Here is a 40,733-nt window from a genome sequence, read left to right on the forward strand (position 1 = left end):
CCTCGCTCCTACAGGGGTTGGGTGGTGTTCGCGGAAGGTGTGTTCGACACGAATCCACTGTGGGAGCGGGCTTGCTCGCGAAGGCGGTGGGTCAGTCGACAGCAATGCTGAATGTGCCGACGCCTTCGCGGGCAAGCCTCGCTCCTACAGGGGTTGGGTGGTGTTCGCGAAAGGTGTGTTCGACACGAATCCACTGTGGGAACGGGCTTGCTCGCGAAGGCGGTGGGTCAGCCAACATCAATGCTGAATGTGCCGGCCTCTTCGCGGGCAAGCCTCGCTCCTACAGGGTTTCGCATAAGCGCCGTGCTTCGTAGTGCCTGGCCTTCTGGCAGTTGGGTTCTACGCTAAAGAGTCCGGATCACGCCGATCAGGCCTTTTTAACGGAGAGACCTATGCCCCGTCGCTTGCTTGCTGCTTTCTGCCTGCTGCTGTCATTCAACGCGGCTCACGCCGTTGAACGCTGGGAAACACTGCCGGACACCCCCGCTCCAATCACCAGCGCCAAAACCGGTCGCGCCGACGTCAATGGCATCAAGCTCTATTACTCAATCACCGGCCATGGCTCTCCTGTCGTGCTACTGCACGGCGGCCTGGCCAACTCCGATTACTGGGGTAACCAGGTCAAGGCTCTCTCGACGAAGCACACCGTCATCACCCTCGACAGCCGTGGCCATGGGCGTAGCTCGCGAGATGCGCGACCTTACGGTTATGACTTGATGGCGGACGACGTCATCGCGGTGCTCGACAAGCTGAAGATCGAGCGTGCCGACTTCGTGGGCTGGAGTGACGGCGCGATTCTCGGGCTGGATCTGGCGATGCGCTATCCGCAGCGCGTCGGCAAGGTATTCGCCTTCGCCGCCAACACCCAGACCTCGGGGGTTAAGGAAGGCGTCGAGAAAAATCCGACCTTCGCCGCCTACATCGAACGCGCCGGCAAGGAATACGCGAAGCTGTCGCCGACGCCCAAGGAATACGATGCGTTCGTCGAGCAAATCAGCCACATGTGGGCGAGCCAACCGAACTGGACCAGCGAAGACCTGGCGAAAATCAAAAGCCCGGTACTGATCGTTGACGGCGACCATGACGAGGCGATCAAACGCGAACACACCGAATACATGGCCTCGGCCATCCCCGGCGCCGGCCTGCTGATCCTGCCGAATGTCAGCCATTTCGCGTTTATCCAGGACCCGGCGTTTTTCAATGCGTCGGTGCAGAGCTTCCTGGATGAAAAATAATCACTGACAGCACCGAATCCACTTGTAGGAGCGAGGCTCGCCCGCGAAGGCGTTGGCACATCCAACATCAATGCTGAATGTGCTGACGTCTTCGCGGGCAAGCCTCGCTCCTACAGGGGTTGGGTGGTGTTCGCGGCGGGTGTGTTTGGCGCAGATCCACTGTGGGAGCGAGCTTGCTCGCGAAGAGGGAGTGTCAGACGACATCATCATCGACTGACACGACGCCTTCGCGAGCAAGCCCGCTCCCACAGGGAGTTTTTGTGTGAATCCTGAAACAACAAACCCGGCACATGGCCGGGTTTGTTGTTGCTGCGCTCTGCGTTTATTTCACGCTTGAGTTGGCAGTCTGCAGCGCGTGTTGCGCGCTGCGCTTGTTCTTGATGCCGTAGCAGATCCACATGAACGCAACCCACACCGGGATCGCGTACACCGAGATCTGGATCCCCGGAATCAGCAGCATCACGCACAGGATGAACGCCACGAACGCCAGGCAGATGTAGTTCCCGTACGGGTACCACAGGGCCTTGAACAGCGGCGTTTGTTGGGTCTTGTTCATGTGCTGGCGGAACTTGAAGTGCGAGAAGCTGATCATCGCCCAGTTGATCACCAGGGTAGCCACCACCAGCGACATCAACAGTTCCAGCGCGTTTTGCGGGATCAGGTAGTTCAGCAGTACGGCGATCAATGTCACCGCCGCCGACGCCAGGATCGAACGTACCGGCACGCCGCGCTTGTCGATCTTCGCCAGCGCTTTTGGCGCATCGCCCTGTTCGGCCATGCCCAGCAGCATGCGGCTGTTGCAGTAAGTGCCGCTGTTGTACACCGACAACGCTGCGGTCAGGACCACGAAGTTGAGGATGTGCGCAGCGGTGCTGCTGCCGAGCATCGAGAACACTTGCACGAACGGGCTGCCGCTGTAGGAATCGCCGGACGCGTTGAGGGTTGCCAGCAGGCTGTCCCATGGCGTCAGCGACAGCAGGATGACCAGGGCGCCGATGTAGAAAATCAGGATCCGGTAGATCACTTGGTTAATGGCTTTCGGGATCACGGTTTTCGGCTTGTCGGCTTCGGCTGCGGTGAAACCGAGCATTTCCAGGCCACCGAAAGAGAACATGATGATCGCCATCGCCATCACCAGACCGCTGACGCCGTTCGGGAAGAAGCCGCCGTGGGACCACAGGTTGCTCACCGAGGCTTGCGGGCCGCCATTACCGCTGACCAGCAAATAGCTGCCCAGAGCAATCATGCCAACGATCGCCACGACCTTGATGATCGCGAACCAGAACTCGGCCTCACCGAAGACTTTGACGTTAGCCAGGTTGATCAGATTGATCAGTACGAAGAAACCGGCAGCCGAAACCCAGGTCGGGATATCCGGGGCCCAGTAGTGGATGTACTTGCCGACCGCAGTCAGCTCCGACATGCCCACCAGGATGTACAGGATCCAGCAGTTCCAGCCCGACAGGAAACCGGCGAAACCGCCCCAGTACTTGTGTGCAAAGTGGCTGAAGGAACCGGCGACCGGCTCCTCGACGATCATTTCGCCGAGCTGGCGCATGATCATGAATGCAATGAAGCCGCAGATGGCGTAGCCGAGGATCATCGACGGGCCGGCGGATTTGAGGACGCCCGCCGAGCCGAGGAACAGCCCGGTACCGATCGCGCCACCGAGGGCAATCAGTTGAATATGGCGATTTTTCAGGCCGCGTTTCAGCTCGCCTGAATGCGAGTTTTGTCCACTCATGAAAAGGGTCTCACGCAAGGTTTGATGATGTTCAGTAGACGTTGCTGCTCGGTTGCAATTTCAAGCAGCGCCGATCAAACCCCAGCGCAAGCACCAGGAGTTCAGCGTATTAACAACGGTCATGCGTCACCTGTTTGTTTTTATCTGTGACGAAATCGAACCCGACACGCTTGTGGCGCGGCGGAGTGAACAAGACGGGTAGCCTTGAAATTTGCGCAGATGCGCAGGAGGTCACAGTTAAAACGCGGCGCATTGTACACCGCTAACCCCCTGCTGCCAGACACCGCTGAATCAGCGCGTCGGTCGCCGGGATTGCCTGTGTCCGCCTCGGGGGTGCCGGGCGGCTGCAAATAAGAAGTCAGACCTTTGCAGGTCATCGACGCAAGCCAGCAAAAAACCGGCCCACGGGGAGAGATGGAGATGAGTCACGGCGTTCATTGCGCCTCCTTCTTGTTATGCACCTGCACGGCAGGCATGGGGCGCATCTCACCCTTCCTACGTCGCTGAAACAAGCACGCCAGAGCCTTTCGCGATCGTCCGTGAACGGCGATGCGGAAGGTTTTCCTTACAACCTTAAAAATTGGCGTAATCCATGGATGTTGACGGTGGATTTCGTAAATTGCCCGTTACACGCCGTAACGAAAACTTGCCAAATCAGATCTTTCCGCAGGCTGACTGCAAATTGACGTTAGGAAGCTTCCTAAGGAAAAGGTCGAGTCAGTTTTCTGTTTTTTATAAAGAAATTCGCGCTCAAAAAATGGAATAAAAAATTCAAACAAATCTTATTTAATTATTTTTTTGCATTCCAAAACCCTGTGAACTAGGTTTTCAGCGACTTGCCGGACCGCATCAATCGACAAGTTGGCGAGTTATTCACTGATTGAAAAACACGCCGCTGTTCCTATTCAACAGTCGTAAAAGTCATCTGGGAGATTCACTTATGCAACTGGACAAAGACTTGGAAACTGAACTGCAACTGGACGATTGGTTTGAAGCGCCGACCCATGAAGCCGCCGTTGAAATGATGCAAGCCGACGCGGTTGTTCCGTTCGGCACGGCGATGTGGCCTCTGTAAGCCACTCCGGCGGGCACGATCCGGCCGGTTGTGCCTGCCACATTTGCTCGGTTTGTCAGGGAGGACTACATGGATAAGCAACGCGCTATCTCGCATTTCCTTTACTACCTCGAACAACACCCGGCCCTTGTCGGCATCAACCCGGCGAAGGTTCTGCTCGGCCACACCGCCGATTACGAGGCACTGACCGGCGCCATCGCCGAACAGGCCAGTAACAGCTCACCGTTCAGTTTCAGCGCCATGCGCCTGGATCTGGAACCCACGGATTTTCTGGCCCAGGCAATTGCCGACAGCGATCTGTACATTTTCTTCTACGACTCTTCCATCCTGCCCAACCCACGCCCCGAAGGCCCGGAATTCCTCCGCGCACTGCAAGGGGTGATGGCGCAAAACTGGAAGAAGTCGCTGCTGTTCAAGGATTACGGCGATTACTTCTACGACACCTTCAGTGTCACCCCGCAGCGCATTGCCGGGCTGAACAGCCACTTGATCCAGCGCATGTCCCACGCGACAACGCTCAGCTTCAAAGATGAGCATGGCTCGTGGTTTGAAACACCGCTGAGCAGTATCAAGAAGTGGACTGACATCAACGGTGTCGGCAACTTCGATCTGGCCCCCGGCGAGATTGCCACCCACAGCGAGGAAATCAATGGCCGGGTGAAGTTCATGGGGACGTTCCTCAGCACCATCCCGTTTGCCCGCAAGTACGGTGTGCTGGAGTCACCGCTGGAGTTATGGATCGAGAACTCGACCATCAGCAGAATCGCCACGGACGTGCCAGGGCTGGAACATGACTTCAACAAATACCTGGATGCCAATCCGTCGAACCGACGGATCGAAGAGTTGGGCATTGGCACCAACGAAGGCGTGAAGGATCTGTATGCGCGCAACGCCGGGTTCGAGGAGCGCCATTGCGGCTTGCACCTGGGATTGGGCGGCGGGGCCAAGGGCAGCCATCACCTGGACCTGATCTTCTCCGGTGGCGTGTTGGCGCTGGATGATGAGCCGGTGTTTGATGGGCGGTTTGTCTTTTAGGGTTTAACCCGGCCGACGCCTTCGCGGGCAAGCCTCGCTCCTACAGGTATTACGTCGCCCTTGTAGGAGCGAGGCTCGCCCGCGAAGAGGCCCGAACATTCACCCCATCACTGAAGCCAGACCAAAAAAAACGCCAACCCTAAGGTTGGCGTTTTTCACTTGCAGCTTGCAGCTTGAAACTTACCGCTGCTTCACTCAGGCTTGCGACGACCAAAGCCCGGACGCTGGCCCGATCCAGCTGGCGCGCCACGGCGTTTGCCCGATGGCGTGTCCTTGTCGACCAAAACGATGCCTGGGCGTTTCTTCCCGACTGGCTTGGCCGGGCGCTTGGTATCGGCCGGACGATCCGCCACTGGCGTACCGCGACTCGAATCACCACGAGGAGCACCGCGATCGCTACGACCACCGCTTGGCGCACCACGGCCTTCACCGCGCTCGGTGCGACCGTTGGCCGGACGTGGCGTGCGTGGACCGCGCTCGCCATCAGCGCGTGGCGCTGCTGGTTTGCGGGCTGGACGCTCGCCTTCGATTTGCGGTTCACGGGAGTCACGCGGCGTAGCAGCGGTCTGGTTGCCGATGGCTGGACGCAACGAACGCACGCGCTCGGTCTTGCCCATCGGACGCGACGATTTACGCTGCATGCGATCGAGCTTGTCTTTGCTCTTGGCGTTCATCTGCGGCATGGCCACAGGCGTCAGGCCCACTTCAGCACTCAGAATGTCGACTTCGTACTGGCTCATTTCGCGCCAGCGACCCATCGGCAGGTCGGAGTTGAGGAACACCGGACCGAAACGCACGCGCTTCAGACGGCTAACCACCAGGCCTTGGGATTCCCACAAGCGACGAACTTCGCGGTTGCGACCTTCCATCACCACGCAGTGATACCAGTGGTTGAAACCTTCGCCACCTGGGGCTTGCTTGATGTCGGTGAACTTGGCCGGGCCGTCTTCGAGGACGACGCCTGCTTTCAAGCGCTCGATCATCTCGTCATCGACTTCGCCACGCACACGTACCGCGTATTCACGGTCCATCTCGTAGGAAGGGTGCATCAGGCGGTTAGCCAGTTCGCCGTCAGTGGTGAACATCAGCAGACCGGTGGTGTTGATGTCCAGACGACCGATGTTGATCCAGCGACCTTCTTTTGGTTTCGGCATTTTGTCGAAAACGGTTGGACGGCCTTCCGGGTCGAGGCGGGTGCAGATTTCGCCGTCGGGCTTGTTGTACATGATCACGCGGCGTACCGACTCGGCGGCTTCTTCGCGCTTGATCACCTTGCCATCGATGGTGATGGCGTCGTGCATGTCGACGCGCTGCCCGAGGGTGGCGTCTTTGCCATTGACCTTGATGCGGCCGTGGCTGATCCAGGCTTCCACGTCACGGCGCGAGCCGACGCCGATACGGGCGAGGACTTTCTGCAGTTTTTCGCCTGCTGGGCCGATTTCCTGGTCGTCTTTCTGGTCGTTGATACTCATCTGGGCACCTCCCGGTGTGGTCTGTTCAGGCCTGGCCTGAAGCGATGTAAAACTGGTTCTCGGGCGAAGGGATCGCCGGAGGGTCGCGAATCATACGCTCATGCAAGCGTTCGCGCATCAGAGACTAGCTGATGAATGGTGACTTACTTGTGTTTCCGCCGACCGGTGGCACCGAGTTTGATCAGGCGCAACGCCGCTTCGGCGAGCACAGTGCGCTTGTCGGCCTTGTCGAGCTTCTTCCAGGCCTTGATTTCACGCTTGCTGCGGCCGCAGCCGAGGCAGATGTCGTCGGTGAATTTGCAGACGCTGATGCAGGGGTCTTTGGTTGAGCTCATCAATTACTCCTGTGAACGCGCTTCCTGTAGGAGCGAAGCTTGCTCGCGAAAGCGGTGTGTCTGACCCATCGATGCTGGATGGGCCGCCGTCTTCGCGAGCAAGCTTCGCTCCTACAGAGGGACGGAGGTGCACACGTTTTTTGAGAACATCACAAATCCACTGTGGGAGCGGGCTTGCTCGCGAATGCGCAGTGTCAGGCGATATCTGTGTTGAATGATAAGCCACCTTCGCGAGCAAGCCCGCTCCCACAAGGGGATCTGAGTTGACCGTGGGTTTTGGGTCAGTCGTCGAATTCGCGGCGTTCGGCTTCGATTGCTTCGGCCAGGGCGCGGGCTTCGGCTTCTTCGTCGCTCAACTCGGGCTCGGGCTCGGGTTTGTGCAGTTCGAGGGCAGCGACGGCGGCCAGCAGTTTTTCGCGCGCTTCGGCGACACCGAGCACATCGTCTTCCAGCTCTGCTTCCGGTTCTTCTTCGATTGTGGCTTCAGGCTCAGGATGAAGTTCAACTTCAATCTCCGGCGCGGGTTCCGGCTGTTCCAAAACCTCGTCAGTCTCAGTCACCGCCCCGTCGCGCAACAAATCGTCGAAGTCGGTCTTGATCCCCTGCTCCATGTCATCCAGTTCCAGCAACAGCGTGTGGAAACTGGTTTCTTCCTTGGGTTCTTCCGGCTCGGCGCTGGCGTCGGCCAGTTCCTGTAACCCGGCCGGGACCGGCGCGTCGTCGAAGTCGAGCACCGGGTCAGGTTCCATCTCCCGCAGTTCGGCCAGCGGCGGCAGGTCGTCGAGGTTCTTCAGGTTGAAGTGATCGAGAAACACCTTGGTGGTGGCGAACATCGCCGGTTTGCCCGGCACATCGCGGTAGCCGACGATGCGAATCCACTCGCGCTCCAGCAACGTCTTGACGATGTGGCTGTTGACCGCCACACCCCGCACGTCTTCGATCTCGCCCCGGGTGATCGGCTGGCGATAGGCGATCAACGCCATGGTTTCGAGCATGGCGCGGGAATAACGCTGCGGGCGTTCTTCCCACAAACGGCCGACCCACGGCGAAAACTTCTCGCGAATCTGCAAGCGATAGCCGGAGGCGACTTCCTTCAGTTCGAAGGCGCGGCCGTCGCAGGACTTGGCCAGGATCGTCAGGGCTTTCTTGAAGACCGGCGGCTCCGGCCGCTCGCCCTCTTCGAAGAGTTCGAACAGGCGTTCAAGCGATTGCGGTTTTCCCGAGGCCAACAGAAAGGCTTCAAGCAGTGGAGCCAGCTCGCGGGGTTCAGTCAGGTTCATGATTCAACTCGTTATTCGGCTCGGGCCCGCACATGGATCGGCGCGAACGCCTCATTCTGCACCAGCTCGACCAAGGATTCCTTGACCAGTTCGAGGATCGCCATGAAGGTCACCACCACCCCCAGTCGTCCTTCCTCTGCGGTGAACAGCTCGACAAAGGGCACGAAACCGCCGCCCTTGAGCCGTTCCAGCACATCGCTCATGCGCTCGCGGGTGGACAACGCCTCGCGGCTGACCTGGTGACTTTCGAACATGTCGCCACGGCGCAGGACCTCGGCCATGGACATCAGCAATTCTTCCAGACTCACGTCCGGCAACAGCTTGCGCGCCCGGGCCTCCGGGGCGTCGAGCTTAGGCACCACCACATCACGGCCAACCCGGCTCAGGCCATCGATGCCTTCGGCAGCAGCCTTGAAGCGTTCGTATTCCTGCAAGCGGCGAATCAGTTCGGCGCGCGGATCGTCTTCTTCAGCCTCGATGGTTTCCGCGCGTGGCAGCAGCATCCGCGATTTGATCTCGGCCAGCATCGCGGCCATTACCAAATACTCGGCGGCCAGTTCCAGGCGCACCGACTGCATCAACTCGACGTAACCCATGTATTGGCGGGTGATTTCCGCCACCGGGATGTCGAGGATGTTGATGTTCTGTTTGCGGATCAGGTACAGCAGCAGGTCGAGGGGGCCTTCGAAGGCTTCGAGGAACACCTCGAGCGCGTCCGGCGGGATGTACAGGTCCAGCGGCATTTCCATGACCGCCTGGCCATAGACCATGGCGAAGGGCAGCTCTTGCTGGGCTCCGGCCTGACTGTCGACGGGTTCTACTGCAGACATCTACGCCTCGGCCATAAACGGCGTCGGGTCACCGCAACCGACGCGGATCACTTCAGGTTCGCCGTCGGCCAGGTTGATCACCGTGGACGCCTTGATCCCACCGAAACCGCCGTCGATGATCAGGTCCACCTGATGCTCCAGCAACTGGCGCATTTCGTGGGGATCGCTCAGCGGATCGGTGTCACCGGGCATGATCAGGGTCACGCTCATCAGCGGCTCACCCAGCTCGGCCAGCAACGCCAGGGCGATCGGATGGCTCGGCACCCGCAGGCCGATGGTGCGTTTCTTGGCATGCAGCAACAGGCGCGGCACTTCACGCGTGGCGTTGAGGATAAACGTATAAGGCCCAGGTAAATGGGCCTTGAGGATGCGGAAAGTGCCGGTGTCGATCTTGGCGAACAGCCCCAGTTGCGACAGGTCACTGCAGATCAACGCGAAGTTGTGCTTGTCGTCGAGCTGACGCAAGCGGCGTACGCGCTCCACGGCGTTCTTGTCGCCAATCTGGCAACCAATGGCGTAGGACGAGTCTGTGGGATAAATCACCACCCCGCCTTTGCGGATGATCTCGACTGCCTGTTTGATCAGGCGCGCTTGCGGGTTTTCCGGATGAATCTGGAAAAATTGACTCACATTCTCTACCTGTTCAGACGGCGGCAATAATTGGGTCATGTTTGAATCGACACCATAACGGTGGCAGATCCTCCGGAACCGGGCGGTATTCACCGATTTCCGACCAGCCTCCAGGGCCATGAAAATCACTGCCGGCGCTGACCAGCAGACCGAACTCGCGGGCAAGAATGGCCAGACTGCCGACCTGTTCGGCGGGCTGATGGCCATTGACCACTTCGATAGCGTGGCCCCCTGCTTGAATATAGTCGGCAATCAGGCGACGACGCTTGCTGCGAGTGAAATCGTAGTGCCACGGATGCGCCAGGCTGACCCAGGCACCGGCGGCACGCAGGGTGGCGACGGTGTCTTCCAGGGTCGGCCAGTGTTGCTTGACGTCACCCAGCTTGCCGGCGCCCAGCCATTTGCGGAACGCTTCGGCGCGATCCTTGACGAAACCTTCGCGCACCATCCAGTCGGCAAAATGCGGACGGGCCGGCGCGTTACCGCTGTCGCCGAGCGCCTGTTGCATCTCGCGAGCACCGTCCATCGCGCCTGGCATACCTTTGAGCGCCAGTTTGCGGCTTATTTCTTCGGACCGTAGCCAACGGCCATCGTGCAATTTGGCGATTGCCTCGACCAACGGTACGGCATTCACGTCGAAACCGTAGCCGAGTACATGAATGGTCGCGCCGCCCCAGGTGCAGGACAATTCGACGCCGTTGACCAGTTGCATCCCCAACGCCGTAGCGGCGCTGCGGGCCTCATCGAGGCCTTCGAGGGTGTCGTGATCGGTCAAGGCCAGGACTCGCACGCCTTTCTCGAACGCACGCGCAACCAGTACCGCAGGCGCCAGGGCGCCATCGGAGGCCGTGCTATGGCAGTGCAAATCAACATTCACAGGGCTTTGTAACCTCAAATCAGCTGGCGCTATCGCGCGCCAATATGTTTGTTATTATGCCGACACATCCTGCTTCTGGCTGCCACTGTGAAACAATTCATCGACTTCATCCCGCTTCTGCTGTTTTTCATTGTCTTCAAAATCGATCCACGGGTCGTCGACATTGCCGGTCATGAGGTCACTGTAGGCGGTATTTACAGCGCCACCGCCATGCTGATCATCAGCTCGCTGGTGGTGTACGGCACATTGTTCATCAAGCAGCGCAAGCTGGAGAAGAGCCAGTGGCTGACCCTCATCGCCTGCCTGGTCTTCGGTAGCCTGACCCTGGCGTTCCACAGCGAGACCTTCCTGAAATGGAAAGCCCCGGTGGTCAACTGGCTGTTTGCCCTGGCCTTCATTGGCAGCCACTTCATCGGCGACCAACTGCTGATCAAGCGCATCATGGGCCACGCGCTGGCCCTGCCGGATCAAGTCTGGACCCGCCTGAACATCGCCTGGATCGGGTTTTTCCTGTTCTGCGGTGCCGCCAACCTGTTCGTCGCGTTCACCTTCCAGGACTACTGGGTCGACTTCAAAGTCTTCGGCAGTCTGGGCATGACGCTGCTGTTCCTGGTCGCACAGGGCATCTACCTGTCCCGCCACCTGCATGACGCCGATACCACTACGCCAAAAACCGAGGACTGACATGCTTTATGCAATCGTTGCTACAGACGTCGCCAACTCCCTGGAAGCTCGCCTGGCCGCACGCCCGGCGCACCTCGAGCGCCTGCAAGTGCTCAAGGGCGAAGGCCGCATCGTATTGGCCGGCCCTAACCCTGCCGTTGACAGCAATGACCCGGGCGCCGCTGGTTTTACTGGCAGCCTGATCGTTGCCGAATTCGAATCCTTGACCGCCGCGCAGGCCTGGGCTGATGCCGACCCGTATATCGCCGCAGGCGTCTACGCCAACGTTTCCGTGAAGCCGTTCAAGCAAGTCCTGCCGTAAATTTCCCCCACGCGATGAACCTTGTCGGTTCATCGCGCTCTCAATCGCTCATTATTCTCGTTTGCCTGCCGACAACTTGCCCAATAACTCGATTGGAATCAGGAGTCGTGATGCGCAAGGGTCCGTTGTGTCTGATGTTGGTGACGTTGTCGATCGTGGCTCCCGCACACGGTGAAGAGGCTGCCACTGGCAGCAATTCCACGCCGCTGTCCTTGAGCGCCGGCAGCCAGATCGCCGAGTTGCAGCAACGCTTGAAAGTCAGCGAGCAGCAACGAGAAGAACTGAACAAACAACTGCAAAATGCCGATGCCGAGCGCGAAAGCGCCCAATTGGCCCGGTTGCGCCAAGAGAACCAGCGCCTGAAGCTGCAACTCAAGGAAGCCCTGGCCAACGGTCCGCTACCGCGCCTGCTGACAGATCAGCAGCAATGGTTCGTCACCGGAGGCGGAGTAGCGCTATTGGCCCTGCTCTGCGGTATCTTTGCCAGTGGAGCAAGTCGAAAACGTCGGCAATGGCTAAATTGAGTGAGTCATGAGCGAGCTGTTATTAATTGATGATGACCAGGAGCTGTGTGAGCTCCTGAGCAGTTGGTTGAGCCAGGAAGGTTTTGTGGTCCGTGCCTGTCACGACGGCCAGAGTGCCCGCCGTGCGCTGGCCGAAACCTCCCCCGCCGCCGTGGTGCTGGACGTGATGCTGCCAGATGGCAGTGGCCTGGAATTGCTCAAGCAACTGCGCAACGACCATCCGGACTTGCCCGTGCTGATGCTCTCGGCCCGGGGCGAACCTCTGGACCGCATCCTCGGCCTGGAACTCGGCGCCGACGATTACCTGGCCAAGCCCTGCGACCCGCGGGAACTGACAGCCCGACTGCGTGCCGTTTTGCGCCGCAGTCATCCGGCGGCGGTGTCCAGCCAGCTCGAACTCGGCGACCTGTGCTTCAGCCCGGTGCGTGGCGTGGTCAGCATCGATGAACAGGAATTCACCCTCACCGTCTCTGAAAGCCGCCTGCTCGAAGCCCTGATCAAGCAACCCGGCGAGCCCCTGGATAAACAGGAATTGGCGCAGATCGCCCTCGGTCGCAAACTGACCCTGTACGACCGCAGCCTGGACATGCACGTCAGCAACCTGCGCAAGAAGATCGGCCCGCACCCCGATGGCCGCCCGCGCATCGTGGCGCTGCGTAGTCGCGGTTACTACTACAGCCTCTGAACACCACCCCCTGTAGCAGCTGTCGAGCACCGCGAGGCAGCGTTCGGCGGCGAAGCCGTCGCAAAACCAGGCAACGCGGTGTGTCAGTAAAACCTCGCGTGCAGGATTGACGACGGCTTCGCCGCCGAACGCTGCCTCGCGATGCTCGACAGCTGCTACGGAGCGCGCTTCGTCTGCGAAGTGGCAGATTTGTCAGGAACGCCGAAACTCGTCTTTACCCAAGCTTTACGCTCCGCTGACCGCCGCTGACCTTGATCTCCGTAATCTGAACTCATCCGGAACGTACCGGGAACGAGACAAGGAGATTCACCATGCGCAAGACTCTTATCGCTCTGATGTTCGCCGCCGCCCTGCCGACCGTTGCCATGGCCATGCCTGAAGGTGCCGGCCCGATGGGTGGCCCACTGGACGGCCCGCGCCACGGCGGTCAGATGCATGACATGCACGGCAAAGGCCCGTACAGCCAGCTGGACCTGAGCCGTGAACAGCGTGATCAGATCCGCAAAATCATGGGCGAGCAGATGCATGATCGCAAACAACTGGTCGAGAAATACCTGGAGAAACTCTCCCCGGCTGACCAGAAAGCCATGAAAGACGAAATCGCCACCAAGCATCAGAAAGCCCAGGCCGATGTGCGCGCCGTGCTGAAACCGGATCAACAGAAGAAATTCGACGAGATCCAGAAAAAACAAGCCGAGCGCCGCGCCGAGTGGGCCGAGTTCAAGGCCTGGAAAGCGCAACAGCCGCAAAAAGCGCAATAATGCGTTAACCCCGGACCCAACGGCCAACACCGTTGGGTCTTTTGCCATTGTAGGAGCGAGCGGTGCGGCGATCCGACTTGCCCGCGAATGCGATTTAACATTTAACAAATTTGTTGATCATGAAATCGCATTCGCGGGCAAGCCTCGCTCCTACATGGGACTTGTATCTGTTTGAGGATTTTCTGTGCGCTCATTGTTCTGGCGTATTCTGGCCAGCTTCTGGCTGGCCATCGCTCTGGTTGCAGGGCTTTCGATTCTGCTGGGGCACATGCTCAACCAGGATGCGTGGATCCTCAGCCGTCATCCGGGCCTCAACACCCTGGCCGAAGAGTGGACGCAAACCTACGAAGCCCAGGGCGAAGAAGCTGCCCAGGACATCCTCGAACAACGCAAACGCCAATATCACATCGACGTCCAGGTGCTCAACGAGAGCGGCGACCCAGTGGTGCGCGGCACCTTCCCGCGTCGCGCCGCCGCATTTGAAGCGCGGCAGAACGACGATGATCGTCGCTTGCCGTGGCGCCGCCTGACCGCTGAATACACCAGCGACAAAACCGGCAACACCTACCTGCTGATCTACCGCATCCCGCACCCGGAACTGGATTCCTGGCACCGCGAAAGCCTGCTCTGGCCGTTGAGTGCGCTCGGCATTGCGCTGGTGGTACTGACCTTGTTCAGCCTGCTGGTGACGCTCTCGATCACTCGCCCACTCAGCCGTTTGCGCGGCGCGGTGCATGATCTGGGGCAAACCACTTATCAGCAGAACAGCCTGGTGAAACTGGCCAACCGCCGCGATGAGTTCGGCGTGCTCGCCAACGATTTCAACCGCATGGGTGCGCGCCTGCAAAGCCTGATCGGCAGCCAGCGGCAATTGCTGCGGGACGTGTCCCATGAATTGCGCTCGCCGCTGGCCCGATTGCGCATTGCCCTGGCCTTGGCCGAGCGGGCCAATCCTGAGGAACGGGAAAAACTCTGGCCGCGCCTGACGCGTGAGTGCGACCGACTGGAAGCGCTGATCAGCGAAATCCTGGTCTTGGCGCGAGTGGATGCGGATAACGCCAGTGCCGAAGACGTCGATCTCAATGCCTTGCTGCACACCCTGCAGAAGGACGCGCAACTGGGCTTCCCGGAACAAACCGTGCGCCTGGAAGCCGAGCCGCAGCTGAATCTCAAAGGCTGGCCGACCATGATCGAGCGCGCCGTGGACAACCTGTTGCGCAATGCCCAGCGCTTCAACCCGGTGGGTCAACCGATTGAAATGCAGGCCTCACGCCAGGGCGAACGGATGGTGGTGAGCGTGCGCGACCATGGGCCGGGGGTCGAGGCTGAACACTTGAACCTGTTGGGCGAACCGTTCTACCGCGCGCCGGGGCAAACAGCGGCCGGGCATGGCCTGGGGCTGGCCATTGCACGCCGAGCCGCAGAACGGCACGGCGGCAGCCTGGTGCTGGCCAATCACCCGGACGGCGGGTTTATCGCCAGCCTGGAATTACCGTTGGTGCCGGGGGCTGTGGTCCAGCCGTAAGCACATTTGATCGTTCCCACGCTCCGCGTGGGAATGCAGCCCGGGACGCTCCGCGTCCCATTGGAACGCAGAGCGTCCCTTGAGGCATTCCCACGCAGAGCGTAGGAACGATCCTTACGCAGCAGGCCAGGCGCTAACGAATTCAGCCAGATCAACCTTCTCCGCAACCCGTGGCTCTTTCTGCGGTGTGCCGAGGTACAGGAACGCAATCACCTCTTCCCCGTCCGCCAACCCCAACCCCTTGGCCACATGCGCCGAGTAGGCCAGTTCACCGGTACGCCACACCGCGCCAATCCCCTGGGCATACGCCGCCAGCAAAATCCCGTGCGCCGCACACCCCGCCGCCAACAGTTGCTCGGACTTCGGGTATTTGACGTGATCCTGCAACCGCGCAATCACCACCACCACCAACGGCGCGCGCAGCGGACCATTGCGGGCCTTGTCCAGCACCGCTTCGGGCGCTTCGCTGTCCTGCAACTTGGCCGCTTCAGCCAGCAACTCGCCCATTTGCTCACGTGCCGCGCCTTCGACGGTCAGGAAGCGCCAAGGCTGCAAATGGCCGTGGTCCGGCGCACGCAATGCAGCGCCAAACAGCACTTCCCGCTGCTCGGCGGTAGGGGCCGGTTCGACCAGTCGGGGAACGGAAACACGGTTGAGCAAAGCGTCGAGAGCCTGCATCGGCCACCTCCTGTAAAAAATGTTTGGCTATTCTAGCTGCAACCCTGCGGGAGTGCCGGTTTACATGGCAGACCTCACAGGTAGAATGGCGCCCTCCCCACTTTCAGCCCGAGCGGACTTCATGGCGTTGCCGACCTTACGGACTATTGGTTTCATCATCGGCATCTTCCTGATCACGCTGGCCATCGCCATGGTCGTGCCCATGGCCACGCTGGTGATTTTCGAGCGCACCGGCGACCTGCCATCGTTCCTCTGGGCCAGCATGATCACCTTCGTCGCCGGCCTGGCGCTGGTCATTCCCGGACGCCCCGAACACGTGCACCTGCGCCCAAGGGACATGTACTTGCTGACCGTCAGCAGTTGGCTGGTGGTGTGCATATTCGCCGCGCTGCCGTTCCTGCTGACCCAGCACATCAGCTACACCGACTCGTTCTTCGAAAGCATGTCCGGCATCACCGCCACCGGGTCGACCGTGCTCACGGGCCTGGACAAAATGTCTCCCGGGATCCTGATGTGGCGCTCGTTGCTGCACTGGATCGGCGGCATCGGCTTTATCGGCATGGCGGTAGCGATTCTGCCGCTACTGCGCATCGGTGGCATGCGGCTGTTCCAGACCGAGTCGTCGGACCGCTCCGAAAAAGTCATGCCCCGCTCGCACATGGTGGCGCGCCTGATCGTGGCGGCCTACGTCGGCATCACCATCATCGGCAGCCTCGCGTTCTGGTGGGCCGGGATGAGCCTGTTCGATGCGATCAACCACGCGATGTCAGCGATTTCCACCGGTGGGTTCTCCACTTCCGACGAGTCCCTGGCCCACTGGAAACAACCGGCGGTGCACTGGGTCGCGGTGGTCATCATGATTCTCGGCAGCCTGCCGTTCACCCTGTATGTGGCGACATTGCGCGGCAACCGCCGGGCGCTGATCAAGGATCAACAGGTCCAGGGTTTGCTCGGCATGTTGCTGGTGACCTGGCTGGTGCTCGGCACCTGGTATTGGTGGACCACCAACCTGCATTGGCTGGAGGCGTTGCGGCATGTGGCGCTGAACGTGACGTCGGTGGTCACGACCACGGGGTTCGCACTCGGGGACTACAGCCTGTGGGGCAACTTCTCGCTGATGCTGTTCTTTTATCTGGGTTTTGTCGGCGGTTGTTCAGGCTCGACGGCGGGCGGGATCAAGATTTTCCGTTTCCAGGTTGCCTACATCCTGCTCAAGGCCAACCTTAACCAGTTGATTCACCCGCGAGCGGTGATCAAGCAGAAGTACAACGGTCACCGACTCGACGAAGAAATCGTGCGTTCGATCCTGACCTTTTCGTTCTTCTTCGCCATCACCATCTGCGTGATCGCGCTGCTGCTGTCGCTGCTGGGCGTAGACTGGATGACCGCACTGACCGGCGCCGCGAGCACCGTGTCCGGCGTCGGCCCGGGCCTGGGCGAGACCATTGGCCCGGCGGGCAACTTCGCCACCCTGCCGGACGCCGCCAAGTGGATTCTCTCGTTCGGCATGCTGCTGGGCCGACTGGAGATTATTACGGTGTTTGTTCTGTGTATTCCGGCGTTCTGGCGTCACTGACCTGCTTCGGCGCATCCATCAAACGCGCCCGGTACTCGCCGGGCGTCGCGTCGAACCAGCGGCGGAAGGCGCGGAAGAAGTTACTCGGGTCGGCAAACCCCAGCAGGTAGGCAATTTCCAGCAGGGTCATGCTGGGCTGCGCCAGGTATTGCTCGGCCAGTTCGCGGCGGGTGTCGTCGAGCAAGGTCTGGAAACTCGTGCCCTCTTCCTGCAAGCGGCGCTGCAAGGTGCGTTGCGACAGGTGCAACGTCTGCGCCACCGTATCGCGCTTGGGTTCGCCTTGGGGCAGCAAACGGCATAGCACTTGCCGGGCCTTGTGGGTCACGCGACTTTCAGAAAACCGCGCCAGGTATTCGCCGGCAAACCGGTCATGCAGCAGCGCCATGGCTTCGTTCGCTGTGGGCAGCGGCGCCTCCATGTCGGCGCGCTCGAAGATCAACGCATCGTAAGGCGCATTGAACACCAGTGGCGCGTGGAAGGCTTGTTTATAGGGTTCGAGGTCGGCGGGCTCATCGCCCTGCACCAACACCTTGCGCGGTTGCAGGGTGCGGCCGGTCAACCAGCCGCATAGCGCCAGGGCGCAGGCCAATGAGGCTTCGGCGCTCTGCCGGGTCGGCGGCAGATGGTCGCCATGCACCGTCAGGATCAGCGCATACCCTTCTTCCAACAGGCGGAAACTCAGGTCAGCGCTTTCGGCAATAATCCGCTGATAGCGCACCAACCGCTGGAAACCTTCGGCCAGGGTCTGGCTGGACATCAGCGCGTAGCCGGCGACATGAAAGGAGGCCGGTCGCACCACTTTGCCCATGTTCAGGCCGATTGCCGGGTTACCGGACAGCTCGACCGCGCGCTGCCAGAGCCGCGTCATGGAATCTTGCGGGAAGCGTGCATCCGGATCATCCAGTGCCGCGTAGTCGAGCCCCAGCTGTTTGAACAGAACCCGGCAATCCAGGCCGTCCATTTCCAGTGCTTTGACAATCCCCATCGCCCAGCTTGCAGAAGTCGTTCGTTCGCTCATGGCGTTTACTTACATGATGAGCCGCATCTCACGGCCAATTACCGAAGGATACTAAAGTGGCGCCTATTGTCACTGGCTGATGCCAATGATCACTCTAGACTCAAATAAGCTACCCGCAGAACAACTTGCCATCAGAACAATAACCACAGAGATCGCAGTCGTGGAAAACACCAAGCGTTTCAATAGCTTCGCTGAGTTCTACCCGCATTACCTCAGCGAACACAGCAACAGTACGTGCCGACGATTGCACTTTATTGGCACCACGCTGGTTATCTTCATTTTGGCGCTGACCATCGGCAAAGGCGCGTGGCTACTGCTGATCGCCCTGCCGCTGGCCGGTTACAGCTTCGCCTGGGTCGGGCATTTCTTCTTCGAGAAGAATCGTCCTGCCACCTTTCAGCACCCGTTCTACAGCCTGCTCGGCGATTTCGTCATGTACCGCGACATGATTCTGGGCCGCGTGCCGTTCTAGGCTTGCCGGGCCAGCAAAGCGTCCCATGCAGACAGTGCGCCAGTGGATCCAAGTTCTACACTCAATCCGTCACTTCGCAAATAAGAAGATCGCCGATGAACGCCAATGCCCGTTTCACCCACATGCAGGACGGCACGCAGGAAGACTGGGCGATCATCGCCGCAGACTTCAGTGCCTACGCCCGACAATTGCCGACACGGATTGTGGCGCACCTGAAGTTGCTGGAGGGTGATTTTGGCGGGTTTCCGGTGGATCGCCTGACCCATTCGCTACAAACCGCCACCCGCGCCTGGCGCGATGGCCGCGACGAAGAATACGTGGTCTGCGCCTTGCTGCATGACATCGGCGACACCCTAGGTTCCTACAACCACCCGGACATCGCCGCAGCGATCCTCAAGCCGTTCGTCAGCGCCGAGAATTTGTGGATGGTGGAGAAACACGGGATTTTCCAGGGTTACTACTTCTTCCATCACCTGGGCATGGATCGGCATCTGCGCGAACAATTCAGCGGGCATCCGCAGTATCAGGCGACGATTGAGTTCTGCGCCAACTACGATGCGGCGGCGTTTGATCCGGCGTATGAGACGCTGCCGCTGAGCTTCTTCGAGCCGATGATGGAACGGTTGTTTGCGCAGCCGAAGAATTCGATCTACAAGGCGGCGATGGAAGAACACGCGCCGGCCTGAAGATCAGTGGTGATAGTGATGGCCTCTTCGCGGGCAAGCCTCGCTCCTACGGTTGGATGCATTTCCCTGTAGGAGCGAGGCTTGCCCGCGAAGGCGCCAGACCTGCTTACGCCGGTTCGGCGATTTTTACTGCTTTCAACTCCGCCTCTCGCGCCTGGGCATCCGCCAGTCGATACAGCTCGATCGTGCCGTCCCAGTGCTCGATCAACGCAGTGCACGATTCCACCCAGTCCCCGCAATTGAGGTAATCCACCCCACCGACTTTACGAATCTCGGCATGGTGAATGTGCCCGCACACCACGCCATGCAGCTCGCGCTTGACGCATTCGTGGGCGATGGCTTCTTCGAAATCGCTGATAAAGCTGACCGCGGTTTTCACCTTGTGCTTGAGGTACGCCGACAGCGACCAGTAACCGTAGCCATACCGGGCGCGCCAGTGATTGAGCCAGCGGTTGAGGGTCAGGGTGAATTCGTAGGCCGAGTCGCCAAGAAAGGCCAACCAGCGGTGATAACGAGTGATGACGTCGAACTGATCGCCGTGGATCACCAGCAAATGCCGGCCATCGGCGGTCACGTGCACTGCCTCGTCCACCAACTGAATGTTGCCCAATATCAGCTTCGAATAACGACGCAGGAATTCATCATGGTTGCCGGTGACGTAGATCACTTCGGTGCCGCGCTTGCTCATGGTCAGCAAGCGACGAATCACGTTGGTGTGAGCCTGCGGCCAATACATGCCGCTGCGCAGTTTCCAGCCATCGATGATGTCGCCCACCAGGTAGATCTTGTCGGTGTGGTAGCCCTTGAGAAACTGCGACAGGTGCTCAGCCTGGCAATCCCGGGTGCCCAAATGCACATCGGATATCCATAAGGTGCGGACACGTTGTTTACGGCTGGGTTTGGCGAGCTCGGCGCTGGTCATGGGCAACCCTCTGGGATGTTTTTACAAGCTTGCGCCGGTCGGGTTAATTGCCCATGACAGTGACGAGTCAATCCTGTGACAGCGCCCGGCCGGTGTAGACTGGCCGCATCTTGCCAGGAGACCTGCGATGAGACCGATCCTCACACTTCGCCAATACAGCCACGACCTGATCGTCCACAGCCACGACCACGCGCAACTGGTGTTCGGCTTGTCGGGCGCGCTGGACTTCGAGGTCGATGGCCAGGGCAGCCAGGTGGTGCAGCAGAGTTTCGTGGTGATCCCGGCCGGCATGCATCACGCCTGTGGCAGTCCCCATGGCAGTCGTTGCCTGGTGCTGGATGTGCCCGACGATCAATGGATTGCCCAGTCGTTGGGGGAACACGCCGACGCCAGCCGCCGCTTGCTCGACAACGCCGGACGCCTGCCGCTGGATGCCGGGCAAAGCCAGTTGGTCAGCTGGCTGGCGGGCAGTCCGGTGAGCGATCCGCTGATTGCCCAGCAAGGCGCGGTGCTGTTATTGGCCAGCCTCAACCACATCAAACCGGACGTCATTGGCGGGCGACGCCTGCCGTATGCGGCGCTGAATGCGCACATCGATCAGCATGCGGCCTATCCGCTGCAAGTGGCCGATCTGGCGCGCATTGCCGACCTGTCCAGCGCGCGCCTGCATGCGCGGTTCGTGGCCGAATGCGGGCAGACACCGATGGATTACATTCGCAGTCGGCGGCTGCACATTGCGGTGAGCTTGTTGCGCGATTCAGCGCTGCCGATTGGCGAGATCGCCAGCCGGGTCGGCTACAGCTCACAAAGTGCATTCGCGGCGGCGGTGTTGCGCGAGTTTGGTGCTTCCCCCGGCAAATTGCGCCGCGAGGCGAATGCCGATTAATGAATGTTTGTGAATACAGGATCTGTGGCGAGGGGGCTTGCCCCCGTTGGGTCGCGAAGCGGCCCCTGCATTCATCCGTCAGACCTCATTTGCCGGATTGACGACTGCTTCGCAGCCGAACGGGGGCAAGCCCCCTCGCCACAAGGTATTGCGCGAGGCTAGCGACAAAAGTCGATAGTTTGCCGACAGACACAGCGAGTCATTACGCGGTTCAATGGTCGGGTTCAATACGTTTTCCAAAGGATTGCAATGACTCCCCGTACCGCCCTTGGCGCCCTGCATATCGGCGCACTTATGTTTGGCCTGACCGGTGTGTTCGGCAAACTCGCGGCCGCCACCCCGGCGGTCATCGTCTTCGGTCGTGCGGCGTTCGCGGTGCTGGCGCTGGCATTTTTTGCGCGGTTCGCCAGCAACACCCGCTGGCAGAAACTCGAAGCCGTGGACTGGCGTCGCCTGCTGCTCAGCGGCTTGCTGCTGGCCGGGCACTGGGTGAGTTTCTTCATTGCGGTAAAAGTCGCGGGAGTGGCGATTGCGACCTTGGGTTTTGCCAGCTTCCCGGCGTTTACCGTGATCCTCGAAGGGCTGATCTTCCGCGAGAAAATCCGCGCCAATGAAATCCTGCTGGTGGTGCTGGTCAGCGTGGGCCTGGTGCTGGTAACGCCGTCCTTCGACCTCGGCACCGGCGCGACCGTTGGCCTGCTCTGGGCAGTGGCTTCCGGTTTGCTGTTCGCCCTGCTGTCCCTGACCAACCGCGCCAGTTCCGCACGCATCCCGGCGGTGCAGGCTGCGTTGTGCCAGAACGTGGTGGTCGCGTTGTGCCTGTTGCCGGTTGCCGCGCCACAGTTGAGCGAAGTGCGCGCCCTCGACTGGTTGTGGATCGGCTTGCTCGGGGTGTTCTGCACCGGCGTTGCCCACAGCCTGTTTGTCGCCAGCCTGGCGGTGATCAAGGCGCGAACTGCCGCCGTGGTGTTTGCCCTGGAACCGGTCTACGGCATCACCATGGCCTGGCTGCTGTTCGATGAAAACCCGACGCTGCGCATGCTGCTCGGCGGTGCGTTGATCATCATCGCGATTGTGGTGTCCAGTCGCTTATCCGGCAGTTCGAGCAAGAAAGCCGTGGCCGCCGAAGCCGCCTCTCACTGAGTGCGATCGTTGTGCCCGAGGTCGCGATCCGGGTCGATCTGATCCCGGACTCGCTGCTTCAGTACCTTGGCCTCCGGGAAACCGCCGTCGGCCTTGCGCTCCCAGATCTGCACCTCGTTACAAAAAATATGAAAGACCCCGCCCGTACCCGGCACCAGGGACACTTTGCCCAAGTCGTCGCCAAAGGTGCTGAGCAGTTCCTGAGCCAGCCAGGCCGCGCGCAACAGCCACTGGCATTGCGTGCAATAGGTGATGACGATTTCCGGTTTTTGCATGGTCATGATCGCTGAAACTCCTGAGCCAGAGGGGCGCCGCTATAATAGCCGCCTTTATCGCTTGCCCCGAGATTCACGATGCGCCGTTTACTGTACTGCCTGTTGCTTTGCCTCTTCCCTCTGATCGTCCAAGCCACTGACGCAGCCCGACCGAAAATCGGCCTGGTGCTGTCCGGCGGCGCGGCCCGTGGCCTGGCGCACATCGGCGTGCTCAAGGCGTTGGAAGAACAAGGCATCAAGATCGATGCGATTGCCGGCACCAGCATGGGCGCAGTGGTCGGCGGGTTGTACGCCTCGGGTTACAAGATCGATGAACTGGAAAAACTCGCCCTCAACATCGACTGGCAACAAGCCCTGTCCGACGCCCCGCCGCGCGAAGACGTGCCGTTCCGGCGCAAGCAGGATGACCGCGACTTCCTGGTCAAACAGAAACTGAGCTTTCGCGACGACGGCAGCCTCGGCCTGCCACTGGGCGTTATTCAAGGCCAGAACCTGGCGCTGCTGCTCGAAAGCCTGCTGGCCCACGCCAGTGACACCCGCGACTTCGACAAACTGCCGATCCCGTTCCGCGCGGTTGCCACCGACATTTCCACCGGCGAAAAAGTCGTGTTCCGCAAAGGCCATTTGCCCCAGGTGATCCGCGCGAGCATGTCGATCCCGGCGGTGTTCGCACCGGTCGAACTCGGCGGTCGGTTGCTGGTGGACGGCGGCATGACCGACAACATCCCGCTCGACGTCGCGCGGGAGATGGGCGTCGACATCGCCATCGTGGTCGACATCGGCACCCCGCTGCGCAACCGCAAACAACTGACCACCGTGGTCGATGTGTTGAACCAGTCGATCACCCTGATGACCCGGCGCAACTCCGAAGAACAACTCGCCGCCCTGCACAAGGACGACGTGCTGATCCAGCCGTCACTGGCGAGTTTCGGTGTGACCGACTTCGGCCGCGCTCAGGACATGATCGACGCCGGTTACCGGGCGACCAAGGCCCTCGACGCGCGCCTGGCACAACTCAAACCGGCACAACCGCTGGACGCCGAACTGTCCGCTGCCCGGGCTCCGAGCCAGCGCACGCCGATCATTACCGGGATCAAGGTGGAAAACGACTCGAAAGTCAGTGACGACGTAATCCGCTACTACATTCGCCAACACGTCGGCGAACCGCTGGACATCGGCCGGCTGCACACCGACATGGGCACCCTGTATGGCCTCGATTACTTCGAGCAAGTGCAATACCGCGTGGTGCACAAGGGCGACGATCACACCTTGGTGATCAGCGCGCGGGGCAAACGCAGCGGCACCGATTACCTGCGGGTCGGCTTGAACCTGTCGGACGATATGCGTGGCGACAGCGCGTTCAACCTCGGCGCCAGTTACCGGGTCAACGGGATCAACCGCCTCGGTGCCGAATGGCTGACCCGGGCGCAGATCGGTGACAAACAGGAACTCTACAGTGAGTTCTATCAACCGCTGGACGTCGGTTCACGCTACTTCATCGCGCCTTACGCAGCCTTTGAAGCGCAGAACGTCGACGCGGTCCTGGACAACGACCCGATCGCCCAATACCGCGTCGAACGTTATGGTTTTGGCCTGAATGTCGGCCGGCAGATTGGCAACAGCGGCGAGATTCGCTTTGGCGTCGGCGAGGCCTGGGGCAAGGCTGACGTGCGCATCGGCGATCAGGATCTGCCAAGTGAAAGCTTCAACGAGGGCTTCTATGAGCTGAAGTACTCGTTCGATTCGTTCGACAACGTCTACTTCCCCCACGAAGGCAAAGACATCGGTCTGGCATTCCGGCAGTTCGAACCGGGCCTGGGTTCGGACAAGCGTTACCGCCAATGGGAGTTCAAACTGGACAAGGCCATGAGCAGCGGCCCGGACACCTTCATTCTGGGCGGGCGTTATGGCCGAACGCTGGATGATGCCAACGTCGTGACTTCAAGTTTCCTGCTCGGCGGCGCGCGGCAGTTGTCGGGGTTTCGCGAGGATGCGATTTCCGGGCAGAACGTCAGCCTGATGCGCGGGGTTTACTACCGCCGCCTGACACCACGTTCGTACCTGCCGCTGGATTTCCCGCTGTACATCGGCGGGTCCCTGGAACGGGGTCGGGCGTGGAACAATGACAATGAGTTCGACAGCGGCTATATCAATGCGGCCAGTGTGTTCATCGGTTTTGATACGCCATTGGGACCATTGAACTTCAGTTATGGCTTCAATGATGCGGATGAACAGGCGGTGTATCTGAATTTGGGGCAGACGTTTTAGCCCCCCAAAACCCTGTAGGAGCGAGGCTTGCCCGCGAAGACGTCATAACATTCAACATTCATGCTGACTGTTATGACGTCTTCGCGGGCAAGCCTCGCTCCTACATTGGATTGTGCATCACAGTTAGCGGATGCCGGCCAACAAAGTCCGCGCTGTCTGCTTGAGCGGCTCATCGCCCTCTTTGAGCAATTCGTTGAGCAACTCGATCGCGCTGTCCAGATCGCCGTCATCAATGCAGGTCTGGGCTTGTTCCAGTTTGCCGGCGCCCGTTGGCACGGGTTCAGGCAGTGGTTCCAGTTCCAGCAACGGGCCAGGTTCGTTGAATGCGTCGAGAAAGTCGTCGTCCAGCGATTGCGCTTCGGGTTCGGCGTCCCACTCCAACTCCGGTTCGCCCAACGCAGACTCATCGGGCATTTCATAAACATCCGGCATCACGTGCAGGTTTGAGGTGAACGCAGGTTCCTCCGGCAGCGGCGGTTTAGCCGTCGGCGAGGGTGAATCGTCGAAAGGGCTGACCAGATCCCAATTGGAATCCATCGACAAGTCGTCAAGGTTCAACTGGAAGTCATCGCCGGATGGCGCTTCGGGGGCCACCGCCGCGACAGTCGCAATGACCGGCACAATCGGCGCAGCCGGTGCGACACTCGCCAGTTTAGGGAATCGGGCCCGGAGATCCGCCAACTGCTGCGGGTCAACCCCGGCGTCAAGCAGGCTGCTTTCCTGGGCGTCATACGCGGATGTGTCGCCCTGCTTGCCCAGCACTTCCAGCAGATGCAACGCCAGGTCGGTACGCTGTGGCTCCTTGGCTAATGCCTCACGCAACAGGCCCGCCGCTTCGGAGAATCGGCCATAGGCCATGTAGATGCCGACCCCTTCCAACACATCGCCGGCCGGTGTCTCTTCGCGATGATCGGGAAGCGGCACGGCGACACGGGCAGCGTGTGGCGGGATCTCACGCTCAGGTTCATCGTGCAGCGGCGCGGTCGATAACGGTTCGGTCAACGCTTGCTGGCGTTGACGACGAACAAACAGCCCGAGCACCACCAACAGCACCAGCGCCAGCACTCCTGCAATCAACAACCAATTGCTGCTCTCAGGTTCTTCAACCACAACCGGCGCAGGTGCCACGGCGGGGACAGGTGCCGCAGCAGGCTTCTGCGCGACCTCGGCCAAGCGGGTTTGCAAGTCGCTGACCTGCTTGCGCTCGTCGGCGATTTGCTCGTCCTGAGTTTTGATCCGGGCATTCAATTCATCGATGGTTTTTTGCAGCTGCTGGTTTTGCAGCACGCTGGCGGCCAGTTGCTCGGCGACCTCGTCGTTTGCCGGCGCCGCCGGTGGAGCAACACTTGCGGCTGGCGCAGGCACCTTGCTCTTGGCAGCCGCTTTCGGCGCCGGAGTCGGTTCGACGCTCGGGAACCCGGAGGTCGGTTCTTTGGCTGAGGGTTCGTCCGTCGCGGGAACAATCCCCGGCGAACCCGGCGGATCGATCAACACCGTGTATTCGCGCAGCAAACGACCGTTGGGCTGATTGAGCTGCACCAGGAAATTCAGAAAGGGTTCATTGACCGGTTTGCTGGAGGTCACCCGGATCAGCGTGCGGTTGCCCCGCAGGATCGGTGAGAATTTCAGGTTATTGAGGAAGAACACCCGTTCGACGCCAGCCCGGCTGAATTCGTCGGCCGTCGCCAGGCTGATCGACAGATCGCCTTCTGCCAAGCCCGCCGCATCTACCAGAGCAATATCGGCGCTGAACGGTTGGTTCAACGCCGAATGCACGGTGATGTCACCCAAGCCCAGGGCCGGAGCCAATGCCGAGTAAGTGACCGCACCACCGACCAGAAGCAGTTGGGTGCAATACCGCAAAACCACGTGCCAACTCTCGAGCATGAGCATCCCTTAGATTAAGCAGAACCAACCTGTACGCGTTCGCACATCCGGTACGAACACGATATTGCCTAGTAGTTCTTTATAGTCTGCCCAACGGGGTATCTCAAAAACACGGCGTAAGGTTTTGCCTCAAGACTTTTCGAGGTTGGCCAGGATGTGACCGTGAACACGCATGCAGACCTTCAGATCGGCCTCATCGACGCCTTCGAACAGCTCGTGGCGCAGCTGAGTCGCAATGGTTTCAATCTGTTCGATCAATGGCCGGGCCGGGGCACAGAGGACGATTTTTTTCGCCCGACGGTCTTCCAGTACTGATTGGCGTTGCACCAGGCCCTGGGTTTCCAGGCTGTCGAGCAGCCGGGCCAGGGTCGGCCCTTCGACGCCGACGCTTTGCGCCAGTTCGCGCTGGGTCGGGGCTTCCTCGAAACGCGCCAGGTGCAGCAGCACCAGCCAACGGGCCTGAGAAAGTCCCAGACCGGCCAGACGGCGATCCAGTTCGGCACGCCAGCCACGAGACATCTGGGCCAATTGCATGCCAAAGCGGTGTTGATCGGTTAACGGCATAGAAAACTCATGATTAGACTGAAATAGAGAAAAACTAATTATTAGTCAGCTAAGCATGACCTTTCGCTGTAGGCAAGGCTTGCTCTGTACTGAATCGTTACATCTATGCGCCCGGTCACTTAAATCTCGAATTCGGATTGCAGCGCCGCCCGCACACAGTACAAAACCCCTTCCGGCACGCGACCGGCAAACAGCGCGGCAATTTCCGCGACCGGCGGCAACTCGCCTTCGCCGTCGAGGAACGCGTCCTGGATTTCGCCCATCAGCTCTTCCGGCAGATCTAGCGCTTGCTCCAGCGACAATTGCTGCTTGCCGATGGCCTCGGCGAGCATGGTGTAGACGTTCTTTTCCGAGCATTGCAGCTGTCCGGCGATCTGCAGCGGCGTCATGCCGGCCCGGGCCAGAGTGATCAGTTCGTGGCGCACATCGGCCACCACTTTCGGTGCCTCGACCTGGCCGCCGAGCACTTCGAGGAAGGCCTCGCCGTAACGTTCCAGCTTGCGTGCGCCGACGCCGCTGACCGTGGCCATTTCCGCCAGTGAGGTCGGTTGACTGCGGAGCATTTCCAGCAACGTCGAGTCGGGGAAGATGACGTACGGTGGCACGCCGTGTTCTTCGGCAAGCTTGCGACGCAGGGCACGCAGGGCTTCCCACTGTTCGCGCTCTTCGCCACGAACCAGTTGGCTCGCCTGGCTCTTGCTGCTTTTGGCAGTGGTTTGCGGCTTGAGGTCGCGGCGCAGCTCCAGGGTCACTTCGCCCTTGAGCAGCGGCCGGCAGGTGTCGCTCAGGCGCAGGCCGCCGTAGCCTTCGAGGTCGATGTCCGCGAGGCCACGGGCAACCAGTTGGCGGAACAGAGAGCGCCATTCGCTCTCGCCCATCGCCTTGCCGACGCCATACACAGACAAATGCTGATGGCCGAAGCTGCGGACCTTTTCGTTGTCCTTGCCCAGCAACACATCCACCAGATGGCCGACGCCGTAGCGCTGGCCGGTGCGGTAGATCGCCGAGAGTGCCTGACGGGCCGGCTCTGTGGCGTCCCAGGTCTGCACGCCATCGACGCAGTTGTCGCAGTGGCCGCACGGCTCGGGCATGTCTTCGTCGAAGTAGGCCAGCAGCGTCTGGCGACGGCAGCGGGTTTCTTCGCAGAGCGAGAGCATCGCATCGAGCTTGTGCTGCTCCAGACGCTTATGGCGCTCGTCGCCTTCAGAGTTCTGCAGCATTTGCTTGAGCATCACCACGTCTTGCAGGCCGTAAGCCATCCACGCATCTGCCGGCAGCCCGTCACGGCCGCCGCGACCGGTTTCCTGGTAATACGCTTCCAGGGATTTCGGCAAGTCGAGGTGCGCGACAAAACGCACGTTGGGCTTGTCGATGCCCATGCCGAACGCCACTGTGGCGACCATGATCAGGCCTTCCTCGTTGAGGAAGCGCTTCTGGTGATGGGCCCGCGTTTCGTTGGGCAGGCCGGCGTGGTATGGCAGCGCCGGGAAGCCCTGTTCGCTGAGGAACACCGCCACTTCGTCGACTTTTTTGCGCGACAGGCAATAGACGATGCCGGCATCGCTGCGCCGCTCGGCGAGGAACGCCAGCAATTGCTTGCGCGGCTGCTCCTTGGGGACGATGCGATAGAAAATGTTGGGACGGTCGAAACTCGACAGGAAACGCTCGGCGTCCTGCAAATGCAGACGATCGACGATTTCTTCGCGGGTGCGCTTGTCGGCGGTGGCGGTCAGGGCAATGCGCGGGACGTTGGGGAACAGTTCCGCCAACTGACCCAGTTGCAGGTATTCGCGGCGAAAGTCGTGGCCCCATTGCGACACGCAGTGCGCTTCGTCGATGGCGAACAAGGCAATTTCAAGGCTTTGCAGGAAGGCCAGCATGCGCGGCTGCACCAGGCGCTCGGGCGCCAGGTAGAGCATTTTCACTTCGCCGCGCTTGATCCGTGCGGCCAGGTCGCGTTGCTGTTCGGCGCTCAGGGTCGAGTTCAATGCAGCGGCGGCCACGCCCAGTTCTTCGAGGGTCGCGACCTGGTCGTCCATCAACGCGATCAGCGGCGACACCACCACCGCCAGGCCTTCGCGCAGCAACGCCGGGACCTGGAAGCACAGAGACTTGCCGCCACCGGTAGGCATCAATACCAAAGCGTCGCCGCCATTGGCCACGCGCTCAATGATTGCACCCTGGCGGCCACGGAAACTGTCGTAGCCGAAGATGTCCTTGAGGACGCGTTGAGCCTGTTCGAGCATAAAAACTCCAAAAATCACCGAAACATCCCTGCAAGGCTGGTTCAGAACCACGCAGGCTGCACTGACAAATAGTAAGTGCGCATTGCATGACGCTTCACATCTCAGCCGCGACGCCGGCAGGGCATCACAAAACGCGGGAGTATACCCGACCCCTCCGCTGCAAAGGGTGCCGCTGAGAAGACACACAATGACAAACACTGCGCGCAACCTGTGGGAGCGAGCTTGCTCGCGATGGCGGCAGTCCATTCAATATTTAAGTGACTGACAGACCGCTTTCGCGAGCAAGCCCGCTCCCACAGGGATTGCGGTGTTTCGCAGGGCCACAATGGGGCAAATATCCCGCGCGGCTGGCCTGGGGGCTCAAGAAGGCCTAGAATTCCCGCATCTGTTTAATTCCCCAAGGTAGCTTTTAATGTCCTTCGCTGAGCAACTAACCCGCCTGCAAGTCTTCCTCGACGCCGATGAACTGCATGACGAGGCGCTGGACTACGTGGCCGCCCACGGCTACCTCACTGCGCTGTCGATCTGTTCCGAAAGCGTTCCCGACCGTGAATGGATCGACGCCCTCTTCGCCGAAGAGCCGCATTACGCCGACGACACCGAGCGTGAAGCGATCGAATCCACCCTGCTGGCCCTCAAGGCTCACATCGCACGCCAACTGGCGTCCGACGAAGAGTTCGAGCTGCCATGCGACCTGGACCTGGGCGAAGAGCCGGATGATTCCGACCTGCGCGGCTGGTGCATCGGTTTCATGGAAGGCGTGTTCCTGCGCGAAGCGGCCTGGTTCGAAACCGCCGAAGACGAAGTCAGCGAAATGCTGCTGCCGATCATGGTCGGTTCGGGTCTGTTCGACGAACAGCCTGAGTTCGAAGACATCGCCAAAGACGCCAACCTGATGGACGACATGATCGTGCAGATCCCGGAAGCCCTGACCGCGCTGTACCTGCTGTGCCAGGCTCCCGACGAAAAACCGGCGATCCTCAAGCCACGTCACCACTAAGGTCTTGCCTATGGACAAACCCATAGGCAACCGCTCCCTGATGTTGCGCTACCTGCTGCTGGCCATCGGCTGGCTCAGCGTAGCGTTGGGGGTGATCGGGATTTTCCTGCCGGTATTGCCCACCACGCCGTTCCTGTTGCTGGCCGCCGCGTGTTTCGCACGCAGTTCGCCGCGCTTCTATCAGTGGCTGGTCGAACATCCGCGGCTTGGGCCGTGGATCCGCGACTATCTGGACGGCAACGGCATCCCGCTCAAGGGCAAGGTCTACGCCATCGGCCTGATGTGGGTGAGCATCCTGTTCTCCTGCTACCTGGTGCCGCTGCCGTGGGCGCGAGGGTTTATGTTGACCAGTGCGGTGCTGGTGACGATCTACATCCTCAAACAGAAAACCCTGCACAAGCCCTGAAAACACACCCTGTAGCAGCTGGCGAAGCCTGCGTTCGGCGGCGAAGCCGTCGCAAATTCTACATGTAAGGTTTTACTGACCTGCCGCGTTGCCTGGTTGTGCGACGGCTTCGCCGCCGAACGCTGCCTCGCGGTGCTCGACAGCTGCTACCCGTGCGCGTACCAACCGACGATCTACCCTGCCTTTCAAAAAACACCACCTAAACTCCAGTCATCTGCACCCGAGCAGCCAGACATGTCCAACAGTCGGCGTCGTCCAGGATGGCCAACGCTCCGACTTCGGTTCGGCGGCTGGCTGCTGGCGGGTTTTCTGCTGGCCGGGCTGGGCAGTGTGTGCGCCGACTGGGATTTCGGGCAGATCCTGCAAACCGCCGAAAAACGCTATGGCCCCCTCGGTCCGGCACAGGGGCGAATCGAGGCCTGGAACCAGATGCTGCAAGGCGAACGCAACCAGCCAGAACGCGAGCAACTGAACGCGGTCAATCGCTTCTTCAATCAGCAATTGAGTTTTCAGGACGACACGCGCATCTGGCAGCAGATCGATTACTGGGCCACGCCAGAAGAATCCCTGATCAAGGGTGCCGGCGACTGCGAGGACTACGCCCTGGCGAAATATTTCAGCCTGCGCCAGCTCGGGGTGCCCAGCGAGAAACTGCGCATCACCTACGTCAAGGCCCTGACCCAGAACCAGGCGCACATGGTCCTGACTTTCTACAGCAGCCCCACGGCCGATCCGCTGGTGCTGGACAACCTGATCGGTGAGATCCGCCCCGCCTCCCAACGCAAAGACCTGCTGCCGGTGTACGCCTTCAACGCCGAAGGTTTGTATTTGCCCGGCGCCAATGGCGGCAAGCGCAGCAGCGACTCGAAAAAATTGTCACGCTGGCAAGACGTGTTGAAAAAGATGCAGGCCGAAGGGTTCGCCGTGGGCGACGGCTAGCCGCCACAGCAAGGAGCGTTTTATGTCACTGCGCAAACAATTGTTTCTCGCCATTTGCCTGTTTCTGCTGGTGGCGTTCAGCGGCAGTTTTTTTGTCAGCCTGGAAAGCTCCCGCGAGCAAATGCTCGGCCAGTTGCGCTCCCACGCCCAGGACGCCGCCACGGCGTTGGGACTGTCGCTGACCACGCAGATCGACGACACGGCGATGATCGAACTGATGGTCAGCTCGATTTTCGACAGCGGTTATTTCAGCAGCATCCGCATCATCAACATCACCGATGAACAGGTGCTGGTGGAGCGTGACGCACCGGCGCGAATCGAAGGCGTACCCGACTGGTTCGTGCGCCTGGTGAACCTGCACGCGCAAGGCGGCGACGCGTTGATCATGCGCGGCTGGGAGCAAGTGGCGCGGGTCGAAGTCTTGAGCAATCCGCAGTTCGCCCTGGCCAAACTTTGGGACAGTACGCTCGGCAGTCTCGTTTGGCTGCTGCTGTGCGGATTGCTCAGTGCGATGTTCGGCGGATGGCTGCTGCGTCGGCAACTGCGCCCGCTGGACAAAATGGTCCGGCAGGCCGAAGCCATCAGCAAACGCGAGTTTCTCAGCCTGCCAAAACTGCCGCGCACTCCGGAACTGAGACGGGTGGTGCTGGCGATGAACCAGATGGTCGAAAAGCTCAAGGCGCTGTTTGCCGAAGAGGCGGCACGCAGCGAAAAACTGCGCGCCGATTCCTATCAGGACAGCCTCACCGGGTTGGCGAATCGGCGCTTGCTGGATGAGCAACTGGCCGACCATTTGCTGGTCAGCGAACAGAGCAGCGACGGCCACTTGCTGATGCTGCGGATCAACGACCTCGCGGGCCTCAACCAGCGTTTGGGCGGCCAACGCACCGATGCCTTGATCGGTGCCGTCGGCGAGTTGCTCAAACGCCTGACACAACTCCCCGAGCGGCGCACCTGGCTGGCGGCGCGCAATCGTGGCGGCGAGTTCAGCCTGCTGACGCCGGGCCTCGACGACAAGGACGCCGCGCGCCTGTGCGCTGAAATCAGCGCTACCCTGGAAAATCTGCGCCTGACCGGTGCCAGCGACAGCATGCCCGTGGCGCATTTGGGTATCGTCGCCTACCAACCGGGTGAGCCGGCGGGCGATGTATTGCTACGCCTCGATCAGGCCTTGACCCAGGCCCAGCAGAATCCCGAGCGACCATGGGTGCACCTCGATCACGCCAACACTGCGCCGAACCAATCCCAGCACGACTGGCGCAACTGGATCGACGACGCCCTCACCCACGGCAAATTGCAGCTGTATTTCCAACCGGTGGTGCAATGCGCCGACACCAGCCAAGTGCTGCACCACAAAGTACTCGCGCGCCTGCTCGACCCGCACGGTGAAGCGATTGCCGCCGGACACTTCCTGCCCTGGATCGAACGCCTCGGCTGGTCGGCCCGCTTCGACCTGGCCATGCTTGACGCCACCCTCGACTACCTCGCCGTCAACCGCTGGCCCCTTGCGCTGAGTTTGTCCGGCACCACCTTGCGCGACCCGCAGTCGTTGCAACAGATCTTGCAAACCCTCGACTCCCTGCCGGAACTGGCGCCGCTGCTGATCCTGGAAATCGACGAACGCCAACTGCCGCCCCCGGACGAATTACAGCGCCTGAGCCACAGTTTGCTCAGCACCGGTTACCGCATCGGCTTGCAGCATTTTGGCGGTAGCTTCAGCCAGATCGGCAACCTCACTCAGTTGGGGTTGGCGTACTTGAAGATTGATGGGAGCTACATTCGGGGGATTGATGAGCACAGTGATAAACGCCTGTTCATCGAGGCGATTTTCCGCGCCACCAACAGCATCGATTTACCGTTGATTGCGGAAATGGTCGAGACGCAGGGGGAATTGGAGGTGATTCGGGAGCTGGGATTGTTCGGGGTGATGGGCCGATTGATCGGGCCGCCCGAGCCGATGTGAATTCGCCGGTAGACCGCGTTATCGTTCTTCGCGGGCAAGCCTTGCTCCTACGGATTCGGGCGTACGTTTCAGCCTTGCCGTTCGTCGCTACTGTCAGATCTGACAGTAGCCAGCCCACCACCCTTTCCCGCTTGATACCTCCATCCCGCTGGCCCCTTCCGGCCACCCCCGTTTTGCGGTGAAGGAGCATTCCCATGACCAAATTCCCGGCAGTTGAGTCCGAAGCGTCCAGCGCACCCCTGGCTTTGCGTCCGCCGTACTTCCCATCCAGCACCACCCTGGCCGACCCGCGGCGCTACACCGGCGGGATTCCGATTCGGGCCCTCGAAGGGAATCTGCAGTGCATCATCCCGCCCTGGACCGTCATGGGGATTGGCGATCAGGTTGATGTGACTTGGCAAAGCCTCACCTCGCCGGCCGTCAGTAAAACCATCGAGTTTGATCACGAAGTGGATAAACAAGTGGTGCTCTGGATCCCTCGCGGTCAGGTTCTGGAGGGCGACGCGGAGCCGGTGTTTTACCGGGTCACGCGACGCGGCCAGACCCCGGAGCCTTCGGTGCCGCTGGAAACCTACCTTGTCAAAACCACCCGCCCCGGCGGTTATGACGACAGCCCTGAAGAGGGGCATTCCGGGTTCAAGTACAGCTTCCTCACGGACACCTCCGGCGGTGTCGACGCCGATATCGCGAACCGCGGCGTGCAGATGCGCATCGAGCCCTACCAGCACATGACCGCGTACGACCGCATCGTCTGCCGCTGGGGCAGTCAGGAAGTCATGCATTACCCGGTGACCCAGGCGCAAGTCAACGACCCGGTCAACAACCCGATCATCATCACCTTCACCCGCGCCGTGATCGAAGCCGCCGGGGATGGCCCGCGCGTGGTGGTGACCTTTCAGGTCATCGACTGCGTCGACAACCGCCCGGATGAACGCGCGCCATGGGCGAAACTCAGTTACGTGCTGGTGGATCTGGGCGGCAATCGGCTGGATGCGCCGCTGGTGCTGGTGGCGGGTCGGCCGACCAACAGCATCGACCTCGATCAGTTGGGCGATGACGATGTGAACGTGCGGGTCTATACCCCTGTCGCGGACTTCGCAGTGGGCGACACCGTCCGGCTGACCTGGACCGGCACCCCTGCCCAAGGCTCACCGATCATCGTCGGACCGCTGGTGAAGTTGGTGGACTTTGTGCCCTTTCAGCTCGACTTCACCATCCCCAACGCCGCCGTCAAAGCCATCGCCCAAGGCTACGCCACGGCCTCCTATGTGCGCATCCGCAGCGGCGAGGCGGATCGCCCATCGAAAAACGCCAGCGTCAGCGTGCGCGGCGCCATCGACCGTTTAGCCGCACCGAGCGTGGCGCAAGCCCCCGGCGGTACCCTGCCGGCGGATGCACCTTACGCGACCATTTCCGTGCCGTACTTTGAAGGTCGAAAAACCGGGGACCTGATCACTATCCATTGCCAGGGCCGACGTCCGGGCGGCAGCGAAACCTACTACCCGATCCCCATCATCGTCGCCGACAGCGACGGCCGATCAGCCATCACCCGCGACCTGCCCGGCAGCGAAATCGCCCCGTTGGGCGGCGGCACCCTGAAGCTCTACTACGTGGTGGCCAACGATGACCTGACGGTGCGCAGCGAACGCGAATCCCTGCCGCTGAACCTCAACGTCGGCGTGGCCCTGCCCGACTTCAACCGGGCGGAGATCACCGAAGCCGACGGCGATGTGCTGCTACCGGAAAAAACCCCGAACGGCGCCAACGTCATCGCGCCGTTCAACGTGCCGGGGGATACTCTGCCGGGCGACACCGTCGGCCTGCGCTGGACCGGTTCGGTCACTGGTGCGCATCCGCTGTATGAAATCCCCCTGACCACCCAGACCGCCGGCAAACCGGTGCCGTTTCTGGTCAGCGCGGAGCATATTCATCCCAACGTCAATGGCACGGTGGAAGTGGATTACTACCGCAAGCGCGGGACTGAGGCGACACGGTTTTCTCGCAAGCGGGTGTTGAGTGTTGGCAATGCGTTGCCGGATTGGGCTGCGCCGACTATCAAGGAAGCGCCGAACGGCGTATCTCTCAACCCGGTAGCCGCGAAAGACACCCTGACCGCCATTGTGGATTACGACATGCGGGTCGGGGACAAGATCACCGTCACCTGGACCGGCGCGAGTGGCGTTGGGACTGGAGGTTCACACACCACGGCAGCGTTCAATGTCGAGAACTTGGGCCCCAAAGAAATATCCCTGCCAAATTCGGTGGTGGCATTCAACTTGAACAAACCCGTGGTCGTGACCTATAGCGTCACCCGTGGCAGTGAGCAACCGGTACCGTCACTGCCATTAATCTTAAACGTAGGCACGTTGCCCGCTTCGGAATTGAACTCGCCCATCTTTATACAGGCCGACGAAAACGACGTACTGGACGTAAGTAACCTGGCCGGCAGTAACGCCACTATCCATGGCCTGCTCTGGCCATTGATCGCTGCTGGCCAGCATGTGTGGATGAGCCTGCATGGCAAAAACGCAGACGGCACCGATTACATCAGTGCTCGTTGGTCCGGCGACGGTAGCCAAGTTAACTCCATCTGGATTAATCAGGGGTACTGGCCTCACAACATTGGCAAGAGTCAACTTATGGCACTGGCTGACAACAGTAGGCTAACGATCAAGTTCAAGGTGGCGATGGATAAAAGCAACATCGAGGATAATGCAACTGTATTCCCTGACCGGGTGTATACCGTCCTCACGACTGCACTGATTGACCCGACCATTACCTCGGTGAAGGGCGCCTCAAGTGGTGCCGATATTCCCGATAACGCCTCTACTTTCGAGACATCACTAAAGTTCAGCGGTAAGGCGACAGCTAACAAGAAAATCGAACTGCGCGATAACGGTATTGCAATAAACACGATCGACGTTGACGAGAGCGGGGACTGGGAAGATACGGTGGCAAACCAGACACCAGGCAATCACAGTTACACTGTCAAGGCCGTTGACGGCACGTTACCGGAATCAGACGCCCGAACACTAAGGATTATTCATTACACGGTTGAAGTTATTAGAGGCGTCGCCGGCGTTTCAGGTTTAATTGTCAACAAAGATAGCACCAGACTTTATGCCATTTCCTCTCACGCCATGTACATTTTTGATACAACAACAAATACATTGATAAATACAATCACCCTCTCAGGATCTATTACAAAATTCGCCGTCAGCCCGAACGACAGGAAAGCTTATATTATCAACGTGAACAACGAACCTCTTTATATAGGCATCATTGATATAGCAACGAACACTGAGACCAAAAGAATCCCCGCTCCAGGTTTGCGCAATTTCATCGTCTTTAGCCCAGACGGAACTCGAGCTTATGCTGGCTCGTCGAAGGGAATATATGTAATAGATACGACTAGAGAGGAAATAATTGCGACGATAGCCGATGGATCGGGACCATCATCTCTTGCAATAACGCCTGATGGCATTCGACTGTGCTGTACTTATAGTCTTGATGGCGGCAGTCAAGAGCTAGTTGTAATAAACACATCCAACAACCAAATAACGCGCATTGATTTGCCGAGAGGTAGGTGGTGGCGGGCAGCTGCCACCAACACTCATGGTTACGTCCTCGACATGACAGACGGAAATATAGCCGTGTTTGATTTCTCAAGCTCCACAATAGTGGCGAGTATTCAATACGGAAATGCGGGAAGTATTGCCGCAAGCCCAAATGGATCATTTATCTATATCAGCACCAATTTCGATCGCAACCTCACGACCATTGAAACAGCGACATACAGTATCGCAAACAACATTACCCAGGAGTTGAGGATAGACACCCTAGCCACCGCACCAGACAACTCCCATATCTATGCATCTCACCGGGGAGGGGAAGATGCCATCTCAGTCTTTACACTAAGCTAATTTAATCTACAAAGCTTTACTGTACGAATTTGCCTCACGATGCGGTACTTCATTCAGTACCTATATATAGGCAGAAGGAGTTGTAGGGGGGGAAGACAAGCCCCCCCTCGCCACAGATGACATTGGTCAGGGTCGGAACATACCTACAGACGATGTAGCTATTTCCGGCCTTGTCCAGGTTGACTGCCCTGCCCTCTCTCCCTATCCTCGCGCCTGTCACGACTCATTCGTGATCGGGTTTGACGGCCTGGTAATTCCAAGCGCGCATAGTTCTCCAACTTGCTCGTGCACTCGTGCCCGACGCAAATCTCAATGGTGACTGTGTGCGGGGCACTTTCGAGTGCGCCGGGTACTTGGACCGGTCCGTCAACCTGCGCACAGTTGCCACCCAATTCGTTTGACGGCGATTAAGTGGCAGCTCTTTGACTACCAAGGAGTTACACCAATGGCTGAGCCAACCACAAAATCCACCCCCTTCGCCCCCTGCGACCACGTCGACCATCACCTCTTCGCCGTACAACCCGGCATCCCGCTGCTCGACGCTCTGGAACACGCCTCGGTCTACCTCAGCTGCGCCGAAGCCCTCGCCCATCAAGCCCCAAACGCCACCCGCCCGGAACACATCGCGACGTTGCGCTGGGCCAGCAAGCAAATGCTCGGCACTGCGCGTTCATTGCTCCAGGCCTCCATCGACGGCATGCACGCCGCGCAAGCGGGAGGTGAGGCATGAATCCGCATATGCCGATGACCAACAACGACTGCGACATCCCGGTGTTGCTGGTGGCCACGCAAGCGCCATTGGATGTTTTGCACAGCAATGCCGCCACGCGGTTTCTGGCGGTGACGCAGATGATGGAAAGCCTGGCCAGTCTGGATATCACTCGGGCCAAGGGCGCGGATGTGCAGCAACTGGCCAATGCGGCGGCGATGTTGTTGCGCGATGGCTGTGATGTGATGGATGTGTTGGGGCGGCAGATTCGGGCGCAGGGCTGACAGTTTGATTCGAGGGTGAATGTGCCGGCCTCATCGCGGGCAAGCCCGGCTCTCACAGGGGATTTTCCGTGGCGGAAAAATCTGTGTTCGACCGTGATCCACTGTAGGAGCGAGGCTTGCCCGCAAAGGCGGCGTATCCGGCGACATCAATGTTGAATGACCCACCGCCATCGCGAGCAAGCTCAGCTCCTACAGTTTTTGGCGTCTGCCAGCGCACCATTCGCAGCTCCCATCGTGTCCTGCTCAATCTCTAGCCCGACAGTCATCGTTATATATTCCCCGAGTAAAAAAACGCCCCGCAATCCGCGAGGCGTTTTTTTTTAAACCCTGCAACCCATCACCAAAAATACCTCAACCCAACATTCACCCCCCACGGCTGTTCAATCTGCTCGCCCTTGCCGTAATCCAGATCAACATGCAGCTGCAGCTTTTCGGACAACCCTGCCAACGCCCCTGCCCCGAACTCCGCCCGGGAACCCGACAGGTCGTTGTTGAACCGATTATCGTTGACCTGCACCTCGTTGTTCCTGGCGAACTCATGCACCATCGCCGCACGCACATAGGGCTGCACGACACCGCCCCCGCTCAAGGGAATGCTGCGCCCGGCCGTGGCCCCGAGCTTGCCGAGCAGTGAGCGCGCGCGGTCGCCGTCGGCCTCCATGCCGTTGTCCAGATCATAATGGCGGCCCTGAATGACCACCGCCGACCATTGGGTGAACGGTTCAACGAAGTAGCCGTCGTCCAGTTTGATATGCCGACCGAATTCCGCCGAAGCACCCACGCCCATGGCGTTGTAGTTGCCCTTGGTGCGGCTGCCATCGCTGAGGCTGACTTTCGCTTCGTTCTGGAAGCGGTTGAGCTTGAGCACGCCGTCAAAGTAATAGCCGCTGGCATTGAGCCAAGTGGCGTACGACCCCAGGTAGTAACTGTCGACTGTGCCGGAGGTGCCGCGATTGACGTCCAGATCCGATCGGCTGTAGCCCGCCAGCACGCCGACCAGCCATTGGCTGTCGCCCCACCGTGCATCAGCGCCGAGGGACATCCCCTGTTGCGTTTGCTGATAACCCAGGCCCGCACCGTCGGCGACGTTGACCTTGTTGCCGTAGTTGCGTATCCAGGCGCCGGACTGGCCGTTGTTCAACCGCAGTTCGCCCATGCGGCTGCGCATCGAGGTCAATTCGCTGTTCCAGATAGTCGGGGTGGCATTGAACAAGGCCAGCACCGATTGTGCACCGGGGCTGATGGTTTTGGTGGTGGGGTCGAGGAACCACTCGGTTGCGCCTGCGCCATCGGTGATGCTCGACAGTGCGTACGAGAACGCCCCCACGTCCACCGGGCCATTGAGCAATGAAAAGTGCGCATCGCCCGCCGCCGTGTGCACCAGAGTCAGTTGCTGAGGTGACGTCGCATCGAGGCCCGAAGCGCGAACCGCCAGGTCGAAATCACCGGTGGCCACGCCCGTGACGTTCAGCAGATCACGTTCGCCAGTGACAAAATCGCCCTTCATCGCGAAGGTGCCGTTGCCGGCCAGGGCACCGACGTTCAATTGATAAAACGTGTCGGTACCAGCGGCGCCGAAACTGACCGAGCCACTGTTCATGGCCAAGGCGCCGATCGAGTCGTTGCCGGTCAGGGTCCAGCTGGATTGGCTGTTAATCGTCACGCCGTTGACCCCATCCAGACGTCCGATCAGTTGCGAATGGTTTTGCAGCAACACATTGGCGATGGAGTTGTTTTCGACCAACACATCACCGGTCATGCGACTTTGGTCAAGGTCGAGGTTGACGGTGCTGTTGCCGATGAGTTGCACGTTACCGTTGAGTTGCGACTGATTGCGCAGCAATACGTCGGCGGTGGCGCCACTGTCGGCCAATACGTCACCGGTCATGGTGCTT

Annotated in this window: 37 protein-coding genes; 22 read left to right on the forward strand and 15 right to left on the reverse strand. The window is 60.0% G+C overall.

The features are described from left to right. Positions 1 to 392 precede the first annotated feature (392 nt). Positions 393 to 1,235, forward strand: coding sequence for an alpha/beta fold hydrolase (locus ACIOYV_RS07960; RefSeq protein WP_401322663.1), 843 nt, complete (start codon positions 393 to 395; stop codon positions 1,233 to 1,235). A gap of 322 nt (positions 1,236 to 1,557) precedes the next feature. Here ACIOYV_RS07960 and ACIOYV_RS07965 read toward each other — a convergent pair whose 3' ends face one another. Then, positions 1,558 to 2,979: an amino acid permease gene (locus ACIOYV_RS07965; RefSeq protein WP_401322666.1), complete on the reverse strand. Its 1,422-nt coding sequence runs from the start codon at positions 2,977 to 2,979 to the stop codon at positions 1,558 to 1,560. Between the two features lie 940 nt (positions 2,980 to 3,919). Here ACIOYV_RS07965 and ACIOYV_RS07970 point away from each other — a divergent pair. Together ACIOYV_RS07970 and ACIOYV_RS07975 are read left to right on the forward strand one after the other, a co-directional pair. Then, on the forward strand, positions 3,920 to 4,054 hold the full coding sequence (locus ACIOYV_RS07970; RefSeq protein WP_054049237.1) for a hypothetical protein: 135 nt from the start codon (positions 3,920 to 3,922) through the stop codon (positions 4,052 to 4,054). Between the two features lie 69 nt (positions 4,055 to 4,123). Continuing rightward, complete coding sequence (locus ACIOYV_RS07975) at positions 4,124 to 5,089, forward strand: leucyl aminopeptidase (RefSeq protein ID WP_401322669.1); 966 nt, start codon at positions 4,124 to 4,126, stop codon at positions 5,087 to 5,089. A gap of 191 nt (positions 5,090 to 5,280) precedes the next feature. Here ACIOYV_RS07975 and rluB read toward each other — a convergent pair whose 3' ends face one another. The 6 genes from rluB to ACIOYV_RS08005 all read right to left on the reverse strand — a co-directional run bounded on the left by rluB (position 5,281) and on the right by ACIOYV_RS08005 (position 10,513). Then, positions 5,281 to 6,561 (reverse strand): 23S rRNA pseudouridine(2605) synthase RluB, encoded by a 1,281-nt coding sequence (gene rluB, locus ACIOYV_RS07980; protein ID WP_054049232.1) that lies wholly within the window; start codon positions 6,559 to 6,561, stop codon positions 5,281 to 5,283. 143 nt (positions 6,562 to 6,704) lie between these two features. Continuing rightward, positions 6,705 to 6,896, reverse strand: a complete 192-nt coding sequence (locus tag ACIOYV_RS07985; protein WP_290027298.1) for a DUF1289 domain-containing protein — start codon at positions 6,894 to 6,896, stop codon at positions 6,705 to 6,707. Between the two features lie 281 nt (positions 6,897 to 7,177). Further along, entirely contained in the window at positions 7,178 to 8,176 is a 999-nt protein-coding gene (gene scpB / locus ACIOYV_RS07990) for an SMC-Scp complex subunit ScpB (protein ID WP_401322672.1), read from the reverse strand. Between the two features lie 11 nt (positions 8,177 to 8,187). Then, positions 8,188 to 8,946, reverse strand: coding sequence for a ScpA family protein (locus tag ACIOYV_RS07995; RefSeq protein ID WP_177331463.1), 759 nt, complete (start codon positions 8,944 to 8,946; stop codon positions 8,188 to 8,190). Between the two features lie 60 nt (positions 8,947 to 9,006). After that, entirely contained in the window at positions 9,007 to 9,636 is a 630-nt protein-coding gene (locus ACIOYV_RS08000) for an L-threonylcarbamoyladenylate synthase (protein WP_054049612.1), read from the reverse strand. 13 nt (positions 9,637 to 9,649) lie between these two features. Further along, a complete protein-coding gene (locus ACIOYV_RS08005; protein WP_054049224.1) occupies positions 9,650 to 10,513 on the reverse strand; it encodes a PHP domain-containing protein in 864 nt (287 codons plus the stop codon). 87 nt (positions 10,514 to 10,600) lie between these two features. Between ACIOYV_RS08005 and ACIOYV_RS08010 the strand changes: the two genes are divergently transcribed. From ACIOYV_RS08010 to ACIOYV_RS08035, 6 genes are all read left to right on the forward strand, one after another. Continuing rightward, positions 10,601 to 11,197 carry a septation protein A gene (locus tag ACIOYV_RS08010; protein ID WP_163909035.1) on the forward strand — a complete coding sequence of 199 codons (597 nt, stop codon included), beginning with the start codon at positions 10,601 to 10,603 and terminating at the stop codon, positions 11,195 to 11,197. 1 nt (position 11,198) lies between these two features. Further along, on the forward strand, positions 11,199 to 11,498 hold the full coding sequence (locus ACIOYV_RS08015) for a YciI family protein (RefSeq protein WP_054049220.1): 300 nt from the start codon (positions 11,199 to 11,201) through the stop codon (positions 11,496 to 11,498). A gap of 110 nt (positions 11,499 to 11,608) precedes the next feature. Further along, positions 11,609 to 12,022: a translation initiation factor 2 gene (locus tag ACIOYV_RS08020; protein WP_163909033.1), complete on the forward strand. Its 414-nt coding sequence runs from the start codon at positions 11,609 to 11,611 to the stop codon at positions 12,020 to 12,022. A 7-nt stretch (positions 12,023 to 12,029) separates the two neighbouring features. Next, entirely contained in the window at positions 12,030 to 12,707 is a 678-nt protein-coding gene (locus ACIOYV_RS08025; protein WP_123598925.1) for a response regulator transcription factor, read from the forward strand. Positions 12,708 to 13,018: 311 nt separating this feature from the next. Next, positions 13,019 to 13,468, forward strand: coding sequence for a Spy/CpxP family protein refolding chaperone (locus ACIOYV_RS08030; RefSeq protein WP_290027300.1), 450 nt, complete (start codon positions 13,019 to 13,021; stop codon positions 13,466 to 13,468). A gap of 184 nt (positions 13,469 to 13,652) precedes the next feature. Then, positions 13,653 to 14,993, forward strand: a complete 1,341-nt coding sequence (locus tag ACIOYV_RS08035; protein ID WP_163909031.1) for a HAMP domain-containing sensor histidine kinase — start codon at positions 13,653 to 13,655, stop codon at positions 14,991 to 14,993. A 114-nt stretch (positions 14,994 to 15,107) separates the two neighbouring features. Here ACIOYV_RS08035 and ACIOYV_RS08040 read toward each other — a convergent pair whose 3' ends face one another. Next, on the reverse strand, positions 15,108 to 15,671 hold the full coding sequence (locus ACIOYV_RS08040; protein ID WP_401322678.1) for a nitroreductase family protein: 564 nt from the start codon (positions 15,669 to 15,671) through the stop codon (positions 15,108 to 15,110). 121 nt (positions 15,672 to 15,792) lie between these two features. Between ACIOYV_RS08040 and ACIOYV_RS08045 the strand changes: the two genes are divergently transcribed. Further along, positions 15,793 to 17,247: a TrkH family potassium uptake protein gene (locus ACIOYV_RS08045; protein ID WP_163909029.1), complete on the forward strand. Its 1,455-nt coding sequence runs from the start codon at positions 15,793 to 15,795 to the stop codon at positions 17,245 to 17,247. On the opposite strand, the gene ACIOYV_RS08050 is transcribed toward ACIOYV_RS08045, so the two are convergent. Beyond that, positions 17,204 to 18,265 (reverse strand): AraC family transcriptional regulator, encoded by a 1,062-nt coding sequence (locus ACIOYV_RS08050; protein ID WP_290027302.1) that lies wholly within the window; start codon positions 18,263 to 18,265, stop codon positions 17,204 to 17,206. The two genes, ACIOYV_RS08045 and ACIOYV_RS08050, sit on opposite strands and share 44 nt — an antisense overlap. A gap of 160 nt (positions 18,266 to 18,425) precedes the next feature. Here ACIOYV_RS08050 and ACIOYV_RS08055 point away from each other — a divergent pair, with 160 nt between their 5' ends. After that, positions 18,426 to 18,737 carry a DUF962 domain-containing protein gene (locus tag ACIOYV_RS08055; protein ID WP_123509084.1) on the forward strand — a complete coding sequence of 104 codons (312 nt, stop codon included), beginning with the start codon at positions 18,426 to 18,428 and terminating at the stop codon, positions 18,735 to 18,737. Positions 18,738 to 18,832: 95 nt separating this feature from the next. Continuing rightward, on the forward strand, positions 18,833 to 19,423 hold the full coding sequence (locus tag ACIOYV_RS08060; protein ID WP_401322683.1) for an HD domain-containing protein: 591 nt from the start codon (positions 18,833 to 18,835) through the stop codon (positions 19,421 to 19,423). Positions 19,424 to 19,529: 106 nt separating this feature from the next. On the opposite strand, the gene ACIOYV_RS08065 is transcribed toward ACIOYV_RS08060, so the two are convergent. After that, positions 19,530 to 20,345 carry a UDP-2,3-diacylglucosamine diphosphatase gene (locus ACIOYV_RS08065; RefSeq protein ID WP_163909027.1) on the reverse strand — a complete coding sequence of 272 codons (816 nt, stop codon included), beginning with the start codon at positions 20,343 to 20,345 and terminating at the stop codon, positions 19,530 to 19,532. Between the two features lie 127 nt (positions 20,346 to 20,472). Between ACIOYV_RS08065 and ACIOYV_RS08070 the strand changes: the two genes are divergently transcribed. Beyond that, the gene (locus tag ACIOYV_RS08070; RefSeq protein WP_401322685.1) at positions 20,473 to 21,231 is read left to right on the forward strand and encodes an AraC family transcriptional regulator; all 759 of its coding nucleotides are present in this window, start codon (positions 20,473 to 20,475) and stop codon (positions 21,229 to 21,231) included. 249 nt (positions 21,232 to 21,480) lie between these two features. After that, entirely contained in the window at positions 21,481 to 22,374 is an 894-nt protein-coding gene (locus ACIOYV_RS08075; RefSeq protein WP_054049195.1) for a DMT family transporter, read from the forward strand. Here the strand turns inward: ACIOYV_RS08075 and ACIOYV_RS08080 are convergent. Continuing rightward, positions 22,368 to 22,655 carry a SelT/SelW/SelH family protein gene (locus tag ACIOYV_RS08080; protein WP_054049193.1) on the reverse strand — a complete coding sequence of 96 codons (288 nt, stop codon included), beginning with the start codon at positions 22,653 to 22,655 and terminating at the stop codon, positions 22,368 to 22,370. The two genes, ACIOYV_RS08075 and ACIOYV_RS08080, sit on opposite strands and share 7 nt — an antisense overlap. A 72-nt stretch (positions 22,656 to 22,727) precedes the next feature. Here ACIOYV_RS08080 and ACIOYV_RS08085 point away from each other — a divergent pair, with 72 nt between their 5' ends. Beyond that, complete coding sequence (locus ACIOYV_RS08085) at positions 22,728 to 24,917, forward strand: patatin-like phospholipase family protein (RefSeq protein WP_401322688.1); 2,190 nt, start codon at positions 22,728 to 22,730, stop codon at positions 24,915 to 24,917. A 123-nt stretch (positions 24,918 to 25,040) separates the two neighbouring features. Here ACIOYV_RS08085 and ACIOYV_RS08090 read toward each other — a convergent pair whose 3' ends face one another. The 3 genes from ACIOYV_RS08090 to recQ all read right to left on the reverse strand — a co-directional run bounded on the left by ACIOYV_RS08090 (position 25,041) and on the right by recQ (position 29,614). After that, a complete protein-coding gene (locus ACIOYV_RS08090) occupies positions 25,041 to 26,804 on the reverse strand; it encodes a FimV/HubP family polar landmark protein (RefSeq protein ID WP_401322689.1) in 1,764 nt (587 codons plus the stop codon). A gap of 129 nt (positions 26,805 to 26,933) precedes the next feature. Further along, entirely contained in the window at positions 26,934 to 27,368 is a 435-nt protein-coding gene (locus ACIOYV_RS08095) for a MarR family transcriptional regulator (protein WP_054049187.1), read from the reverse strand. A 119-nt stretch (positions 27,369 to 27,487) separates the two neighbouring features. Next, a complete protein-coding gene (recQ, locus tag ACIOYV_RS08100; protein WP_054049185.1) occupies positions 27,488 to 29,614 on the reverse strand; it encodes a DNA helicase RecQ in 2,127 nt (708 codons plus the stop codon). Between the two features lie 412 nt (positions 29,615 to 30,026). On the opposite strand from recQ, the gene ACIOYV_RS08105 reads away from it, so the two are divergent. The 7 genes from ACIOYV_RS08105 (at position 30,027) to ACIOYV_RS08135 (ending at position 38,838) form a co-directional block, all read left to right on the forward strand. Continuing rightward, on the forward strand, positions 30,027 to 30,614 hold the full coding sequence (locus ACIOYV_RS08105) for a YecA family protein (protein ID WP_030130067.1): 588 nt from the start codon (positions 30,027 to 30,029) through the stop codon (positions 30,612 to 30,614). A 10-nt stretch (positions 30,615 to 30,624) separates the two neighbouring features. Then, on the forward strand, positions 30,625 to 31,020 hold the full coding sequence (locus ACIOYV_RS08110) for a YbaN family protein (protein ID WP_290027308.1): 396 nt from the start codon (positions 30,625 to 30,627) through the stop codon (positions 31,018 to 31,020). Positions 31,021 to 31,254: 234 nt separating this feature from the next. Further along, complete coding sequence (gene lapG / locus ACIOYV_RS08115) at positions 31,255 to 31,959, forward strand: cysteine protease LapG (protein WP_401322693.1); 705 nt, start codon at positions 31,255 to 31,257, stop codon at positions 31,957 to 31,959. 22 nt (positions 31,960 to 31,981) lie between these two features. Further along, the gene (gene lapD, locus ACIOYV_RS08120) at positions 31,982 to 33,922 is read left to right on the forward strand and encodes a cyclic di-GMP receptor LapD (RefSeq protein ID WP_401322696.1); all 1,941 of its coding nucleotides are present in this window, start codon (positions 31,982 to 31,984) and stop codon (positions 33,920 to 33,922) included. 194 nt (positions 33,923 to 34,116) lie between these two features. After that, positions 34,117 to 37,845 (forward strand): hypothetical protein, encoded by a 3,729-nt coding sequence (locus tag ACIOYV_RS08125; RefSeq protein ID WP_401322699.1) that lies wholly within the window; start codon positions 34,117 to 34,119, stop codon positions 37,843 to 37,845. A 445-nt stretch (positions 37,846 to 38,290) separates the two neighbouring features. After that, positions 38,291 to 38,575 carry a DUF3077 domain-containing protein gene (locus ACIOYV_RS08130; protein WP_401322702.1) on the forward strand — a complete coding sequence of 95 codons (285 nt, stop codon included), beginning with the start codon at positions 38,291 to 38,293 and terminating at the stop codon, positions 38,573 to 38,575. Then, complete coding sequence (locus tag ACIOYV_RS08135) at positions 38,572 to 38,838, forward strand: short-chain dehydrogenase (protein WP_401322703.1); 267 nt, start codon at positions 38,572 to 38,574, stop codon at positions 38,836 to 38,838. The genes ACIOYV_RS08130 and ACIOYV_RS08135 overlap by 4 nt, the downstream gene beginning before the upstream one ends. Positions 38,839 to 39,175: 337 nt before the next feature. On the opposite strand, the gene ACIOYV_RS08140 is transcribed toward ACIOYV_RS08135, so the two are convergent. Beyond that, positions 39,176 to 40,733, reverse strand: a 1,558-nt coding sequence (locus ACIOYV_RS08140) for an autotransporter outer membrane beta-barrel domain-containing protein (protein ID WP_401322706.1), incomplete at its 5' end; no start/stop codon positions are given.

It is taken from the genome of Pseudomonas sp. NPDC087342 (genome assembly GCF_044744265.1).
In the GTDB taxonomy this organism is placed as follows: Bacteria; Pseudomonadota; Gammaproteobacteria; order Pseudomonadales; family Pseudomonadaceae; genus Aquipseudomonas; species Aquipseudomonas nunensis.

Bases quoted from the DNA above. Each gene is read 5' to 3' on its own strand.
- ACIOYV_RS07960 (WP_401322663.1), top strand. From the start codon at position 393: ATGCCCCGTCGCTTGCTTGCTGCTTTCTGCCTGCTGCTGTCATTCAAC.
- ACIOYV_RS07965 (WP_401322666.1), bottom strand. From the start codon at position 2,979: ATGAGTGGACAAAACTCGCATTCAGGCGAGCTGAAACGCGGCCTGAAA.
- ACIOYV_RS07970 (WP_054049237.1), top strand. From the start codon at position 3,920: ATGCAACTGGACAAAGACTTGGAAACTGAACTGCAACTGGACGATTGG.
- ACIOYV_RS07975 (WP_401322669.1), top strand. From the start codon at position 4,124: ATGGATAAGCAACGCGCTATCTCGCATTTCCTTTACTACCTCGAACAA.
- rluB (WP_054049232.1), bottom strand. From the start codon at position 6,561: ATGAGTATCAACGACCAGAAAGACGACCAGGAAATCGGCCCAGCAGGC.
- ACIOYV_RS07985 (WP_290027298.1), bottom strand. From the start codon at position 6,896: ATGAGCTCAACCAAAGACCCCTGCATCAGCGTCTGCAAATTCACCGAC.
- scpB (WP_401322672.1), bottom strand. From the start codon at position 8,176: ATGAACCTGACTGAACCCCGCGAGCTGGCTCCACTGCTTGAAGCCTTT.
- ACIOYV_RS07995 (WP_177331463.1), bottom strand. From the start codon at position 8,946: ATGGTCTATGGCCAGGCGGTCATGGAAATGCCGCTGGACCTGTACATC.
- ACIOYV_RS08015 (WP_054049220.1), top strand. From the start codon at position 11,199: ATGCTTTATGCAATCGTTGCTACAGACGTCGCCAACTCCCTGGAAGCT.
- ACIOYV_RS08020 (WP_163909033.1), top strand. From the start codon at position 11,609: ATGCGCAAGGGTCCGTTGTGTCTGATGTTGGTGACGTTGTCGATCGTG.
- ACIOYV_RS08025 (WP_123598925.1), top strand. From the start codon at position 12,030: ATGAGCGAGCTGTTATTAATTGATGATGACCAGGAGCTGTGTGAGCTC.
- ACIOYV_RS08030 (WP_290027300.1), top strand. From the start codon at position 13,019: ATGCGCAAGACTCTTATCGCTCTGATGTTCGCCGCCGCCCTGCCGACC.
- ACIOYV_RS08040 (WP_401322678.1), bottom strand. From the start codon at position 15,671: ATGCAGGCTCTCGACGCTTTGCTCAACCGTGTTTCCGTTCCCCGACTG.
- ACIOYV_RS08045 (WP_163909029.1), top strand. From the start codon at position 15,793: ATGGCGTTGCCGACCTTACGGACTATTGGTTTCATCATCGGCATCTTC.
- ACIOYV_RS08050 (WP_290027302.1), bottom strand. From the start codon at position 18,265: ATGAGCGAACGAACGACTTCTGCAAGCTGGGCGATGGGGATTGTCAAA.
- ACIOYV_RS08060 (WP_401322683.1), top strand. From the start codon at position 18,833: ATGAACGCCAATGCCCGTTTCACCCACATGCAGGACGGCACGCAGGAA.
- ACIOYV_RS08065 (WP_163909027.1), bottom strand. From the start codon at position 20,345: ATGACCAGCGCCGAGCTCGCCAAACCCAGCCGTAAACAACGTGTCCGC.
- ACIOYV_RS08070 (WP_401322685.1), top strand. From the start codon at position 20,473: ATGAGACCGATCCTCACACTTCGCCAATACAGCCACGACCTGATCGTC.
- ACIOYV_RS08075 (WP_054049195.1), top strand. From the start codon at position 21,481: ATGACTCCCCGTACCGCCCTTGGCGCCCTGCATATCGGCGCACTTATG.
- ACIOYV_RS08080 (WP_054049193.1), bottom strand. From the start codon at position 22,655: ATGACCATGCAAAAACCGGAAATCGTCATCACCTATTGCACGCAATGC.
- ACIOYV_RS08085 (WP_401322688.1), top strand. From the start codon at position 22,728: ATGCGCCGTTTACTGTACTGCCTGTTGCTTTGCCTCTTCCCTCTGATC.
- ACIOYV_RS08090 (WP_401322689.1), bottom strand. From the start codon at position 26,804: ATGCTCGAGAGTTGGCACGTGGTTTTGCGGTATTGCACCCAACTGCTT.
- ACIOYV_RS08095 (WP_054049187.1), bottom strand. From the start codon at position 27,368: ATGCCGTTAACCGATCAACACCGCTTTGGCATGCAATTGGCCCAGATG.
- recQ (WP_054049185.1), bottom strand. From the start codon at position 29,614: ATGCTCGAACAGGCTCAACGCGTCCTCAAGGACATCTTCGGCTACGAC.
- ACIOYV_RS08105 (WP_030130067.1), top strand. From the start codon at position 30,027: ATGTCCTTCGCTGAGCAACTAACCCGCCTGCAAGTCTTCCTCGACGCC.
- ACIOYV_RS08110 (WP_290027308.1), top strand. From the start codon at position 30,625: ATGGACAAACCCATAGGCAACCGCTCCCTGATGTTGCGCTACCTGCTG.
- lapG (WP_401322693.1), top strand. From the start codon at position 31,255: ATGTCCAACAGTCGGCGTCGTCCAGGATGGCCAACGCTCCGACTTCGG.
- lapD (WP_401322696.1), top strand. From the start codon at position 31,982: ATGTCACTGCGCAAACAATTGTTTCTCGCCATTTGCCTGTTTCTGCTG.
- ACIOYV_RS08125 (WP_401322699.1), top strand. From the start codon at position 34,117: ATGACCAAATTCCCGGCAGTTGAGTCCGAAGCGTCCAGCGCACCCCTG.
- ACIOYV_RS08130 (WP_401322702.1), top strand. From the start codon at position 38,291: ATGGCTGAGCCAACCACAAAATCCACCCCCTTCGCCCCCTGCGACCAC.
- ACIOYV_RS08135 (WP_401322703.1), top strand. From the start codon at position 38,572: ATGAATCCGCATATGCCGATGACCAACAACGACTGCGACATCCCGGTG.